The 54,809-nt window shown below is 71.4% G+C and carries 54 protein-coding genes and 4 pseudogenes (1 of these 58 running past the window's edge); 29 read left to right on the forward strand and 29 right to left on the reverse strand.

Annotation, left to right across the window (positions count from 1 at the left end; translation table 11 throughout):
• The 5 genes from EFK10_RS40570 to EFK10_RS40590 all read right to left on the reverse strand — a co-directional run.
• The coding region (locus EFK10_RS40570; protein ID WP_240677779.1) for a glycosyltransferase family 2 protein at window positions 1-913 on the reverse strand (913 nt) is incomplete at its 3' end.
• Window positions 910-1,698 (reverse strand): glycosyltransferase family 2 protein, encoded by a 789-nt coding sequence (locus tag EFK10_RS40575; RefSeq protein ID WP_206305792.1) that lies wholly within the window; start codon window positions 1,696-1,698, stop codon window positions 910-912. The genes EFK10_RS40575 and EFK10_RS40570, both read right to left, overlap by 4 nt.
• 397 nt (window positions 1,699-2,095) lie before the next feature.
• A complete protein-coding gene (locus EFK10_RS40580) occupies window positions 2,096-3,193 on the reverse strand; it encodes a GNAT family N-acetyltransferase (protein ID WP_127360710.1) in 1,098 nt (365 codons plus the stop codon).
• A gap of 2 nt (window positions 3,194-3,195) precedes the next feature.
• Window positions 3,196-3,633 carry a hypothetical protein gene (locus EFK10_RS40585; RefSeq protein ID WP_206305793.1) on the reverse strand — a complete coding sequence of 146 codons (438 nt, stop codon included), beginning with the start codon at window positions 3,631-3,633 and terminating at the stop codon, window positions 3,196-3,198.
• A gap of 138 nt (window positions 3,634-3,771) precedes the next feature.
• The gene (locus EFK10_RS40590; protein ID WP_127360664.1) at window positions 3,772-4,983 is read right to left on the reverse strand and encodes a S8 family peptidase; all 1,212 of its coding nucleotides are present in this window, start codon (window positions 4,981-4,983) and stop codon (window positions 3,772-3,774) included.
• Window positions 4,984-5,294: 311 nt separating this feature from the next.
• Between EFK10_RS40590 and EFK10_RS40595 the strand changes: the two genes are divergently transcribed.
• Entirely contained in the window at window positions 5,295-6,086 is a 792-nt protein-coding gene (locus EFK10_RS40595; RefSeq protein ID WP_127360665.1) for an SGNH/GDSL hydrolase family protein, read from the forward strand.
• 144 nt (window positions 6,087-6,230) lie between these two features.
• The gene (locus tag EFK10_RS40600; protein WP_127360666.1) at window positions 6,231-7,379 is read left to right on the forward strand and encodes a type ISP restriction/modification enzyme; all 1,149 of its coding nucleotides are present in this window, start codon (window positions 6,231-6,233) and stop codon (window positions 7,377-7,379) included.
• Between the two features lie 132 nt (window positions 7,380-7,511).
• On the opposite strand, the gene EFK10_RS40605 is transcribed toward EFK10_RS40600, so the two are convergent.
• The 3 genes from EFK10_RS40605 to EFK10_RS40615 all read right to left on the reverse strand — a co-directional run bounded on the left by EFK10_RS40605 (window position 7,512) and on the right by EFK10_RS40615 (window position 8,993).
• Complete coding sequence (locus tag EFK10_RS40605) at window positions 7,512-7,784, reverse strand: DUF1905 domain-containing protein (RefSeq protein WP_127360667.1); 273 nt, start codon at window positions 7,782-7,784, stop codon at window positions 7,512-7,514.
• A gap of 78 nt (window positions 7,785-7,862) precedes the next feature.
• Window positions 7,863-8,189, reverse strand: a complete 327-nt coding sequence (locus EFK10_RS40610) for an ADP-ribosylglycohydrolase family protein (RefSeq protein ID WP_407647239.1) — start codon at window positions 8,187-8,189, stop codon at window positions 7,863-7,865.
• An 84-nt stretch (window positions 8,190-8,273) separates the two neighbouring features.
• Window positions 8,274-8,993: a TetR/AcrR family transcriptional regulator gene (locus EFK10_RS40615; protein ID WP_127360668.1), complete on the reverse strand. Its 720-nt coding sequence runs from the start codon at window positions 8,991-8,993 to the stop codon at window positions 8,274-8,276.
• Window positions 8,994-9,056: 63 nt separating this feature from the next.
• On the opposite strand from EFK10_RS40615, the gene EFK10_RS40620 reads away from it, so the two are divergent.
• The gene (locus EFK10_RS40620) at window positions 9,057-10,007 is read left to right on the forward strand and encodes an ATP-binding cassette domain-containing protein (protein ID WP_127360669.1); all 951 of its coding nucleotides are present in this window, start codon (window positions 9,057-9,059) and stop codon (window positions 10,005-10,007) included.
• Window positions 10,008-10,084: 77 nt separating this feature from the next.
• Window positions 10,085-10,843 (forward strand): ABC transporter permease, encoded by a 759-nt coding sequence (locus EFK10_RS40625; protein WP_407647241.1) that lies wholly within the window; start codon window positions 10,085-10,087, stop codon window positions 10,841-10,843.
• Between the two features lie 91 nt (window positions 10,844-10,934).
• On the opposite strand, the gene EFK10_RS40630 is transcribed toward EFK10_RS40625, so the two are convergent.
• Window positions 10,935-11,198 carry a hypothetical protein gene (locus EFK10_RS40630; protein WP_127360671.1) on the reverse strand — a complete coding sequence of 88 codons (264 nt, stop codon included), beginning with the start codon at window positions 11,196-11,198 and terminating at the stop codon, window positions 10,935-10,937.
• Window positions 11,199-11,337: 139 nt separating this feature from the next.
• Window positions 11,338-11,814, reverse strand: a pseudogene (locus EFK10_RS40635) (anti-sigma factor); the annotation flags it as partial.
• Here EFK10_RS40635 and EFK10_RS40640 point away from each other — a divergent pair.
• Window positions 11,808-12,047, forward strand: coding sequence for a hypothetical protein (locus EFK10_RS40640; protein ID WP_206305794.1), 240 nt, complete (start codon window positions 11,808-11,810; stop codon window positions 12,045-12,047). The pseudogene EFK10_RS40635 and the gene EFK10_RS40640 overlap by 7 nt on opposite strands.
• A gap of 79 nt (window positions 12,048-12,126) precedes the next feature.
• The gene (locus EFK10_RS40645) at window positions 12,127-13,635 is read left to right on the forward strand and encodes a serine/threonine-protein kinase (protein WP_240677780.1); all 1,509 of its coding nucleotides are present in this window, start codon (window positions 12,127-12,129) and stop codon (window positions 13,633-13,635) included.
• 341 nt (window positions 13,636-13,976) lie between these two features.
• On the opposite strand, the gene hmgA is transcribed toward EFK10_RS40645, so the two are convergent.
• Window positions 13,977-15,281 carry a homogentisate 1,2-dioxygenase gene (hmgA, locus tag EFK10_RS40650; RefSeq protein WP_127360673.1) on the reverse strand — a complete coding sequence of 435 codons (1,305 nt, stop codon included), beginning with the start codon at window positions 15,279-15,281 and terminating at the stop codon, window positions 13,977-13,979.
• Window positions 15,282-15,420: 139 nt separating this feature from the next.
• Between hmgA and EFK10_RS40655 the strand changes: the two genes are divergently transcribed.
• Together EFK10_RS40655 and EFK10_RS40660 are read left to right on the forward strand one after the other, a co-directional pair.
• Window positions 15,421-16,071, forward strand: coding sequence for a TetR/AcrR family transcriptional regulator (locus tag EFK10_RS40655; RefSeq protein WP_127360712.1), 651 nt, complete (start codon window positions 15,421-15,423; stop codon window positions 16,069-16,071).
• 64 nt (window positions 16,072-16,135) lie between these two features.
• Window positions 16,136-18,376, forward strand: coding sequence for a molybdopterin oxidoreductase family protein (locus EFK10_RS40660; protein WP_127360674.1), 2,241 nt, complete (start codon window positions 16,136-16,138; stop codon window positions 18,374-18,376).
• Here the strand turns inward: EFK10_RS40660 and EFK10_RS40665 are convergent.
• The gene (locus EFK10_RS40665; RefSeq protein ID WP_127360675.1) at window positions 18,365-19,210 is read right to left on the reverse strand and encodes a sulfurtransferase; all 846 of its coding nucleotides are present in this window, start codon (window positions 19,208-19,210) and stop codon (window positions 18,365-18,367) included. The two genes, EFK10_RS40660 and EFK10_RS40665, sit on opposite strands and share 12 nt — an antisense overlap.
• 183 nt (window positions 19,211-19,393) lie before the next feature.
• Between EFK10_RS40665 and EFK10_RS40670 the strand changes: the two genes are divergently transcribed.
• From EFK10_RS40670 to EFK10_RS40680, 3 genes are all read left to right on the forward strand, one after another.
• Entirely contained in the window at window positions 19,394-20,788 is a 1,395-nt protein-coding gene (locus tag EFK10_RS40670) for an aldehyde dehydrogenase family protein (RefSeq protein WP_127360676.1), read from the forward strand.
• Window positions 20,789-20,811: 23 nt separating this feature from the next.
• Window positions 20,812-21,894, forward strand: coding sequence for a Zn-dependent alcohol dehydrogenase (locus EFK10_RS40675; RefSeq protein ID WP_127360677.1), 1,083 nt, complete (start codon window positions 20,812-20,814; stop codon window positions 21,892-21,894).
• Between the two features lie 252 nt (window positions 21,895-22,146).
• Window positions 22,147-23,580 carry an amidase gene (locus EFK10_RS40680; protein ID WP_127360678.1) on the forward strand — a complete coding sequence of 478 codons (1,434 nt, stop codon included), beginning with the start codon at window positions 22,147-22,149 and terminating at the stop codon, window positions 23,578-23,580.
• Here EFK10_RS40680 and soxR read toward each other — a convergent pair.
• Window positions 23,569-24,054, reverse strand: coding sequence for a redox-sensitive transcriptional activator SoxR (gene soxR, locus EFK10_RS40685; protein ID WP_127360679.1), 486 nt, complete (start codon window positions 24,052-24,054; stop codon window positions 23,569-23,571). The genes EFK10_RS40680 and soxR overlap by 12 nt on opposite strands.
• Window positions 24,055-24,224: 170 nt before the next feature.
• On the opposite strand from soxR, the gene EFK10_RS40690 reads away from it, so the two are divergent.
• Complete coding sequence (locus EFK10_RS40690) at window positions 24,225-24,686, forward strand: MaoC family dehydratase (protein ID WP_127360680.1); 462 nt, start codon at window positions 24,225-24,227, stop codon at window positions 24,684-24,686.
• A gap of 3 nt (window positions 24,687-24,689) precedes the next feature.
• Here EFK10_RS40690 and EFK10_RS40695 read toward each other — a convergent pair whose 3' ends face one another.
• The gene (locus EFK10_RS40695) at window positions 24,690-25,310 is read right to left on the reverse strand and encodes a TetR/AcrR family transcriptional regulator (protein WP_127360681.1); all 621 of its coding nucleotides are present in this window, start codon (window positions 25,308-25,310) and stop codon (window positions 24,690-24,692) included.
• 52 nt (window positions 25,311-25,362) lie between these two features.
• Complete coding sequence (locus tag EFK10_RS40700) at window positions 25,363-26,514, reverse strand: acyl-CoA dehydrogenase family protein (protein ID WP_127360682.1); 1,152 nt, start codon at window positions 26,512-26,514, stop codon at window positions 25,363-25,365.
• 67 nt (window positions 26,515-26,581) lie between these two features.
• Between EFK10_RS40700 and EFK10_RS40705 the strand changes: the two genes are divergently transcribed.
• Window positions 26,582-27,238, forward strand: coding sequence for a TetR/AcrR family transcriptional regulator (locus tag EFK10_RS40705; protein ID WP_127360683.1), 657 nt, complete (start codon window positions 26,582-26,584; stop codon window positions 27,236-27,238).
• Window positions 27,239-27,284: 46 nt separating this feature from the next.
• On the opposite strand, the pseudogene EFK10_RS40710 reads toward EFK10_RS40705, so the two are convergent.
• Window positions 27,285-27,845: pseudogene (locus EFK10_RS40710) on the reverse strand (LLM class flavin-dependent oxidoreductase); the annotation flags it as partial.
• Between the two features lie 20 nt (window positions 27,846-27,865).
• On the opposite strand from EFK10_RS40710, the pseudogene EFK10_RS51440 reads away from it, so the two are divergent.
• Window positions 27,866-28,096, forward strand: a pseudogene (locus tag EFK10_RS51440) (transcriptional regulator); the annotation flags it as partial.
• On the opposite strand, the gene EFK10_RS40720 reads toward EFK10_RS51440, so the two are convergent.
• On the reverse strand, window positions 28,041-28,643 hold the full coding sequence (locus EFK10_RS40720; protein ID WP_127360684.1) for a hypothetical protein: 603 nt from the start codon (window positions 28,641-28,643) through the stop codon (window positions 28,041-28,043). The pseudogene EFK10_RS51440 and the gene EFK10_RS40720 sit on opposite strands and share 56 nt — an antisense overlap.
• Before the next feature lie 188 nt (window positions 28,644-28,831).
• On the opposite strand from EFK10_RS40720, the gene EFK10_RS40725 reads away from it, so the two are divergent.
• The 4 genes from EFK10_RS40725 (at window position 28,832) to EFK10_RS40740 (ending at window position 34,218) form a co-directional block, all read left to right on the forward strand.
• A complete protein-coding gene (locus EFK10_RS40725) occupies window positions 28,832-31,567 on the forward strand; it encodes a penicillin acylase family protein (protein WP_127360685.1) in 2,736 nt (911 codons plus the stop codon).
• A gap of 204 nt (window positions 31,568-31,771) precedes the next feature.
• The gene (locus EFK10_RS40730) at window positions 31,772-32,533 is read left to right on the forward strand and encodes an SDR family oxidoreductase (RefSeq protein ID WP_127360686.1); all 762 of its coding nucleotides are present in this window, start codon (window positions 31,772-31,774) and stop codon (window positions 32,531-32,533) included.
• Window positions 32,534-32,597: 64 nt separating this feature from the next.
• Window positions 32,598-33,218: a TetR/AcrR family transcriptional regulator gene (locus EFK10_RS40735; protein WP_127360687.1), complete on the forward strand. Its 621-nt coding sequence runs from the start codon at window positions 32,598-32,600 to the stop codon at window positions 33,216-33,218.
• Between the two features lie 16 nt (window positions 33,219-33,234).
• Window positions 33,235-34,218: an NADPH:quinone oxidoreductase family protein gene (locus EFK10_RS40740; RefSeq protein WP_127360688.1), complete on the forward strand. Its 984-nt coding sequence runs from the start codon at window positions 33,235-33,237 to the stop codon at window positions 34,216-34,218.
• A gap of 305 nt (window positions 34,219-34,523) precedes the next feature.
• Here the strand turns inward: EFK10_RS40740 and EFK10_RS40745 are convergent, their stop codons facing one another.
• Together EFK10_RS40745 and EFK10_RS40750 are read right to left on the reverse strand one after the other, a co-directional pair.
• Complete coding sequence (locus EFK10_RS40745) at window positions 34,524-35,756, reverse strand: acyl-CoA dehydrogenase family protein (RefSeq protein WP_127360689.1); 1,233 nt, start codon at window positions 35,754-35,756, stop codon at window positions 34,524-34,526.
• Between the two features lie 6 nt (window positions 35,757-35,762).
• Window positions 35,763-36,791: a phosphotransferase family protein gene (locus EFK10_RS40750; RefSeq protein ID WP_127360690.1), complete on the reverse strand. Its 1,029-nt coding sequence runs from the start codon at window positions 36,789-36,791 to the stop codon at window positions 35,763-35,765.
• A 164-nt stretch (window positions 36,792-36,955) separates the two neighbouring features.
• On the opposite strand from EFK10_RS40750, the gene EFK10_RS40755 reads away from it, so the two are divergent.
• Window positions 36,956-38,266: a glucarate dehydratase family protein gene (locus tag EFK10_RS40755; RefSeq protein ID WP_127360691.1), complete on the forward strand. Its 1,311-nt coding sequence runs from the start codon at window positions 36,956-36,958 to the stop codon at window positions 38,264-38,266.
• A 319-nt stretch (window positions 38,267-38,585) separates the two neighbouring features.
• Here EFK10_RS40755 and EFK10_RS40760 read toward each other — a convergent pair whose 3' ends face one another.
• From EFK10_RS40760 to EFK10_RS40770, 3 genes are all read right to left on the reverse strand, one after another.
• The gene (locus EFK10_RS40760; RefSeq protein WP_127360692.1) at window positions 38,586-39,503 is read right to left on the reverse strand and encodes an MBL fold metallo-hydrolase; all 918 of its coding nucleotides are present in this window, start codon (window positions 39,501-39,503) and stop codon (window positions 38,586-38,588) included.
• Between the two features lie 68 nt (window positions 39,504-39,571).
• Window positions 39,572-40,972 carry a GntP family permease gene (locus EFK10_RS40765; protein WP_127360693.1) on the reverse strand — a complete coding sequence of 467 codons (1,401 nt, stop codon included), beginning with the start codon at window positions 40,970-40,972 and terminating at the stop codon, window positions 39,572-39,574.
• A 53-nt stretch (window positions 40,973-41,025) separates the two neighbouring features.
• Entirely contained in the window at window positions 41,026-41,547 is a 522-nt protein-coding gene (locus tag EFK10_RS40770; protein WP_127360694.1) for a gluconokinase, read from the reverse strand.
• Between the two features lie 121 nt (window positions 41,548-41,668).
• On the opposite strand from EFK10_RS40770, the gene EFK10_RS40775 reads away from it, so the two are divergent.
• Entirely contained in the window at window positions 41,669-42,376 is a 708-nt protein-coding gene (locus tag EFK10_RS40775) for a FadR/GntR family transcriptional regulator (protein WP_127360713.1), read from the forward strand.
• Window positions 42,377-42,399: 23 nt separating this feature from the next.
• On the opposite strand, the gene EFK10_RS40780 is transcribed toward EFK10_RS40775, so the two are convergent.
• Window positions 42,400-42,906: an AAA family ATPase gene (locus EFK10_RS40780; RefSeq protein ID WP_127360695.1), complete on the reverse strand. Its 507-nt coding sequence runs from the start codon at window positions 42,904-42,906 to the stop codon at window positions 42,400-42,402.
• A gap of 87 nt (window positions 42,907-42,993) precedes the next feature.
• Here EFK10_RS40780 and EFK10_RS40785 point away from each other — a divergent pair, with 87 nt between their 5' ends.
• Window positions 42,994-43,935, forward strand: a complete 942-nt coding sequence (locus tag EFK10_RS40785; protein ID WP_127360696.1) for a hypothetical protein — start codon at window positions 42,994-42,996, stop codon at window positions 43,933-43,935.
• Here the strand turns inward: EFK10_RS40785 and EFK10_RS40790 are convergent.
• Entirely contained in the window at window positions 43,869-44,366 is a 498-nt protein-coding gene (locus tag EFK10_RS40790) for a MarR family winged helix-turn-helix transcriptional regulator (RefSeq protein WP_127360697.1), read from the reverse strand. The two genes, EFK10_RS40785 and EFK10_RS40790, sit on opposite strands and share 67 nt — an antisense overlap.
• Window positions 44,367-44,575: 209 nt before the next feature.
• Between EFK10_RS40790 and EFK10_RS40795 the strand changes: the two genes are divergently transcribed.
• The 3 genes from EFK10_RS40795 (at window position 44,576) to EFK10_RS40805 (ending at window position 47,730) form a co-directional block, all read left to right on the forward strand.
• Window positions 44,576-45,502: an NADP-dependent oxidoreductase gene (locus EFK10_RS40795; RefSeq protein ID WP_127360698.1), complete on the forward strand. Its 927-nt coding sequence runs from the start codon at window positions 44,576-44,578 to the stop codon at window positions 45,500-45,502.
• 103 nt (window positions 45,503-45,605) lie between these two features.
• A complete protein-coding gene (gene nicT, locus EFK10_RS40800) occupies window positions 45,606-46,688 on the forward strand; it encodes a Nickel transporter NicT (protein ID WP_127360714.1) in 1,083 nt (360 codons plus the stop codon).
• Window positions 46,689-46,770: 82 nt separating this feature from the next.
• Window positions 46,771-47,730, forward strand: a complete 960-nt coding sequence (locus EFK10_RS40805) for a TIGR01777 family oxidoreductase (RefSeq protein ID WP_127360699.1) — start codon at window positions 46,771-46,773, stop codon at window positions 47,728-47,730.
• On the opposite strand, the gene EFK10_RS40810 is transcribed toward EFK10_RS40805, so the two are convergent.
• The 3 genes from EFK10_RS40810 to EFK10_RS40820 form a co-directional block, all read right to left on the reverse strand.
• Window positions 47,716-48,033 carry a DUF202 domain-containing protein gene (locus EFK10_RS40810; RefSeq protein ID WP_127360700.1) on the reverse strand — a complete coding sequence of 106 codons (318 nt, stop codon included), beginning with the start codon at window positions 48,031-48,033 and terminating at the stop codon, window positions 47,716-47,718. The two genes, EFK10_RS40805 and EFK10_RS40810, sit on opposite strands and share 15 nt — an antisense overlap.
• Window positions 48,033-48,437, reverse strand: a complete 405-nt coding sequence (locus EFK10_RS40815) for a YidH family protein (RefSeq protein ID WP_127360715.1) — start codon at window positions 48,435-48,437, stop codon at window positions 48,033-48,035. Before EFK10_RS40815 ends, EFK10_RS40810 begins: the two co-directional genes overlap by 1 nt.
• Window positions 48,438-48,565: 128 nt before the next feature.
• Window positions 48,566-49,090, reverse strand: a complete 525-nt coding sequence (locus EFK10_RS40820) for an NUDIX hydrolase (RefSeq protein ID WP_127360701.1) — start codon at window positions 49,088-49,090, stop codon at window positions 48,566-48,568.
• Between the two features lie 71 nt (window positions 49,091-49,161).
• On the opposite strand from EFK10_RS40820, the gene EFK10_RS48140 reads away from it, so the two are divergent.
• The 5 genes and pseudogenes from EFK10_RS48140 to EFK10_RS40835 all read left to right on the forward strand — a co-directional run.
• Window positions 49,162-49,314, forward strand: coding sequence for a hypothetical protein (locus EFK10_RS48140; RefSeq protein ID WP_164836348.1), 153 nt, complete (start codon window positions 49,162-49,164; stop codon window positions 49,312-49,314).
• A 484-nt stretch (window positions 49,315-49,798) separates the two neighbouring features.
• Window positions 49,799-51,157 carry an NAD(P)/FAD-dependent oxidoreductase gene (locus tag EFK10_RS40825; protein ID WP_127360702.1) on the forward strand — a complete coding sequence of 453 codons (1,359 nt, stop codon included), beginning with the start codon at window positions 49,799-49,801 and terminating at the stop codon, window positions 51,155-51,157.
• Window positions 51,126-52,910 carry an acyclic terpene utilization AtuA family protein gene (locus EFK10_RS40830; RefSeq protein ID WP_265737597.1) on the forward strand — a complete coding sequence of 595 codons (1,785 nt, stop codon included), beginning with the start codon at window positions 51,126-51,128 and terminating at the stop codon, window positions 52,908-52,910. The genes EFK10_RS40825 and EFK10_RS40830 overlap by 32 nt, the downstream gene beginning before the upstream one ends.
• 88 nt (window positions 52,911-52,998) lie before the next feature.
• Window positions 52,999-53,175: a hypothetical protein gene (locus EFK10_RS48145; RefSeq protein WP_164836350.1), complete on the forward strand. Its 177-nt coding sequence runs from the start codon at window positions 52,999-53,001 to the stop codon at window positions 53,173-53,175.
• Between the two features lie 37 nt (window positions 53,176-53,212).
• Window positions 53,213-53,622: pseudogene (locus EFK10_RS40835) on the forward strand (pirin-like C-terminal cupin domain-containing protein); the annotation flags it as partial.
• Between the two features lie 25 nt (window positions 53,623-53,647).
• On the opposite strand, the gene EFK10_RS40840 reads toward EFK10_RS40835, so the two are convergent.
• Window positions 53,648-54,325: a response regulator gene (locus EFK10_RS40840; RefSeq protein WP_127360704.1), complete on the reverse strand. Its 678-nt coding sequence runs from the start codon at window positions 54,323-54,325 to the stop codon at window positions 53,648-53,650.
• Window positions 54,322-54,809, reverse strand: partial view of a sensor histidine kinase gene (locus EFK10_RS40845; protein ID WP_407647240.1) — the 3' end only. Its footprint extends 796 nt past the window's final position; 488 of the gene's 1,284 nt are visible here — the last part of the coding sequence; its start codon lies beyond the right edge, outside the window; the stop codon is at window positions 54,322-54,324. The genes EFK10_RS40840 and EFK10_RS40845 overlap by 4 nt, the downstream gene beginning before the upstream one ends.

Genomic DNA, 54,809 nt, shown 5'->3' on the forward strand with positions numbered 1-54,809 from the left:
CGGTCACCGCCGCGCCCGCGGCGATCGCGCCGGCGCGGGCCGCGCCGCCGGGGCGGCCAAGAAGGGCGTCCGACAAGCCGCGCGCGGCACCGCGCGGAAGGACTCGCGCCGCGTAAGCGCGCTCGGTCTCCAGGCCGGCGTCCGTGCCGACGCTCCGGGTCACGAGGGCCTTGGACAGCCCCTCCGCATAACAGCGAGCGCGGAAGTAGGAGAAGCGCTCGCGGGGTGCGGGGACGCGGTGCCAGATGACGGCGCGGTTGTCGATGAGGAGGAGGGCGCCGGGCTTGGCCTGGGTGAGGCGGATGCAGAGCTCGGTTTCCTCGCAGCCGAGGGGGCGGCGGTCGCCGTCGCGGCCGATGCCGGTGGCGAAGCCGCCGGCGATGTCGAAGGCGACGCGGCGGAAGGAGGCGTTGCCGCCGAGGACGTTGCGCACCTGCGCACGCCCCGCCGGCTGGCCGCGGTAGGAGGCGCCGACGACCCAGTCGAACTCCTCGGGGAACCAGAGGGGTCGGCGGCCGGAGGCCCAGATGGGGCGGGTGCGGCCGCCGACGGCGAAGACGAGGGGGTCGGAGTAGGCGTCGGCGAACCAGTGGAGCCAGTCGCGTTCGGCGACGGCGTCGTCGTCGAGGAAGGCAACGATGTCACCTTCGCAGGCGGCGATGCCGGTGTTGCGCCCGGCGGAGAGCCCGCGCGGTCCGGCGTTGGCCAGGACGCGCACGAAGGGCTCGGCCGCGTACAGCTCCGAAAGCCGGTGCAGCAGCCCAGGATTGTGGTCCACCACGAGCAGAATCTCCCGCGCCGGCAGGCTCTGCGCCCGCACCGAGGCGACCGCGGCGAGGATGTCGCCCCAGCGGTCCTCGGTGTAGACGCAGATGATCACCGAGAAGGAGGGGCGCTCCGCGCTCGCGCTCACCGCGCTTCCTTGCGGTGCTCGCGCCGCCGCTCGCGCCGTTCGTGAACGATCACGCGCAGCACCCGCAGACCGTCACGGACGGCCCGCAGATTGCTGACGCCGTGGATCCGTACGTACTCGTGGCTCGGTATCTCCTGCACCCGTAGGCCGGCCTTGACGACTCTGATGTTCATCAGGGTCTCGACCTCGAAACCGGTGCAGTCCAGGGTGATCTTGTCCAGGCAGTGTCTCCAGAAGGCGTTGTACCCGTAGCAGAGATCGGTGTAGCGGGCTCCGAACTTGGCGTTGACCACCGCGCAGAGCACGTGGTTGCCGAGCCTTCGGATCGGTGTCATGTCGTCTGTGCCACCGCCGTTGGCGAAGCGCGAGCCCTTGGCGAAGTCGGCGCCTCCGACCAGGGCCGACACGTAGGAGACGATCTCGCTGCCGTCAGCAGATCCGTCCGCGTCGACCATGACGATGATCTCGCCCGTGCAGGCGGCGAAACCGCTGATGAGCGCGTCGCCCTTGCCCTTTCCGGTCTGTGCGACGACCCGCACGTCCGGCCTCAGCTCGCGTGCGACCTTCACCGTGTCGTCCGTGGAGTGCCCGTCGACCAGGACGACTTCATGGATCCAGGAAGGCAGAGTGGCGAAGACGTGAGGCAGGTTCTCCGCCTCGTTCATCGCCGGGATGACCACGCTGACCAGCGGCGCGATCGCTAAGTGCGAGGAGACCTCGGTGAAATGCAAAGGCAGGACCGATGGAGCCTGCCCGGTGACTACCGGGCGCAAAAAGGAACTCATGAGTCTTTTTTCCCTCTCGTCCGGTGGACCGCCCGCCCCGGGCGGTCCAGTGATGTGTCCGGTTCGAAAGGGGGGTTTCACCTGGCCCTCAGCTGCTTCCGCTCAGGCGGCATCGACAGTTGGCGGGCAAAGTGAGTTGGCATGCGTCTGGGCCGCGCGGCTCGCGACTCGGCACACGTCCCTGTGACCGAGCGCGGCACCCCCCTACCGCGACCCGCGCTGTTCCATCGCGACTGACGAGCCCTCCCCTGAGCCGCTGGCTGTGATGGTCCTATGCGGGTTGATGTACGACAGTATTGATGACGGAGACTCTATGGCAATACCTGCGACATGGTTACCGTTTGACTGAAATTACACCTAACCTGTCGCATTGATCTTCCATATCCGGCAATGTCCGCTATTGCGCGCCGGCGCGCAACCGCCCCACACGCTTGAGCAATCGGTCCGCCGGCTCGCGCAGCCGGGGTCGTGCCGTCACCGCGTTGCGCAGCGCGCGCACCGGCGCACGCCGGGCCCGATGCCCGATCGCGACCGGATGACGGCGGGTCACCCAGCCCTCGGAGACCGTGAGATCGCGGGTCTTGAGCGACTCCTTGTACTCCTTCTCACCGCGCCCGAGGTCCAGATACGCCACGCCCTCGGCTGCCGCCGCCTCCGCCATCCGCAGATGCAGGATCAGCCCCGGCGAGTACTTGGCGTACGCCGGGTCGTACGCCGGGAACCAGCAGGCCAGCACTGACGGCGAACGCATCCCGAAGTGCGCGGCGACCGGCCGCCCGTCCGCGTAGAGCACCGACAGCAGCCCTGAGAAGCCCTCGCCGCGTGAGTGGAAGAGCTGATCGACAAGCTCGACGATCCACGGCCGGGCGAAGCGGTCGGTGCGCCCGGTTCTTCGGTACTGGGCGGATTTCCACCCCATGAGGGTGCGCAGCGCGGCAGGGTCCCGCTCGTCGTGTACGTAGCGCAACCCGCCGAGGTCGCGCGCCAGTTTGCGCTCCTTGGCGAGGGTGGTGCGGACGAACTTGGGGGAGCGGGACCGAATATGGCCGAGATACGTCTCGTAGCCGTGCTCCACATCCATGACGGGTGACGGGAACGAGCCACTGGCGCCCTCCTCGAAGGGCTTCTGGCCGTCCACCAGGTGGTCGAACTCCCATACCGCGAGCCCGCAGGCGCGCAGCAGCTCCCGGGCGTCCCACTGGAAGCCGGGCCGGTGCACCAGCCCCTGGCAGTCCGAGAGGCCGAGGCCCACCGCGCGGCCGACGCCGGCGGCGGTTCGCTGGAAGGGGAAGAAGGCGACCGGCTCGCCCTCCTCGCGCAGTACCGCGATCCGTACCCCGCGGCGGTGCCGGCCCACCGCGAGGGCGAATTCCGGTGCGAGGAAGGGGTTGTCGAGCTGCGGGCTGCCCATGGCGGCGGCCTGCGCCTGCGTTTCCGCCCACGCCGCCCGGTCTGCCGCGGTCAGTTCGCCGGGGCGGTACACCGAGATGTCCACGGTCAAGGAGCCTGCCTTTCCGCGTCACGGCTGCCGTCATGGCTGCCGTCACGGCCGCTGTCATGGCTGCCGTCATGGCTGTACGCCCGCCGCGCGAGCGGGAGCAGGAACAGGGTGGCGCTCACCACCGTGACGACGCCCACCCCGCCGCGTACCGACCACATGTGCAGGGCCAGCATCCCCTGGGAGACCAGGAGCTCCACCACGACCGCACCGGCGGCCGCGATCACCGCCCGGCTCAGCGGGTCGAGGTTGCGCAGAGCGGCGGCGAGCGCGGCCCCCGGCGCGACCAGCAGGAAGAACAGGGTGAACGGGGCCCGTATCGGTGAACCGATGTCCGCCAGGGCGAGCACCGCGCCGATGCCTCCCACCCCGACGGCGGCGCCTGCGAGCAGCGGGAGTGATTCCTTGCCGAGCGTCTGTTTGCGCGTTGGTTGCATTGGCGACTTTGCCCCCCAAAAACGCCGGATGCAGGGCTTCAATGTCGCGCAGCCCGGCGGGCGCGTCAAGAAAACGGCCAGGAAGCAGCCGGCGGCCGCCGCCCCGAGGGGGCGACGGCCGCCGGTCTTCGCCCGCGGTTACGAGATGAGCTGGAGTAGCTTGTTCGGCGAACCGGTACCGACGCTGGTCAGCTTGTTCGACGCGGCACCGGCGACCAGGGCGCTGGCGACGGTGGCCGGGGTGGCACTGGTGTGGCCGGCCAGGTAGACGGCCGCGGCACCGGCGACATGGGGGGTGGCCATCGACGTACCCGAGAGGGTCGCGGTGGCCGTGTCGCTGGTGTTGTAGCCCGCCACGATCGACGAGCCCGGGGCAAAGATGTCCACGGTCGAGCCGTAGTTGGAGTAGCTGGCCTTCGCGTCCGCGCTGGTGGTCGCGCCGACGGTGATCGCGGTGGCGACGCGGGCGGGGGAGTAGCCCGACGCGTTGGCCGACGAGTTGCCGGCCGCGACCGCGTAGGTCACGCCCGAGGAGATCGACTTGGCCACCGCGTTGTCGAGCGAGGTGCTGGCGCCGCCGCCCAGCGACATGTTGGCGACGGCCGGGCTGGTGTGGTTGCTGGTCACCCAGTCGATGCCGGCGACCACACCGGTGGTGGTGCCGGAGCCGTTGTTGTCGAGCACCCGGACGGCGACGATCTTGGCCGACTTGGCGACACCGTAGGTCGAGCCGGCGATGGTCGTGGCGACGTGCGTGCCGTGGCCGTTGCCGTCCTGCGCGGTGCTGTCGTTGTCGACGAAGTCGTAGCCGTACGAGGCGCGGCCACTGATCTGGGTGTGGGTGATCCGCACGCCGGTGTCGATGACGTAGACCGTCACGCCACTGCCCGCGGTGTTCGGGTAGGTGTAGGTGCCGCTCAGCGGCAGGCTCGCCTGGTCGATCCGGTCCAGGCCCCACGGGGCGCTCGACTGGGTCGCGTCGGCGTGGACGACCTGGTCCTGCTCGACGTAGGCGACGGACGGGTCGGCGGCCAGTCGCTTCGCCTCGGTGGCGGTGAGCTTGGCCGAGTAGCCGTTCAGCGCGGTCCTGAAGGTCTTCTTGACCGTGCCGCCGTAGCCGGATATCAGGCTCTTGCCCTGCGTGGACGCGGACTTGATGCCGGCCGAGTTCTTGAGCGTGACGATGTAGCTGCCCTTGATCGCGTCGGGCGAGTCGGCGTGCAGGATTCTGCCCTCCGCCGGGGCGGCGGCGTGGGCGGGGAGTGCGGTTCCGGCGCCGAGTGCGGTGGCGGCCGCAGTAGCGGCGAACACTGCGGCGATCCGCCGCTTGGTGGTACGCATCACTGCCATCGCGAGGGAGTCCTCCTCGATCGGTGGCGCGCTGTGGTGGTGCGTGCGCGCTCTTGTGGGGGGTGCGGTGCGCGGTACGCGGGGTCGCGGACCTGACCGAGAGTCAGGATTGGGTAGTCCCGGTCTCTTGTCTTGCTAAAGATTCACCGAACTACGCCCGTAGAACAAGGGTGTTGAGCGGATGTCATAGCCCTGTCATGCGACTGCAATCTCAGGCATGCCCATGTCAGGAAATTCTGGCATGAACACTTCCCCGACGGGTTACCGCTTGGTACGACAGATGCGGCAGGGATCCTGGTAAGGGAGGTTTCATGAGACTGTCCCGATTCCTGGCGGCTGCATCCGCGCTGCTCCTTACTGCCGCCCTCGCCCTGTTCGGTGCGGGTTCGGCACACGCCGCAGGCCCTGTATACGTGGCCCTCGGCGACTCCTACTCCTCCGGCGTCGGCGCCGGCAACTACGACAGCGCCAGCGGAAGCTGCTACCGCAGCAGCAAGGCGTACCCCGCGCTCTGGGCCGCCGCGCATACTCCGTCCGGGTTCTCTTTCAGGGCCTGTTCCGGCGCGAAGACCACTGACGTGATCAATAGTCAGCTGGGCCCGCTCAGCTCCGCCACGACCCTCGTCAGCATCAGCATCGGCGGCAATGACGCGGGCTACTCGGACGTCATGTCCACCTGCGTCCTGTACTCCGACTCCACCTGCCGCAGCCGGATCAACACCGCCCGGGCCTACGCCACCAACACCCTCCCCGGGCAGTTGGACGCGGTCTACGACGCCATCACCGCCAAGGCGCCGTCCGCCCGCGTCGTGGTGCTCGGGTACCCCCGCTTCTACAGGCTCGGCACGACCTGCATCGGCCTGAGCGAGACCAAGCGGTCCGCCATCAACTCCGCCTCCGACCTCCTGAACGACATCACGGCCAAGCGTGCCGCCGACCACGGCTTCACCTTCGCCGACGTCCGCTCAACCTTCACCGGGCACGAACTCTGCTCCGACTCCGCCTGGCTGCACAGCCTCACCTATCCCGTCTACGAGTCCTACCACCCCACCGCCTCCGGCCAGTCCGGTGGCTATCTTCCCGCGTTCGCGGCAGTGGCGTAGGGCTTGGGCCCAGGTACGGCCCCCGGTCCGTCCGAGGTCCGTCCCGGGTCGGCCCCTGGCCCGCCTCCTGGTCCGCCTCAGCTCCGTTCTGGTTCCGTTCCGGACCCGCCGCCCCCCGGCCCGTGCCGGGGGCCGGCGGCTAGCATGCGAGTGGTGGGGACATCGCTGACGTTGGCCGAGATCATGCCGTGGGCGGTCGCACCGCTGCGGCTGGGGCGCGGTTGGGTGGTGGCGGCCGAAGCGGCCACCCTGCGGGCCCGCTGGGACCGGTTGGTCAAGACGGAACCGGCCGAGCGTGACGTGCTGTTCCAGGTCACCAGGTCGCGGAGCCCGCGGTCAGCGGCGCCGCAGCTGCCCGGGCACCCCGCCCCTGGCGGGCGGCTGGCCCGGGAGAACGGGCCCTGCCCCGAGCCCGTCCAGGTCATGTACGAGCCCTTCGACCGACAGTGGCTGATACCGGACAACCGCGTGATCGACGCGGCCCGGCCGGAGTTGTGGCGGGTCGCCGACACCATGCACCAGCTGTACGCCGTGGAAGCGGCCGAGGGCCCGCCCGCGTACTCCGCGCTCCTCCCGGCTGGGCGCCAGGGCCGTATCCGCCCCCTCTACCGCCGTCCCGGCGGCCTCGACCCCAACATCGCCCCCGGCCTCCTCTGCCACCTCGCCGGCCGCCTCGGCCTTCCGGTCACGCCGGAGGACGTACTCGCCTGGACGGCCGCCGCCGCGGCCCCCGAGGTCACCCTCACCGCGTCGTCCGAGCTCTGGGCGGAGGGCGTTTCGCTGGGCCGCGAGATCGTGTGGCTGCACACCTACGGCGCAAGGTTCGGGACGGGCGGCGGCCGGCCGCGCATGCCGGGCGGACGGCGGCCCTACGTTCGGGCGGGGATCCCCCACATACCCGACGCCGCGACCTACGACCCCGCCGAGCAGGCGCTCCGTCTCGGTGCGGGGCTGGTGTCCCCGGTCCCGCCCGCGGCCTGGGAGCACGTCGAGCCCTGGTGCGAGCGCCGCACGTCCCCCGGGGAGCCTGGCACGCTCGAGGCCGTCCGCCCCCTGGCCTGGCCCCGCTCCCGTACGTCCGAGCTGCTTGAACTGGTCACCGTGTGCGCCCTGTTGGCGGATCTGGAACCGCGTCGTGCGGAGCTTGCCGCTCGGGTCGAGGCGGCGGAGCGGATTGGCGCGGAGGAACTGCGGGGCGCCGGCGTGCTTCCGGTTCCGGACGCTGCGCGGCGGCCGGCTTCGGTACTGGACCACCACGAGGAGGGACCGGACGGGCAGTTCGCCCTGCTTTGACGTGGGGCGGGTGCGCGTTGTGTTCGTGGTTGGGTCGGGGCCGCCGCCGCGCCGTACGCCGGTTCTCGGCGCTTGCGGGCGGCACCCCGACACCGTCCCCTTCGGCCGGTTCGGCGACTGACGGTCCGCTCCTTATTCGTCCACCCGCTCCTCCAGGTGGACGGTCACGGTGTCTCCCTCCCCCTTGCCGATCGCCTTGCGTACGTCCGCCTTCACCGGCAGCTTGTGTGTGCCGTCCCCCAGGGCCATGAACGAGCTCCGGAACGGATGACCGTCGATCGTGCCCCGGACCTTGACCAGGCCGCGAGTGCCGAAGAACTCGGCAGCCTCGGGCCAGACGAGGTAGGTCCAGCCGCCCTTGTTCGGGCTCTTCTGCAGCGTCGCGGTGAACTGCCTGTCCAGCATGGTTGCCCTCTTTTCTCCTGGTGAGAGGTAAGACGGAGGCTGGCGGGGAAACTCATCGCCGGGTCGGGCGGGTTCTGCTCAGTGCCCCACTGCGGCACCCTCCCAGCGGCTCCAGGCGGGGATGGTTTCGCGAGCCTGCCGCCAGGCAGCCGGGACGCCACCCGTGCCGACACGGGCCGCGACGATGCCCCCGACGATTGCGCAGGTCGTGTCGCGGTCGCCCCACCCGGCGACGGTCTGCCACAAAGCCTCGGGCAGGTCGTTCAGGTGCCCTGCGGCGGACCACAGGGCAAAGGGCACCGTGTCCGGGGCCGAGATCAGGGTCCCGGAGCCCAGCACGGACGCCGCGTGGCGCACCGAGGTGTGCCCGGGGTCCAGGCTGGCGTGGGCGGGTGGACGGCTCATGGCGAGGCTCCTCTGGACAGTCGGCGACCGCGGCATTCTCGCTGGTGGCCGGTTGTCCGCGCGAGTGGATTGCCGGGCGGGCCGCTACGCCCTGGCGAAGCCGTCGAGCACGCGGGTCAGGGCTCGCTCGAAGAATGCGTCGTAGTCGATGGGGCCGGGGTCCTCCATGAAGGCCGCGGCCAGGTGCGGGTAGTCGCCGCCCGCGACGACCTGGCCCAGATAGGCGCCCCGGGCCGCCAGCTCCGCGCCGGGCGGGTAGGGGGACGTACGCTCGCGCTCGGCCATGGCGACCTCGTTGCGCACGTACGTGGTGACGATGCCGTTGAGCATCGCGATGAGTTCCATCTTGGTGCCGTAGGGGACGTCGAGCCCGTCGAGCGCGGCCAGGCCCCACTCCAGGTACCGCAGCACGTTCGGTGTGAAGCCGAAGACGGGCGACATGAGCGCCGGGAGCCATGGATGCCGGTGCATCAGCTCACGCCCCTGCCGGGCCAGCAGGAGCATGTCGGCACGCCAGTCACCGGAGGGCGCCGCGGGCAGGTCGTGTTCGGCGCTGACGGCGTCGACCATCAGCTCGTAGAGGTCCTCCTTGCGCGGCACGTAGTTGTAGAGCGACATCGTGGCGCAGCCGATCTCGGCGGCGACGCGTCGCATGGAGACCGCGTCGATGCCTTCCGCGTCGGCGATCCGCACGGCGGCGGCCGCGATCTCGGCGCGGCTGTGCGTGGGGCGGGGTCCCCGGCCTGCGCGTTCGGGGCGCGCCCAGATCACCTCGGGTCCGGCGGAACGGCCGCTGGCTGACATTGATCATCACCTCGCCCACCATCGTAGTTACGTACGGCGTACGTAGTGCGCTATGGTCATCCCATGACAACTACGTACGCTGTACATAGTGAAGGGCTGGAGAAGCGTTTCGGCGAGGTTCACGCCCTTCGTGGCCTCGACCTCGCCGTCCCCGAGGGCACCATCTGTGCTCTGCTCGGCCCGAACGGCGCCGGCAAGAGCACCGCCGTGCGCCTCCTGACGACCCTCATCACGCCGGACGGCGGCACCGCGCGCGTCGCGGGTCACGACGTGGCCAAGGACCCGGCGGCGGTGCGTCGGGTGATCGGGGTCACCGGGCAGGACGCGTCGGTGGACGGTGATCTGTCCGGGCGGGAGAATCTGCGGCTGTTCGCCCGGTTGCAGCGCCTGCGGGGGGCGGAGGGGCGGGCCCGCGCGGACGAACTCCTCGCCGAATTCGGCCTGGTGGACGCCGCCGACCGCCCGGTGCGGACGTACTCCGGCGGCATGCGGCGCCGGCTGGACCTCGCCGCGAGCCTGCTCATCCGGCCCCGGGTGCTGTTCCTCGACGAGCCGACGACCGGGCTCGACCCGGCCAGCCGTAACCGGATCTGGGAGGCCGTACGGCGCCTCGCCGACCGGGGCACCACCGTGCTGCTCACCACGCAGTACCTGGAGGAGGCGGACCGCCTGGCCGGCCACGTCGTGCTCATCGACGACGGCCGCGCGAGCGTCACAGGCACTCCGGCCGAGCTGAAGGCCCGGATCGGCCGCTACGCGGAAGCGGTGGTCGCGGAGGACGCGGCGCTGCCGGCCGCCGCCATGGTGCTGGGACAGCTGGCGGGTGCGGAGGCCGTACTCGACCCCGCCCGTCGCGCGGCTGGGGCGGTCACGACCGATCCGACGCTCACTTTGCCCCGCATCGTCCGTGAGCTGGACGCGGCGGGCATCCCGGTGGTGGACGCGACACTGCGGCCGCCGACCCTCGACGAGGTGTTCCTGCGCCTCACGGCACCGAAGGAGCTTGTGGCATGACCATCATCGCGTATGACGAATCAAAAGGGGCGCGCGTAGCGCTCGCTGGAAGGGCGGTGGTGGGAGACGGGTGGGCCATGTTCGGCCGCCATCTGCAGCGTCTGCGGCGCGCGCCAGGCCTGTTCATCCTGACCCAGAGCATGCCGGTGACGATGCTGCTCTTCTTCGGGTACGTCTTCGGCAGTGCCGTCGCCCTCGCGGGCGGGGCGGACTACCGGGCGTATCTCGTGCCGGGGCTGTTGGTCGCCACGGCGGCCAACGGCATCATGGCCGGCATGTTCCAGGCGGCGGCGGACAACCACCGCGGCGTCATGGACCGCTTCCGTACGCTGCCGATGAGCAGGGCCGCGGTCCCGATCGGGCAGGCGGCCTCCGAAGTGGCGCAGGCGGCCATCGGACTGGTCCCGCTGGCGGCGGTCGGCTACGCGGTGGGCTGGCGGATCGAGGGCGGCTTCGGGCCCGCCGTGGGCGCGTTCGGGCTTCTGCTGCTGTTCCGGCTGGCCACGGCCTGGGTGGGGATCTGGCTGGGCCTTGCGGCGAAGAGTGAGGAGGCGGCGGGCCAGTTGGGCGGTGCCACGTTCATGCTGCCGATGCTGTCGGGGGCGTACATCCCGACGGCCGGGATGACCGGCTGGCTGCGTACGGTCGCCGAGTGGAATCCGATCAGCGCGGTGAGCGCGGCCTGCCGTGAGCTGTTCGGCAACGAGACGGCCGTCACGGCGGGTGCGGCGTGGCCGGTGGCGCATCCGGTGGTGGCGTCGGTGGGGTGGTCGTTGCTGCTGATGGCGGTGTGTGTGCCGCTGGCGGTACGTCGTTACGACAAATCGACAAAGTGACAGGTCCGGACGATCGCACTGACGCGCCGAGGGGTGGCACGGCGCGGTGCCGGGACAGTGCGGTCTTCCGGACCCGTCAGGAACCGATGGCTCAGCCGCGGCTGCCGAACAGCGAACGGCGCAGCCGTCGCAACGGTGCGAAGAGCGAGACGCGGGCACCACGGCTGGCCTTGGTGCGCGAGTGGTCGCGAGCGGTCAACTCGCGCATCAGCAGCGTGGCTTCCTCCGTCTCGCGTTGCGGCAGGGCAGGGCCCGCCAGTATCGCGAGATGGCGGTCGACGCGCGCGCTGGACGCGCTGCTTCCGCAGTTGATGGCAGGCACGCGCGGCCTGCTCCGCATTGCTATCTGATCCATGACACTCCCCACCCGTTCGAGGGCACCCGGCACCGGGCAGGGTAACCCTATCGCCTGGCCGCGTCACCCGCGCATCCCCTGCCCCGGATTCACCTCTGAGTCAAGGCCGTTGACGCGACAGTGCCCGTTTCCCACACGGTCAGGGGGAGTTGGGCGACGGGGTTCGTGGTAGCCGCTGAGATCCGCCATCCGGCTCAACAGTCACCGCAAATGCCGTGGAACGGTCATTCAGTGCGGTAGCGACCAGCGGACTGCCGTTCGACGGCGGAAGGCCCACCGATCGAACGGAGGCCGGGTCGCCGCCCATCAGCCACAGCTGATAGACCCGCCCGGCCGGCGCCGACGGCAGCCCGTGGGTGGTCACCACCGCCCGGTGCAGCGAGTTCGACACCACGGCGGTGATGCCGCGGCCCTGGCTGTCGCTGCCGCTCCTGGCCGTGGCGTCGGGGGCGGCGAGCACCTGGTTGACGGCGGCCGTCGCGTCGCGCTCCCGGCCAAGCTGGGCGTCCGTACGTACGAACAGCACGCCCAGGACCACAGCCGCGGCCCGACGGAACGCGGCCGCCACCGCCGTCAGCCGGATCCGGGGCTTGGCCCGCGACCTCGGGCGTGTCGCGGTGGCGGCCGTTCCTGCTGGTGCTGGCGTACGGCGCGGGGCTGGCGCTGACGCTGACGGCGGCGGGCTTCGCCGTCGTACGGCTCGGAAAGCTGGCCGGCCGGGTCAAGGTCCGGCGCGGCGGCCGGCTCCTCGCACTCGCGCACCGCGTGGCACCGGTGGGGACGGCGGTCGTGGTCTTCGCGCTGGGCTGCGGGCTCGTCCTCAGGGGCGCGGCGGCGACGCTGGGTTGAGGGAGATATGTGACTGAAAGGGCCGTTGAGGGGGAAAGTTCGGTCATGCTGGGCGGCGACGCGATGGGGGGTTCGTCTGATGTCGACTCGGATGGTGGCGGGACGCTACCGGCTGCTCGGCGAGTTGGGCCGCGGCGGCATGGGCGTGGTGTGGCGCGCCCGCGACGAGGTGCTGGGCCGCGAGGTCGCCATCAAGGAGGTACGCGCCCCGGACGGCCTCGACGACCACGAAGTCCGCCGCCTCTACGCCCGGCTCGAAGTGGAGGGCCGCGCCGCCGCCCGGGTCGACCACCCCAACGTGATCACCGTCTACGACGTGGCGATGGCCCAGGGCAGCCCCTGGATCGTCATGGAACTCGTGCGCGGTCTCTCCCTCTCCGACATCCTCGACGCGGACGGCGCCCTTACCCCGCGCCGCGCCGCCGAGATCAGCGGCCGCGTGCTCGCCGCGCTGCGCGTCGCCCACGAACGGGGTGTGCTGCACCGCGACGTGAAGCCCGGCAACGTACTCATCGGCAACGACGGCCGCATCGTGCTCACCGACTTCGGAATCGCCGTCATCGAGGGCACCTCGGCCCTCACCCGCACCGGTGAAGTCGTCGGCTCGCCCGAATACCTCGCCCCCGAGCGCGCCCTCGGCCGCCCCACCGGCCCCGAGTCCGACCTCTGGTCCCTCGGCGTGCTGCTGTACGTCGCCGTGGAAGGCGGTTCGCCCTTCCGCCGCGACACCGCCCTCAACACCCTGCGCGCCGTCGTCGACGAACCCCTTCCCGAGCCGCGCCACGCCGGCCCCCTCGCGCCGGTCATCGCGGGCCTGCTCCGCAAGGAGCCGGCCGAGCGGATGACCGGCCCTGACGCCCAGCGCCTCCTCGACGCGGCGGCTGCCGGCCGGCGCTCCTACCCCCCCACTGTGGCCCTGCCGCCGAGCCCGCCCCCGGCGCCGCTGGCCTCCACCACCGTCGCCATGGACGCCGCCGCCCCGCCACGGCCCCGCCGGGCCGCCCTTGCCGTGGCCGCCGGCATCCTCGCCCTCGCCCTTGCCCTCGCCGCCGCCGGCCTCACCTGGGCCCTCCTCCGGGACAACACAAGCGGCGCCTCCTCCGCGAACGCCCCTTCCTCCGCCGCTCCCACCACCAGCGCCCCCACTACTACGAGTCCCACCACCTCTGCCTCACCCCGCACCATCCCACCCCCCGCCCTCCACCTCACCGTCCTCGTCTCCGCCACCCGCGACACCTACACCGGCCCCTGCCCGCCCCCCGACTCAGCCGCCCCCTCCTTCACCGCCGTCATCACCGTCAGCCGCACCCCCGCCACCGTCACCTATCGCTGGCATACCAACCTCTCCACCACCTCCGACCCCGCCTGGAAAACCGCCCATTTCGCCGCCGGCGACCCCACATCCCGCACTATCACCCACACCGAGCTCTCCTCCCCGGCTGACTACAACCCCTCCACGGACTGGATCGCCGTCGACGTCAAGCAACCTCTGACGTTGCAGTCCAACCACGTCCCCTTCACCGTCACTTGCGAGTCCCCGTCCCCCTCCCCCAGCGCGAGCAGCCCGTCCGCCTCGCCAACGGCCTGACTCCTCTTGTTCCGCGTCACCGTTCCGCCCCTGCCGGGTGGTTGGTTGCGGGCCGTTGGCGGCTGCGGGCTCGTGGGGCGGGTTTTTTCCTCCACCCAGCCCCTTCCCGAAAACACAGGGGCGCTGCCCCTGGACCCCGGAGGTGCGTTGTCGGGTGTGGGTCCGTGGTCGGGTTGTGCCAGCCCGTTCCTCCCCCGGACTTCGTCCGGTGGGGGTCCCCCAGCCTTCGGCCGGGGGACCCCCACCCAGCCGCCAGGCTGGGGGAGGACCCCCACCCAAACGAAGGTTTGGGGGAGAGCCCGGTTTCGGGACGGGGCGGGGTGGGGGAGGAACCCCTGCGGTCAGGCGCGGAAGTGCCGCTCCAGGCCGTCCCAGACGGCGTCGTAGCCGGGCTGGAGGTGCGCCGCGCTCATCGCGTAAGCGGTCGGCACGACCGGCCACCGCGTCTCGAACATGAAAGCCAGCCCGTCATCAACCTTCTGCGGACGCAGTTCCGCCGCGCTCGCCCTGTCGAAGGTCGCCCGGTCCGGGCCGTGCGCGGACATCATGTTGTGCAGGGAGGCCCCGCCGGGGACGAAGCCCTCGGCCTTCGCGTCGTACGCGCCCTCGATGAGGCCCATGAACTCGGTCATCACATTCCGGTGGAAGTACGGCGGCCGGAAGGTGTCCTCGCCGACCAGCCAGCGCGGGGCGAAGACGACGAAGTCGGCGTCGGGGGCAGCGAGCACGGTGTAGATGGACGGGTCGGGGTGGTCGTAGCTGACCGTACCGAGGACATTGAAGCGGCGCAGGTCGTAGACGTAAGGCACATGCGTGCCGTGCCAGGCGACGACGTCCAGCGGGGAGTGGTCAAAAGTGGCCGCCCACAGGTTGCCGCCGAACTTGTTGATGACCTCGACCGGCTCGTCCCGGTCCTCGTACGCGGCGACGGGGGCGAGGAAGTCCCGTGGGTTCGCAAGACCGTTGGCGCCGATGGTGCCGAGGTCGGGCAGCCGGAATGGTTGTCCGTAGTTCTCGCAGATGTAGCCGCGGGCGGTGTCCTGGCGGAGCTCGACGCGGAAGCGGAGACCGCGCGGGACGAGGGCGACGTGGCCGGGCTGGACGCCGAGGAGGCCCAGTTCGGTGCGGAGCAGGAGCGCGCCGTGCTCGGGGACGATCAGCAGTTCGCCGTCGGAGGAGGAGAAGACCCGGTCGTCCATGGAGCGGTTGGCGGCGTACCAGTGGATGCCGATGCCCTCGCGGCGCAGGACGTCGCCGTTGCCGCCGACGGTGACCAGGCCGTCGACGAAGTCGGTGCCGGTGTCGGTGCCGGGCAGCGGGAGCGGGCCCCAGCGCAGCCGGTTGGGGTCGGGCTCGGTGTCGCGGAAGGGGGCGCTGCGCAGCTGCCCGTTGGCGGTGCGGAGGAAGGGCGGGTGGGCGGCGGAGGGCCGGATCCGGTAGAGCCAGGTGCGGCGGCCGAGGTGGCGGACCTCGGTGAAGCCGGTGCCGCTGAGCTGCTCGGCGTACAGGCCGAGCGGGGCCCGCTGCGGCGAGTTGCGGCCCACCGGGAGGGCGCCCGGCACGGCCTCGCTGACGTGCTCGTTCCCGAAGCCGGGGGAGTACGCGAGGTCCTTGCTGTCGGTGCCGCTGTCGGTGCCGTCGCTCATCACACGCTCCCGCCGGTCGTGGGGGTCCGTCCCGTTCCAATGGTCGACCATGGGAACGGGCGGGGCGAGGCGTCAAGACCGAGGCCTGCGAATCCAGGAACCGGGAATCCGGGGAAGCCATCGCACCCGGGACGGCATGATGGGGCCCGTGCACGCCGCCTCCGGTCTCCGCCGCGCCCCTGTCCAGCGACGTAGCGCCGAGCGCCTGGGTCGCATCCTCGACGCCGCCGCGACGCTGCTGGACGAGGGCGGTTACGAGGAGCTGAGCACCCGCACCGTCGCCGCCCGCGCGGGTGTCCCGATCGGCTCCGTCTACCGCTTCTTCCCCAACAAGCGCGCCGTGGCCGACGCCCTGGCCCGCCGCAATCTCGACGAGTACGTCATCCGGGTCTCCGCCCGCCTCGCCGAGCCGGCTGCCGACCCCGGCTGGCGGTCCGCGATCGACATCGTCATCGACGAGTACCTGGCCATGAAGCGCACCGTCCCCGGCTTCGCGCTCGTCGACTTCGGCATCCCCGTCCCCGATGCCCGGGGCGCCGCCAACGACCGGGTCGCCGACCGGCTGCGCGCCCTGCTCGCCGTCCACCTCGGCCTGGACCCCGGCGACCGGGGGCTCGCGCTCGTGTTCACCGTCGGCGTCGAGGCCGCCGACGCGCTGCTCCAGCTCGCCTTCCGTACGGACCCGGCCGGTGACCCGCTGGTCGTCGCCGAGACCAAGGCCCTGCTGCACGCCTACCTCGCCCGAACCCTGGACGGCGCCGGGACCGAGGCGGGGACGGCTGACGGCTGACAGCATCCCTACCGGTCGGTATGGTGGGTTCCGATTGCTGGAAGCGTCACCCCCGGGAGGGCCGATGAGCCGCACCGCCCTGCGTGTCTGCCCACTGTGCGAGGCCACCTGCGGCCTCACGCTCACCATCGACGAGGGGGGCACGGTCACCCAGGCGCGCGGTGACCGCGAGGACGTCTTCAGCGCGGGATTCATCTGCCCGAAGGGCGCCACCTTCGGCGAGCTCGACTCCGATCCGGACCGGCTGCGCCGCCCGCTCGTGCGGCGCGGCGGCAAGCTGGTCGAGGCGAGCTGGCAGGAGGCGTACGAGGCCGTGGCGGCCGGCCTCGGCACGGTGATCCGGGAACACGGCGGCGAGTCGGTCGCGGTCTACCTCGGCAACCCGAACGTCCACACCGTCGCCGGCGGTCTCTACCCGCCGCTGATCATCCGGGCGCTGGGCACCCGCAACATCTACGCGGCCAGCACCCTCGACCAGATGCCCAAGCAGGTCGCCTGCGGCTATCTCTTCGGCCACGCCTTCGCGATCCCCGTCCCCGACCTGGACCGCACCGACCACCTGGTCGTCATCGGCGCCAACCCCATGGTCTCCAACGGCAGTCTGGCCACCGCCGCCGACTTCCCCGGCAAGCTCAGGGCGCTGCGCAAGCGCGGCGGCCGGCTCACCGTCATCGACCCGAAGCGCACCCGCACCGCCGACCTGGCCGACCGCCACCTCACCCCCCGGCCCGGCACGGACGCAGCGCTGCTCCTCGCCCTCGTCCAGGTGCTGTTCGCGGAGGACCTGGTCGACCTCGGCGGCCTGGCCGAGCACGTCACCGGTGTGGATGAAGTACGGGCTCTCGCTGCCGACTTCACCCCCGAGGCGGTCGCCGCGCACTGCGACGTAACCGCCGACGAGATCCGCGCCCTCGCCCGGGAGATCGCCGCCGCGCCCTCGGCCGCGGTCTACGGGCGGATCGGCAGCACGACCGTCGAATTCGGCACCCTGAGCAGCTGGTTGATCGACGTCATCAACATCCTCACCGGGAATCTGGACCGGGCGGGCGGCGTCATGTTCCCGCTCTCGCCCACCACTCGCGCCCCGCGGCCGCCCAAGCCCGGCCGCGGCTTCGTCACCGGCCGCTGGCGCAGCCGGGTCGCCGGTCACCCCGAGACCGTCTCCGAACTGCCCGCCGCAGCACTGGCCGAGGAGATCGACACCCCGGGCGCCGGGCGGGTCCGCGCCCTGATCACCGTCGCCGGGAACCCCGTGCTGTCCGCGCCGGACGGCGAGCGGCTGTCCCGCGCGCTCGACGACGACCTCGACTTCATGGTCAGCGTCGACCCGTACCTCAACGAGACCTCACGGCACGCCGACGTCGTCCTGCCCCCGCCGCCGCCCTCGCAGAGCGCCCACTTCGACTTCGCGTTCACCAACTTCTCCGTACGCGACAACGTCCGCTTCTCCCCGCCCGCCGTCCCGCTCGCCGACGGCCGCCCCGACGAGGCCGAGATCCTCGCCCGCCTCGTCATGATCCTCTACGGCGCCGGGCCCGACGCCGACCCCGCCGCCGTGGACGAGCAGGTCATCGCCGCGACACTGGCCAAGGAGACCGCAGACCCGCACTCCCCGGTCGCCGGCCGCGAGGTGGCCGACCTGACCGCGCTCCTCACCGGCGGCACCGGCTACGAGCGGCGCCTCGACATGATGCTGCGCCTCGGCCCGTACGGCGACGCCTTCGGCACCGACCCGGAGGGCCTGACCCTGGCGCGGCTGCGCGAGCACCCCCACGGCATCGACCTCGGCGCCCTGAAGCCGCGCATCCCCGAAGTCCTGCGTACGGCCACCGGCAAGGTCGAGCTGGCGCCCGGGCCGATCGTGGCCGACGTGCCCCGGTTGCGGCGCTCCCTCGACCGCAGCGCGGACGGGTTCGTCCTCATCGGCCGCCGCCACCTGCGCTCCAACAACAGCTGGATGCACAATGTGCCGGCGCTCACCGGCGGCACCAACCGCTGCACCCTCCAGATCCACCCCGACGACGCCGCGCGCCTCGGCCTCGCCGATTCCGCCCCCGCCCGCGTCAAGGGCCCCGGCGGCGAACTCGAGGTCCCCGTCGAAATCACCGACTCCCTCCGCCCCGGCGTCGTCTCCCTCCCCCACGGCTGGGGTCACGACCGGGCCGGCGCCCAGCTCACCACCGCCTCCCTGCGCCCCGGCGTCAACGTCAACCAGCTCCTCGACGGCTCGCTGCTCGACCCGCTCTCGGGCACGGCCGTCCTCAACGGCTTCCCGGTCCAGGTCACCGCGGCCTCACGACTCTGACCCGCCCGTCACCACCGGCAGGTCTGACGGCAGACCCCACTCGCTCCAGGACCCGTCGTACACCGACAGCTCCCGGTATCCGGCCAGTTCGGCTCCCAGCGCCAGTACGCACGCCGTCACGCCAGACCCGCAGCTGAAGACCAGCTGCTCCCGCTCCCCGGCAAGGGCGGAGAAGGCCGCCCGCAGTTCCGGCACCGGACGCATCCGCCCGCCCTGCTGGAGCTCGCCGAACGGCAGATTCACCGCCCCGGGCATGTGGCCGCCCCGCAGCCCCGCCCGGGGCTCGGGGGTCGTACCGCGGAAGCGTTCCCGAGAGCGGGCGTCGAAGACCGCCGCAGCCGGGTCGGCCAGCGCCGCCATCACCTCGCCGCTACCGACGACCAGCCCCGGCCGGGGCCGCGCGGTGAAGTCGCCCCGCCGTCGCGCGGGCCCGGCCTCGCCGTTCTCCAGCGGCAGCCCGGCCGACTTCCAGGCGGGCAGGCCGCCGTCGAGCACGGCGGCCCGGTCGAAGCCCATCGCCCGCAGCATCCACCACGCGCGGGCGCTCGAGTAGATGCCCGCGCCGTCGTAGACGACGAGCGTGTCGGACTCGTCCACCCCGAGGCCGCGCATCTCCTCGGTGAACCGATCCGTGTCGGGCATCGTGTGAGGCAACGGGCCGGAATGGTCGGACATTGCCCCGACGATATCGAAGACCCGCGCCCCAGGAATCCGCTCCCGGGCATCCCGGTGCCCGCCCACCGACGCGTCGAGCACCACCACCCCGGGCCTCCCGAGCCGGGCCGCCAGCCAGTCGGTGCCGACCAGCGGGCCGTTCGGTGCCATCGCGTCCATCTATCTGTGCCCCCTCGGGCCCGGCCGGGCCGTCATCCGGTGTCTACGGCGATCAGGCCGCCCGCCTGCACAATAGGTGCGGCCGGGCCCCGGCCGACGCCGGGGCGGGGGCTCTGGCCCACTAAAACTATCGGTGCTAGTTTGAGGTCGCATGTGCAGCGCACGTACCCGGGAGGACACGACGTGAAGGCTCACGACGCCATGTACATCGACGGCGCGTGGCGGCCCGCCGCCGGCACGGACACGATCGCCGTCGTGAACCCCGCCGACGAGCAGGTGATCGCCACCGTGCCGGCCGGCACTCCGGCGGATGTCGACGCGGCCGTGCGCGCGGCCCGGGCGGCGTTCCCGGGGTGGGCGGCGACGGCCCCCGCGGAACGCGCAGCCAGGCTCACCGCGCTGCGCGACGCGCTCGCCGCCCGGCGGGAGGAGATCGCGGAGACGGTCACGGCGGAACTGGGCTCGCCGCTCGCGTTCAGTCAGGCGGTCCACGCGGACGTACCGATCGCGGTGGCGGGCTCGTACGCCACGATCCTCGCCACGCACGCCTTCGAGGAGAAGGTCGGCAACTCCACCGTCCACCACGAACCCGTCGGCGTCGTGGGCGCGATCACGCCCTGGAACTACCCCCTGCACCAGATCGTCGCGAAGGTCGCACCGGCCCTGGCCGCAGGCTGCACGGTGGTCCTCAAGCCCGCCGAGGACACCCCGCTCGTGGCGCAGCTCTTCGCGGAGGCGATCGACGAGGCTGGTTTCCCGGCGGGGACGTTCAACCTCGTGACGGGCCTCGGCCTGGTCGCGGGTCAGGCGCTGGCCGAGCACGCGGACGTGGACCTGGTCTCCTTCACCGGCTCGACCGCCGTCGGCAGCCGGATCGCCGCGACCGCCGGCGCCGCCGTCAAGCGCGTCGCCCTCGAACTGGGCGGCAAGTCCGCCAACGTCATCCTGCCCAGCGCAGACCTGGCCCGCGCGGTCAATGTCGGCGTCGCCAATGTCATGTCCAACTCGGGCCAGACGTGCAGCGCCTGGACCCGCATGCTGGTCCACCGCGACCAGTACGACCAGGCCGTGGCCCTCGCGACCGCCGCCGCGGCCAAGTATGTCGCCGGCGGTCGCATCGGCCCGCTGGTCAACGCCAAGCAGCAGGCGCGCGTACGCGGTTACATCGAACAGGGCGTCGAGGAAGGCGCGCGCCTCGTCGCGGGCGGCCCCGAAGCGCCCCTCGACAAGGGCTATTACGTCGCCGCCACCGTCTTCGCCGACGTCACCCCGGACATGACCATCGCGCAGGAGGAGATCTTCGGCCCGGTGCTGTCCATCCTCCCCTACGAGGACGAGGCCGACGCCCTCCGTATCGCCAACGGCACGGTCTACGGCCTGGCCGGCGCCGTCTGGGCCGGCGACCAGGACGAGGCCGTGGCCTTCGCCCGCCGGATGGACACCGGCCAGGTCGACATCAACGGCGGGCGCTTCAACCCGCTGGCCCCCTTCGGCGGCTACAAGCAGTCCGGCTTCGGGCGCGAACTGGGTGCGCATGGCCTGGCCGAGTACCTGCACACCAAGTCGCTGCAGTTCTGACCGCAACCCGCAGGAGAGTCACCGTGACCCGCGCCGCCGTACTGCCCGCCGTCAACGCCCCGCTGGCCATCGCGGACATCGACGTCCCCGAGCCCGGCCCCGGCCAGGTCAAGGTCCGCCTGGCCGCGGCGGGGGTGTGCCACTCCGACCTGTCGCTGTCCAACGGCACCCTGAAGCAGCCCGTGCCCGCCGTCCTCGGCCACGAGGGCGCCGGCACGGTCACCGCCGTCGGCGTGGGCGTGACGGCGGTGGCGCCCGGCGACCGGGTGGTCCTCAACTGGGCGCCCTCCTGCGGCGACTGCCACTTCTGCGGCCTCGCCGAGCCCTGGCTCTGCGCCAACGCGGGCGCCGCCGCCACCGCCCCCTACGCCCGCCTCACCGCCGACGGCAGCGAGCTCTACCCGGGCCTGGGCACCGCTGTCTTCGCCGAGGAGACCGTCGTCTCGGCCCACGCCGTCCTCCCGCTCCCCGCCGGCGTCCCGCTCACCGAGGCCGCCCTCCTCGGCTGCGCCGTCCTGACCGGATACGGCGCCGTCCACCACTCCGCCGCCGTCCGCCCCGGCGAGTCCGTCGCCGTCCTCGGCGTGGGCGGGGTCGGCCTGTCGGTGCTGCAGTCCGCCCGTATCGCGGGGGCCGGCACCATCGTCGCCGTCGATGTCTCCCCTGCCAAGGAGGAGTTGGCCCGCGCGGCCGGCGCCACCGAGTTCCTCACCGCCTCCGACGACACCACCAAGCAGATCCGCAAGCTCACCGGCGGCTACGGAACGGACGTCGCCATCGAGTGCGTCGGCCGCGCCGACACCATCCGTACAGCCTGGTCCGCCACCCGGCGCGGCGGCCGCACCACCGTCGTCGGCATCGGCGGCAAGGACCAGCAGGTCACCTTCTCCGCCCTGGAACTCTTCTACTTCGGCCGTACGCTCTCGGGCTGCGTCTACGGCAACAGCGACCCGGCGAAGGACCTCCCGGTGCTGGCCGAGCACGTACGCGCGGGCCGTCTCGACCTCTCGGCGATGGTCACCGAGCGTATCGGCCTCGAAGGCATCCCCGCCGCCTTCGAGGCGATGCTCGCCGGGCGCGGCGGGCGAGCCCTGGTCATCTTCTGACCGGCGGGTATGGCTGAGCACTGCCACGGCCATCACGGCGGGCAGCACGTACAGCGGCGCGATCGTCCTGTCGGTGACGTAGCGGCGCCCGCGACCAGCGCCCGGGGCAGGCGCCCGCGACCAAGCCGGGGTCCGTGCCACAACGCCGTGGCGCGGGCCCCTCCGCGCTCTGGCCGTTACCGCTCAGTAGTGCGAGGATCTGGGCGAGGCGAGCACGAACCGGACAAGAACCAGGACGGGACGGGTAGACGCATGGCGGAGCTGCACGATCTGACGGCTGTGGAGCAGGCACAGGAAATCCGGAAGGGGACCCTGTCACCGACCGAGCTGACCGAGCACTACCTGAGCCGCATCGACCGGCTCAACGAGACCATCGGGGCGTTCATCACCGTCACCGCCGCGATCGCCCGCAAGCAGGCCGCCGACGCCGAGGCGGAAGTCCTCGCCGCTCGCCGCGAAGGGCGCGAGCTCTCGCCGCTGCACGGCGTGCCCGTCCCGGTGAAGGACCTCAACTTCACGGCCGGCGTACGCACCACCCTCGGCTCGGCCGCCTACGCCGACCACGTGCCGGACTCCGACGACCACGTCGTCGTCAAGCTCCGCGAGGCCGGTACCATCCTGCTCGGCAAGACCAACACCCCCGAGTTCGGGCTCCCCTGCTACACCGAGAACCGCCTCGCCCCGCCCGCCCGCACCCCCTGGGACCTCGACCGTTCGGCGGGCGGCTCCAGCGGCGGCGCGGCGGCGGCCGTCTCGTCCGGCCTGGCGCCCATCGCCCACGCCAGCGACGGCGGCGGCTCCATCCGCATCCCGGCCTCCGTCTGCGGCCTCTTCGGCATCAAGCCGAGCCGCGGCCGGGTCAGCCCCGGTCCCGTCACCCACGACGTCACCGGTCTCAGCACCAGCGGCCCCCTCGCCCGCACCGTCGCCGACGCCGCCACCCTGCTCGACGTCATGTCCGGTACGGTCCCGGGTGCCCCCTACGCCGCTCCCTCACTCCCGCCGGGGGAGACCTTCGCCTCCTACGCAGCCCGCGAACCGGGCGCCCTGCGGGTGGTCGGGCTGCCACAGCCGCCGGTGCCGGGCGTGGAGCTGCACGCCGACGTCCGGGCGGCGTACGACGGCACGGTGGCACTGCTGCGCGAGCTGGGCCACGTCGTCGACGAGATCGAGCTCCCCGTCGACGACGCACTGCTCACGGCCTTCACCCGGGTCTGGAGCGTGATGTCCACCTCCTACCCCGTCGCGCCGGAGCAGGAGGACCTGCTGATCCCCCTCACTCGTCACCTGCGCGCCGAGGGCGCCAAGGTCTCCGGGCCCGAATTCGCCGAGTCCCTCTACGCCTTCCGCGCACTCGGCGAGCTCGTCGCGGCCGCGCTCCACTCCTCGTACGACGTGATCCTCACCCCGACCCTCGCCCAGCCCCCGGCCCTCGTCGGCGCCCTGCGCAACGATGACGACCCCGCCGCCGAGTTCGCCGGCCTCGCCGCCTTCACCCCCTTCACCCCCATCTTCAACGCCACCGGCCAACCCTCCGTAAATGTCCCCCTCCACTGGACCGAGGCCGGCCTCCCCATCGGCGTCATGTTCGGCGCCCGCTACGGCGACGAAGCCACCCTCATCTCCCTCTCGGCCCAACTGGAAGCGGCCCGCCCGTGGGCCGGCCGTAGGCCGTCATTGTGGTGACCGCTCCTGCGAGCAGTCCGGCGAGACCAGCAGCCGCCGCGCCCCCGGGCCCTGGGCTCCTAGCCGGTCGTCGGGGTTGGACAGTTTGCAGCGCTGGAGGGAGAGGCAGCCGCAGCCGATGCAGTCGTCGAGGTTGTCGCGGAGTTGGGTGAGTTCGGTGATGCGGGCGTCGAGTTGGGCTCGCCAGTCCTCGGAGAGGCGGGCCCAGTCCTGGGGGGTGGGGGTGCGGCCGTCAGGGAGGCTGTCGAGGGCTTCGCGGATGGTGGCGAGCGGCATGCCGACGCGCTGGGCGGCGCGGATGAAGGCGATGCGGCGCAGGGTGTCGCGGGTGTAGCGGCGTTGGTTGCCGGTGGTGCGGGTGCTGGTGATCAGGCCTTTGGCCTCGTAGAAGTGCAGGGCGGAGACGGCGGCGCCGCTGCGCGCGCTGAGCATGCCGACGGTCAGGAGCCGGTGTGCGATCGGGATGGACGACATCTTGTCAACTTAACCCGGCCCTGAAGGAGCGGGCTTGGAGGTAGGGCGCCATTGGCTGTGGTGTGGCCTCCTCCGTCCGCTCCACCCATGGGGTGGCTGGGACGCGTGACTCACGCCCCGAGGTCCACACTATGCTGAGCAAGCGCTTAGAAACCTACGGGAGGTACGACATGTCGCAGGGCAGGACCTTCGCTTCGCCGGACGAGCTGCGGGCCGCAGTCGGCGAGGAACTCGGCACGACGGACTGGCTGGAGGTCGACCAGAAGCGGATCGACCTGTTCGCGGAGGCGACCGGGGACCACCAGTGGATCCACGTCGACCCGGAGAAGGCCGCACAGGGGCCCTTCGGCACGACGATCGCGCACGGCTACCTGACGCTGTCGCTGATCCCGCAGTTCACCGCCGGCCTGCTCAAGGTCGAGGGCGTGAAGATGGGCGTCAACTACGGCGTGAACAAGGTCCGCTTCCCCTCGCCGGTGCCGGTCGGCTCCCGGCTGCGCGCATCCTCGAGGATCGCCGAGCTGACCGACGTACCGGGCGGCATCCAGCTCGTCACCGTCGTCACCATCGAGCGCGAGGGCGGCGACAAGCCGGTCTGCGTCGCGGAGACCGTCGCCCGCTTCTACCTCTGAGCGCTACCGCTGAGCCAGCACCATGCGCAGGACGAGGTCGGCGTACAGCTCGCCGATCTCGTCCGGCGTCCGGCGGCCGTCCGGGTTGAACCAGCGCGCCACGTCGATGCAGAGCGACAGCACGGCCAGCGTCGTGCCGGAGACTTCCGGCACGTCGAATTCCCCGCTCTTCACGCCGTCCTGGATCACCGACCGGATGACGCCCTCGCTCTGCCGGCGCAGCCCCACGATCTCCGCGTAGTGCTCGGCGCTCAGCGCGTCCAGCTCGTACTGGACCACCCGGCCGGTGGTGTGGTGCTCCGCGTGCCAGCGGACGAAGGACCGTACGGCCGCCGCCAGCCGCTCGGCGGGGGTGCCGCCGGTGTTGGCGGCGTCCTGGAGCAGGCCGAGGGAGAGTCGGTGGCCGACGCCGCTGATCTGGTAGAGCAGCTCTTCCTTGGTCTTGTAGTGGATGTAGAGCGCGGCCGGGCTCATCCCGGCCCGGCTCGCGATGTCGCGGGTCGTGGTGGCGTGGTAGCCGCGCTCGGCGAACGCTTCGACCGCGGCCAGCACCAGCCGCCTGGCGGCATCAGGGGTGATGCCGGTCCATGTCGTGGTCGCGGTCTGCTCCGCCTCGGCGCTCATGGCGGACACCCTACAACGACACTGAGCAAGCGCTTAGATACCAGCCGGTCGGTCAGAACGCGGAAACCCCGGTCACCGACCGCCCGATCAGCAGCTTGTGGATCTGGCTGGTGCCCTCGTACAGCGTCATGACGCGGGCGTCACGCAGCAGCTTCCCGACTGGGTATTCGTCGATATATCCATAGCCTCCGAAGACCTGCAGCGCGTTGTTGGCGCTGCGCACCGCCGCCTCGCTCGCGTACAGCTTGGCCACCGACGACTCCGTCGCGAAGGGCTGGCCCCGGTCGATCAGGTCCGCCACCCGCCAGGTCAGCAGCCGGGCCGCGTCCACGTCGACCGCGATGTCGGCGATCAGCTCCTGGACGAGCTGGTGCGCGGCGATCGGCTTCCCGAACTGCTCGCGCTCGCCCGCGTACCGTACGGCCGCGTCCAGGCAGGCCTGCGCGATGCCGACGCAGCCGGCCGCCACCGACATCCGGCCCTTGGCCAGCGCCGACATGGCGACCGAGAAGCCCTTGCCCTCCGGCGCGATCATGGCCGAGGCCGGGACGCGTACGTCCTCCAGCACCAGCTCGGCCGTGGCCTGGCCGCGTAGGCCCAGCTTGCCGTGGATCTCGCGGCGGGTGAGGCCGGGGGAGTCGGTGGGGACCAGGAAGGCGCTGACGCCCTTGTGGCCCGGGGCGTCGTTGGTGCGGGCGAAGAGCAGGACGACATCGGCCCAGGTGCCGTTGGTGATGAACGTCTTGGTGCCGCTGATCACGTAGTCGCCGCCGTCGCGCACCGCGCGGGTGGTGAGATTCGCGGCGTCCGAGCCGGTGCCGGGCTCGGTCAGACCGAAGCAGCCGACCGCCTCGCCGGAGATCAGCGCCGGGAGCCACGCGCGCTTCTGCTCCTCGCTGCCCCAGGCGGCTATCGACTTGGCGACCAGCCCCAGGGAGACGGAGACGATGCCGCGCACGGAGGAGTCGCCGCGCCCCAGCTCCTCGGTGACCAGGCAGTACGCCAGGTGGTCGCCGCCCGAGCCGCCGTACTCCTCGGCAATGGTCAGCCCCAGGAAGCCCAGCGCGCCCAGCTTCTTCACGATCCCGCGGTCCACGCTCTCGGCGCGGTCCCACTCGGTGGCGTGCGGGACGACCTCGCGGTCGGTGAAGTCGGCGGCGAGCCGGCGGACCGCGGCCTGCTCTTCGGACAGCGCGAGGTCCATGGGGGGATCACGCCCTTCATAAATTAGCACTGCTAGTTTCTTGTCGACAGCCTCTACTATGAGCCGCATGGCCCGCCCCCGCAAGCCCCTGCTCAGCCGCGAGCGCATCGTCTCCACAGCCCTTGCCCTCGCCGACGAAGAGGGGCCGCAGGCGGTGTCCACCCGCCGGCTCGCCGCCGAGCTCGGGGTCAGCGGCCCCTCCCTCTACAACCACTTCCGTACGAAGGACGAGATCCTCGACGCCGTCGCCGACACCGTCGTGTCGCAGGTCGACCTGTCGATGTTCGACGGCGACCGGGACTGGCGCGAGGCCCTCACCGCCTGGGCCCGCTCCTACCGGGCAGCCCTCGCCGCCCACCCCAACATCGTCCCGTTCCTCGCCCAGGGCCCCGGCCGCCGCCCCGCCGGCCTGCGCATGGCCGACGCCGTCTTCGGCGGCATGGTCGACGCCGGCTGGCCTCCGGCCCACGCCACCCGCATCGGCGCCCTGATGCGCTACTTCGTCACCGGCTCGGCCCTCGGCTCCTTCGCCCGTGGCTTCGTCGACGACGCCACCGCCTACGACCCGGCCGACTACCCCCACCTCGGCCAGGCCCATCTCCTGGCCGAGCGGCAGCACTCAGTGGACGAGGGCGCCTTCGACACAGGCCTCCGCGCGCTGGTCGACGGCCTCGCCGTGCAGTTCGCCGCCCTGGCCGGGACTGAGGACAGGCCTCTCGCCTAAGACGAGCGAAGCGCGGCGGGGCGGGGGAAGCAGGCCCCGGGCCGACTCACCGCAGTGCGACCGCCGCGATCCGCTCCAACTGCTCCAGCTGGGTGGGCAGCCCCATCGCCCCGACGCGTAGCACCACGTGCCGCACCCCGGCCGCCGCATAGCGGGCCAGCCCCGCCGCGACCTCCGCCGCGGTGCCCGTCACGAGCAGCTGGATCCGTTCCAACTCCGCAAGCGGCAGGCCGTAGTTCGCCAGCGCATACGCGTTCAGGGCCCTGCGACCGGACTCCTTGCCCTCGTCCGTGACGAGCACCGTCGCGTAGAGCGCCGGAGTGATGGCCTCAGGGGCGCGATCGGCCTCGGCGGCAGCTTTGAGGGCGCCGTCGAGGCCGGCCGCGTAGGCAGCCGGATCCGGCGGGTAGGGCAGCCAGCCGTCGTAGAGGCGCCCGGTGCGGGCGAGGGCGGCGGGGGTGAAGCCGCCGAGCCAGACGGGTGGGCCGCCGGGGCGGTAGGAGGGGGTGCCGGCGGGGATGTCGTCGAAGTGGAGGAGTTCGCCGTGGAATGAGAAGGGGCCCTGGCCGGTCCAGAGGCGGAGCCAGAGGGCAACGGTCTCGTCTACCGCAGGACGTCGCGCCCGCCGACGGCCACCTCGGCTTCGCGGTGCCGCTGCGCCTGCGCCACGGCACCGGCGAACTACGCCTGATGACGACGGTCACCACCTTCGCCACCGCAGTCGACGTCACCATCGCCGAACTCAAGCTGGAGGCTTTCCTCCCCGCCGACGAGGCGACTGCGACGGTGTTTGCGAGCGTAGTCAACGCAGAGCGAACTGCTCGGAGTTGCGGGCCTCCGCCAGCGCCCGCTCGGTGAGGACCGGAACCGGCACCACGATGCCGCAGCCCGCGCAGACCGGCCCGGAGGCGGGTTCGTGGGCGAGGTCGTGACGCCAGCGGATGTGGGAGTCGGCGCAGACCGGGCAAACGGCGCCGGGAGCGGTCCGGATCGCGGCGATGATGCGGCGAAGGACGTCCGCGAGCCGGTCGGAGGGGTGGATGGAGGGATCGTCGCACCAGGCGACGCCGTTGCCGCCCCAGGTGTGGCGGTGCCAGTCGTCGAGGGCGCCGGGTTGGCGGATGCCGTAGAACTTCTCCTCCTTGCGGCGAGCGGCGAAGTCAGCTTCGTAGGCGAGCCAGACCGCGCGGGCCTCCTCCAACTCATCGAGGGCCGCGACAAGAAGCGCGGGGTCGGGTTCACGGTCCTGGGGGCAGAAGCCGGCCCGGGCACAGAGGTGGTCCCAGGTGGCCCGGTGCCCGTAGGGGGCGAATCGTTCGAGGCATCGGCGCAGGTAGGTGCGCCGCTGGGTGGGGGTTCGCCGTGGATCGCGCACCTGTCTCGCGAGACTTCGGAATTTGGCCATGGCATGCCACCTCCGTCATCGGTACCGCATCGCTATGGAATGGACGTAACGAACCGCGATACGGATCCATCCCCGGACCGAACTCACCATGACCTTGCGCCAGTCGCGAAAACGTGACGCATGTTCACCTTACCGAGGGGTCATACCGTCGGTAACGTCGGCCGCATTGGCCTTCTGGAGGAGCAGCTATGCGTCTTCGTATCGGCAAGCTCAGAACCATCACAGGCGCCGCGATCATCGCCCTCGGCGCGGCCCTCATCTCTCCGCTACCGCAGCCGGCACACGCCGCCACCGTCACCGACTACTGCCAGTCGCAGTGCTCCGACATCCTGCCGCCCGGTGAGAACGGCAACGCCACGTTCGCCCAGGTCCTGCTCAACCAGGTCTTCGGCACCCAGCCCGACCACGCCGAGGACCAGCTCAGCACATACGGCAACCTGGCCTCGGGCTACCAGAGTCTGACCGCCTCCACCATCAGCAGCTACTTCAACGACGCCTCCTTCGGCGTCGCCTCGGGGCAGGTCGCCTCCACCGAATCGCCGCGCAGCGACGTCACGATCGTCCGCGACAAGAAGTCCGGCGTCCCGCACATCACCGGCACCACCCGCTACGGCACCGAGTACGGAGCCGGGTACGCCGCCGCCGAGGACCGGCTGTGGCTCATGGACGTCTTCCGGCACGTCGGACGCGGCCAGCTCACCCCCTTCGCCGGCGGCGCGGCCTCCAACCAGGGCCTTGAGCAGGAGTTCTGGCGCAATGCCCCGTACACCGAGGCCGACCTGCAGGCCCAGATCGACTCCATCGCCAACAACAACGGCACCCGCGGCACCCAGGCCCTGGCCGACGCCACCGCCTACATCGCCGGTGTCAACGCCTACATCGACGCCTCCGACAGCGGCCGCTACTTCCCCGGCGAATACGTCCTGACCGGACACAAGGACTCCATCACCAACGCCGGGACCATCGACCACTTCAAGCTCACCGACCTGGTCGCGTTGGCCGCCGTCATCGGGGCGCTCTTCGGCTCCGGTGGCGGCGGTGAGGTGAACAACGCGCTGTCCCTGCTCGCAGCGCAGCAGAAGTACGGCATCACCGAGGGCACCAAGGTCTGGGAGGCCTTCCGCGAGCGCAACGACCCCGAGGCCACCCTCACCGTCCACAACGGCGAGAGCTTCCCGTACGCCACCAAGCCCGCCACCGCCCAGGGCCAGGCCCTGCCCGACTCCGGCTCGGTCACCGAGGAACCGCTCGTCTACGACCGCACCGGCAGCGCCGCCACCGCCTCGGCGAGCACCGCCTCCGCCACGGCCGCCGCCACCGCGCTCACATCGGCCAAACGCGGCATGTCCAACGCCCTCGTGGTGAGCGGCAAGAACACCGCCAGCGGCCACCCGATCGCCGTCTTCGGCCCGCAAACCGGCTATTTCGCGCCACAGCTGCTCATGCTCCAGGAAATCCAGGGCCCGGGCATCAGCGCGCACGGCGCGTCCTTCGCGGGGCTGAGCATGTACGTGGAGTTGGGACGCGGCCAGGACTACGCCTGGAGCGCCACCACCTCGGGGCAGGACGTCATCGACTCGTACGCCGTCGAGCTCTGCCAGGACGACTACCACTACCTCTTCCACGGCACCTGCACCGCCATGGAGAGGCTGGAGCAGACCAACGCCTGGACCCCCTCCGTGGCCGACAGCACCGCCGCGGGCTCCTACCGGATGCAGGTCTACCGCACCAAGTACGGCCCCGTTGAGTACCGGGCGACGGTCGGCGGCAAGAAGGTCGCCTACACCACGCTGCGCTCCTCCTACTTGCACGAGGCCGACTCGATCATCGGCTTCCAGATGCTCAACGACCCGGACTACGTGACAAGCCCGGCCACCTTCCAAGCCGCGGCCGCGCACATCAACTACACCTTCAACTGGTTCTACGCCGACTCCAGCCACACCGCCTACTACAACAGCGGCAACAATCCGGTGCGCGCCACCGGCGTCGACGCCGAGTTCCCGGTGTGGGCGCAGTCCGCGTACGAGTGGCAGAACTGGAACCCGACGACCAACGCGGCCGACTACACCCCGGCGTCCGCTCATCCCCAGTCTCTCGACCAGGACTACTACATCTCCTGGAACAACAAGGTCGCCAAGGACTACACCACCGCGAGCTGGGGCAACGGATCCGTCCACCGCGGCGACCTCCTGGAGGACCGGGTCAAGGCCCTCGTCAAGGCGGGCGGCGTCACCCGCGTCAAACTCATCCAGGCCATGGCGGACGCCTCGTTGACCGATCTGCGGGCCGAGGACGTGCTTCCCGAACTGCTCAAGGTCATCAAGACCCAGACCGTCACCGACTCCGCCCTCGCCACCGCCGTCACCCAGCTCTCCGACTGGGTCACGGCAGGCGGCAAACGCAAGGAGACCTCGTCCGGCTCCCATGCGTACGCCAACGCCACAGCCATCCAGGTCCTCGATGCCTGGTGGCCCCTGCTCGTCCAGGCCGAGTTCCAACCCGGCCTCGGCAGCGACCTGTACGCGGCGATGACGGCCAACCTCTCCATCGACGAAGCCCCCTCGGCCGGACACGGGCCCACCGGCTCGCACGCCGGCAGCTCCTTCCAGTACGGCTGGTGGAGTTATGTCGACAAGGACATCCGGTCCGTTCTCGGTGAAACCGTCAGCGGCGGCCTGGGGAACACCTACTGCGGCGGCGGCTCAGTGTCAGCCTGCCGCGACGTCCTGCTCAGCAGCCTGAAGACCGCCGTCGCCAAGACCGCCGCCCAGGTCTACCCCGGCGACGACCTCTGCTCCGCCGGCGACCAGTGGTGTGCCGACTCGATCAACCAGCGCGCGCTGGGCGGCATCAAGCACGGCAAGATCACCTGGCAGAACCGCCCCACCTACCAGCAGGTCGTCGAATTCCCCACCCACCGCTAACCGGCTCCGCCGCACGGCCGGGCTGTCCCCGTCCACCCCGCGCCCACCCTGCCCTCACCCCGGGCCGGGGTGGGCGCGATGGTGTGCCGGTTCGGGCAACGATCCAGGTTGTGCCCACCCGTTCCGCACCGGCGCTTCCGCCATCCTGACCAACCGCTTAGTATGTCGGGGAGCCGAGACGCGGGACACGAAGGAGTGGACACGATGGTGGCAGCGTTGCGAGACGCCCGGGTGGTCATCACCGGAGCGGGAGGCGGCATCGGTGCCGCCCTCGCCCGCCGTTTCGCCGGTGAGGGCGCGCGCGTCGTCGTCAACGACATCGACGCGGGCGCCGCCAAGGCCGTGGCGGACGAGATCGGCGGCCTCGCGGTCCCCGGTGACGCCTCCGGCATCGTGGCCGAGGCCCGGGCCGCACTCGGCGGCGGCATCGACATCTTCTGCGCCAACGCGGGCGTCGGCAGCATGGCCGGGGTCGAGGCCGAGGATGCCGTCTGGAACCACGTCTGGGACGTCAACGTCATGGCCCACGTCCGCGCGAGCCGCGAGCTGCTGCCCGAGTGGCTGGAGCGCGGCGGCGGCCGCTTCGTCGCCACCGTCTCCGCGGCCGGGCTGCTCACCATGCCCGGCGACGCCCCGTACTCCGTGACCAAGCACGCCGCCCTCGCCTTCGCCGAATGGCTCGCGGTCACCTACAAGCACCGCGGCATCCACGTCCACGCCGTCTGCCCGCAGGGCGTACGCACCGACATGCTGCGCGGGGCCGGTGAGGCCGGCGAACTCGTCCTGGTGCCCACCGCCATCGAGCCGGAGGACGTCGCCGAGGCCGTCATGAGGGGCATCGCCGACGAGCGCTTCCTGATCCTTCCGCACCCCGAGGCCGCCGACTACTACGTCGCCCGCGCCACCGACACCGACCGGTGGATCAGCGGCATGAACCGCGTGCAGCGACAGCTGGAGGGCAGCTAACGGCACACATACCGACCGGTATGCTGGCGGGTGCACCGGTACGGAGAAAGGGCAGGCGATGGCCATGGCACGCAGCACCACCCCGAGCGCCACCCGGAAGGCCCCCAAGGCGGTGACCACGGTCCCGCAGCGGCTGCTCGCCGAGGCCACCCGCCTGTTCGCCGAACGCGGCTACGACCGGACCTCCGTCCAGGAGATCGTCGAAGCGGCCGGAGTGACCAAGGGCGCGCTCTACCACTACTTCGGCAGCAAGGACGATCTGCTGCACGAGATCTACGGTCGTGTGCTGCGCCTCCAACTGCAGCGCCTCGAAGCGATCGCGGGCAAGCCCGACCCCGTGGAGGCCCGGCTCTTCGAGGCCGCCGCCGACGTCGTCGTCACCAGCATCGCCAACCTCGACGACACCAAGATCTTCTTCCGCTCCATGCATCAGCTCAGCCCCGAGAAGCAGAAGGCGGTACGGGCCGACCGCCGCCGCTACCACGAGAAGTTCCGCGCCCTGGTCGAAGAGGGCCAGAGCCAGGGCGTCTTCCGCCCCGGCCTGAGCCCGGACCTGGTCGTGGACTACTTCTTCGGCTCCGTCCACCACCTCGGCACCTGGTACCGCCACGACGGACAGATGTCCGCCGAGCAGGTGGCCACCGAATACGCAGACCTGCTGCTGCACTCCGTACGGCAGCCCTGAACCCCCGGAGTTCCACGTGAAGGCATGGCGTGTCCACGAGAACGGTGAGCCCCGCGAGGCCATGCGTCTCGACGAGGTCCCGGACCCCGAACCCGGCCCCGGCCAGGTCCTGGTGCGCGTGCGCGCCGCCAACGTCAACTTCCCCGACGCGATGCTCTGCCGGGGCCAGTACCAGATCCGCCCGCCGCTGCCCTTCACGCCCGGGGTGGAGCTGTGCGGCGAGATCGTAGGCCTCGGCGACGGCGTGTCCCTGGAGCTCGGCGCCCGCGTCATCACCCCGGCAGCCCTGCCCGGCGGCGCCTTCGCCGAACTCGCCGTCGTCCCCGCCGCCGGCGTCCTCCCGGCCCCCGAGGCGCTGGACGACGCCGAGGCCGCCGCCCTGCACATCGGCTACCAGACCGCCGTCTTCGGCCTCCACCGCCGGGCCAACCTCCAGGCGGGGGAGACCCTCCTCGTGCACGCCGCCGCCGGCGGGGTCGGCAGCGCCGCCATCCAGATCGGCAAGGCCGCCGGGGCCACAGTCATCGGAGTCGTCGGCGGCCCCGAAAAGGCCAAGGCCGCACGGGAGTTGGGCGCCGACATCGTTGTGGACCGGCATGCCGAGGACTTCGTCGGCGTCGTCAAGGAGGCCACCGGCGGCCGTGGCGCCGACGTGGTCTTCGACCCGGTCGGCGGCGACGCCTACACCCGGTCCACCAAGTGCATCGCCTTCGAGGGCCGCATCGTCGTCGTCGGCTTCACCAGCGGCACCATCCCGGCCCCCGGCCTCAATCACGCCCTCGTCAAAAACTACTCGATCATGGGCCTGCACTGGGGCCTCTACAACACCCAGGACCCCGCTGCCGTCCGCAGCTGCCACGACACCCTCACCCGCCTCGCCGCCGAGGGCGCCGTCAAGCCGCTGGTCAGCGAACGCGTCCCGCTATCGGGCGCTGCCGACGCCGTCCAGCGCGTCGCCGACGGCACGACCACCGGCCGTCTGGTCATCGTCAACGACTAGGGCCTGTCCAGCCGATCTTCGCGGCGTCGCGGGGCCTGGCACCAACGCTCGCGGCGTTGTCGTCGGTCGACGACGTCCCCCAGCCTGGCGGCTGGGTGGGGGTCCCCCCGGCCGAAGGTTGGGGGAGTGCCCCCACCGCCTTGCGATCGCAGGCGCCAAGCCCCGCTCCTTCTCCCACGGAGATCGGCCGGACAGGCACTAGGACCCGTCCAGCGGATCATGGCCGGGTCCGCGACCCTCCCCCAGCCGGACGCTGGGGGAGCCGCGGCCTGTCCGACCCTGATCCGCCGGACGGGCCCTGGCGGCTACAGATACTTCTTCAGCTCGCGCCGCGCCAGCGACCGCTTGTGCACCTCGTCGGGACCGTCCGCCAGCCGCAGCGTCCGCGCCGCCGCCCACATCTCCGCGAGCGGGAAGTCCTGGCTGACGCCACCCGCGCCGTGCACCTGGACGGCGCGGTCGAGGATGAGCCCGACCTTCTGCGGGGTGGCGATCTTGATGGCCTGGATCTCCGTGTGCGCACCGCGGTTGCCGACGGTGTCCATCAGCCAGGCCGTCTTGAGCACCAGCAGCCGCAACTGCTCGATCTCGACCCGCGCTTCGGCGATCCACTCCTGCACGACGCCCTGCGCGGCGATCGGCTTGCCGAAGGCGACCCGTCCCGCCGCTCGCCGGCACATCAGCTCAACTGCCCGCTCGGCCATACCGATCAGCCGCATACAGTGGTGGATGCGCCCCGGACCCAGCCGGGCCTGCGCGATGGCGAAGCCGCCGCCCTCCTCGCCGACGAGGTTGTCGGCGGGCACCCGCACATCGGTGAAGATGACCTCGGCGTGGCCGCCGTGGTCCCCGTCGTCGTAGCCGAACACCCGCATGCCGCGCCGGACATCGACACCGGGGGTGTCGCGCGGCACGAGGATCATGCTCTGCTGGCGGTGCCGCTCCGCCGACGGGTCGGACTTGCCCATGACGATGAAGATCCGGCAGTCCGGGTTCATGGCCCCGGAGATGTACCACTTGCGGCCGTTGATGACGTAGTCGTCGCCGTCCCGCTCGATCCGGGTCTCGATGTTGGTGGCGTCGGACGACGCGACGTCCGGCTCGGTCATCGCGAAGGCCGAGCGGATCTCACCGGCGAGCAGTGGTTCCAGCCAGGCCTTGCGCTGCTGCTCGCTGCCGAACTCGTTCAGCACCTCCATGTTGCCGGTGTCGGGCGCGGCGCAGTTGAGCGCGGGCGGCGCGAGGTGCAGGCTGCGGCCGGTGATCTCGGCCAGCGGCGCGTACTGCAGGTTGGTCAGGCCCGCGCCGCGCTCGCCGGGCAGGCTGTGCTGGTTTACAAGAAAGAGGTTCCACAGCCCCTGCCGCTTCGCCTCGGCCTTCAGTTCCCCCACCACCGGCGGCGCGGCCCAGCGTGCGTCGCCCACGGCCTCCTCGCGCTGCTGCGCGAAGACCGGTTCTGCGGGGTACACGTACTCATCCATGAAGGTGAGCAGCCGCTCGCGCAGCTCCTCGGTGCGGGCGTCGTACGAGAAGTCCATTGCGGCTCAGCCTTCCTGAAGGATGCTCAGGCCCCGCTCGATGAGGCCGGGGACGAGGCCGCCGATGCGGTCGAAGCCGGCGCCGAGGGTCTGCCCGAGTGTGTAGCGGTAGTGGATGCCCTCGGCGATGACCGCGAGCTTGAAGTAGGCGAAGGCGGTGTACCAGCCGATGGCGGACACATCGCGGCCCGAGCCTTCGGCGTAGCGCGCGATGACCTCGTGCGCGGTCGGGTGGCCCGGCGCGGCGCTCGCGGACGGCACGGGGGAGTCGGCCGGCACCTCGCGGTCGCTGTACATCACGAGCAGTCCGAGGTCGGTGAGCGGGTCGCCGAGCGTGGACATCTCCCAGTCCAGGATCGCCTTGATCCGGTCGTCGTCCTTGCCGACGAGTACGTTGTCCAGCCGGTAGTCGCCGTGTACCACGGTCGCCGGGCCCGAGGCGGGCAGAGCCTTCGACAGCCCCTCGTGCAGCTCGTCGATCCCCGTCAGCTCCCGGCTCCGGGACGCCTCCAGCTGCTTCCCCCACCGCCTCAACTGCCGCTCCAGGAAGCCTTCCGGCCGCCCGAAGTCCGCCAGCCCGACCTGCTCCGGGTCCACGGCGTGCAGCGCCACCAGCGCGTCCACCAGCCCGAGTACGACGCTCCGCGTCCGCTCCGGCCCGAGCGCCGCCAGCTGGTCGGCAAAGCGATACGGCACTCCGTCCACGTACTCCATGACGTAGAACGGCGAACCGATCACCGTCTCGTCCTCGCACAGCAGCACCGTGCCCGGCACCGGCACCGGCGTGTCGTGCAGGGCGCTGATCACCCGGTGCTCGCGGGTCATGTCGTGCGCGGTCGCCAGCACGTGCCCGAGCGGGGGCCTGCGTACGACCCACCGGGAGGTTCCGTCCGTGACGGCGTACGTCAGATTGGACCGGCCGCCCTCGATCAGATCCGCCTGCAGGGCGCCCTGGACCAGCCCGGGCCGCTCCCGGTCGAGATGCTCACGCAGCCGCCCGAGGTCGAGCCCCGGTGGGTTGTCCGTCCCGCTCATCAACGCTCCTCGCGTCTGATCGATGCCTGGCCCCTACCATCATGCCGACCAGTCGGTATGTCGTCCAGTCCGGCGGTGGCCGTCCTTGACGCTCTCTCCTGGGGCGATCTAGGGTCTGTTCGTGTACGCAGATAGCGTCCACATACGCGAACAGAGGTGGCAGGGTGTCGGAACGCAGCGACCTGACGATCGCCGGGATCCGGCTCACTCCCATCCTCGTCGCGGACCCGCCGCTGCTCAATACGCAGGGCGTCCACCAGCCGTACACCCCGCGCCTGATCATCGAGGTCGAGACGGCAGGCGGCGTCACCGGTGTCGGTGAGACGTACGGCGACACGAAGTTCCTCGACCTCGCGCGGCCGCTCGCCGAGGCGCTGGTCGGCTGCCAGGTCAGCGATCTGAACAGCCTCTTCACGCTCGCCGCCCTCGTCTGCGGCGACCCGCAGGAAGTGTCGGACTCGGTGGACGTCGGCGGCCTGCGCGGCGCACAGACCGCCGACAAGCTGCGGCTGTCGGTCGTCTCGGGTTTCGAGGTGGCCTGCCTCGACGCCCTGGGCAAGTCCCTCGGCCTGCCCGTGCACGCGCTGCTCGGCGGCAAGGTCCGCGAGACCGTCGACTACAGCGCCTATCTCTTCTACCGCTGGGCCGGGCACCCGGACGGCCAGGGCGGCGGCCGGACACCCAAGGACGACTGGGGCGCGGCCCTCGACCCGGCCGGGGTCGTCGCCCAGGCGCAGCGGTTCGACCGCGAGTACGGTTTCACGTCCTTCAAGCTCAAGGGCGGCGTCTTCCCGCCCGACGAGGAGATCGCCGCCATCCGCGCCCTCGCCGAGGCCTTCCCCGGCAGGCCGCTGCGGCTGGACCCCAACGGTGCCTGGTCCGTGGAGACCTCGCTGTACGTGGCCGAACAGCTCGGCGGCGTACTGGAATACCTGGAGGACCCGACCAGCGGCACCGCCCGCATGGCCGAGGTCGCCGCGCGCACCGACGTCCCGCTGGCCACCAACATGTGCGTGACGACCTTCCCGGAGATCGCCGAGGCCTTCACCAAGGGCGCCGTCCAGGTCGTGCTCTCCGACCACCACTACTGGGGCGGGCTGCGCAACACCCGCGAGCTGGCCGCGATCTGCCGCACCTTCGGGGTCGGGCTGTCCATGCACTCCAACACCCACCTGGGCATCAGCCTCGCCGCGATGACGCATGTCGCCTCGACCGTCCCCAATCTCGACTACGCCTGCGACTCCCACTACCCCTGGCAGACCGAGGACGTCATCACCCGCCCGTACGAGTTCACCGGCGGCCGCCTCACCGTCTCCGACGCCCCCGGCCTCGGCGTCGAACTCGACCGCGAGGCGCTGGCCGCCTTCCACCGGCGCTGGTTGGACGACGACGGCACGATGCGCGACCGCGACGACGCCGCCGCCATGCGCAAGGCCGAGCCCGGCTGGGAGACCCCGCCGGTGCCGCGCTGGTAAGAGGCCGCGCGAATAGGTGGGGTGGAGGAAGGAGCGTGTCGAGGGCCGGGTCTGGCAAGGCGTGGGGGGCACTCTCCCCCAGACTCCGTCCGGGGCGACGCGGTGGGGGCACTCCACCAGCCTTCGGCCGGTGGGGGTGCTCCCCCTGGCTTCGCCGGGGGCACCCCCACCGGCGAAGCCAGGGGGGACCCCCACCAGCCGCCAGGCTGGGGGACGTCGTCGACCGACGACAACGCCGCCAGGCGAGAGCCATCGGCAGGCGACGCCACCCCACCTATTCGCGCGGCCTCTTCCGTCGCGTGGGCCCCGCGCGGGCACCTCAGGCGTGGCAGGCCGGGATCCGGCCGCCGTTCATCGCCGCCATGTCGGTGAGGACGGCCACCAGGTCCAGCGGGATACCGAGCGGCAGGCCATCCATCTCCGCGTAGGCGCGGTGCAGATTGGCGACCAGCCGCTCCGACTCGGCCAGTTCGGCGAATTCCCCCAGATCGGCGGCCCTCGCCGTCTCCAGCGGCGTACGCCCCGCCGCTCGCCCCTCGGCGGCGAGCGCGGCCACGTAGTGCAGATAGTGCTCCACGACGTCGTACGCGCCCGGATCGCACACCTTGCCATGCCCGGGCACGACGATCTCGGCGTCCAGCGCCCGCAGCAGGCCCAGCGCCCGCAGCGAACCGCTCAGCGACCCGAACGGCACGAAGGGCGTCCCGCCGTTGAAGACCAGGTCCCCGGTGAAGACGATCCGGTGCTCCGGCAGCCACACGATGGTGTCCCCGACCGTGTGAGCCGGTCCCGGGTGGATCAGCCGCACCTCGGTGCCGCCGGCCTGCAGGTCCATCCGGTCCTCGTACGTGACCGTGGGCGGCGTGATCGGGACCTCGCCGTACTCCACCTCCGGCCAGATCATGTGGAGCTGGTGACCGGCGGCCACCTGCTCCTTCGCGCAGGCCGCGTGCCCGACGATCTCGGCCTCGCCGGCGAACAGCGTGTTGCCGTAGGTGTGGTCGCCGTGGTGATGGGTGTTCACCACATACGACGGCATGGGCGCGCCCGTGGCCAGCAGCGCGTCGCGCAGCAGCCGGGTGCGGCGTTCGGTGGCGGCGGTGTCGACCAGCAGGGTCGTACGCCCGTCGCTGACGAATCCGGCGTTGCTGAGGCACCAGCCGCCGTCCGGCTGCACGTACGCGTGTACGCCGTTGGCGAGTTCGGTGAGATACGGCTCGGTCGTGGTGCCCGGCATGCCTGCGCCCTTCTCTGGTGGCCCGGACGGAACCTACCAGGGAAGGGCGCAGACGAAGCGGAGCGGTCCTAGATGACGAGCGAGACCAGCAGCACGAAGCCCAGGGCCACCACCGAGATCACCGTCTCCATCACCGACCAGGACTTGAGGGTCTGCGGGACCGTCATCCCGAAGTACTCCTTCACCAGCCAGAATCCGGCGTCGTTGACGTGCGAGAAGAACAGCGAGCCGGCGCCGACGGCCAGCACCAGCAGGGCGGTGTGGGTCGAGGACATGTCGGCGGCGAGCGGGGCGACCAGGCCCGCGGCGGAGATGGTCGCGACGGTGGCGGAGCCGGTGGAGACCCGGATCAGGACCGCGATGAGCCAGGCGAGGAGCAGGGGCGAGATGTTCCAGCTCTGCGACCAGTTGAGGATCATCTGGCCGACGCCGCAGTCGATCAGGGTCTGCTTGAAGCCGCCGCCCGCGCCGACGATGAGCAGGATCCCGGCGATCGGGCCGAGCGACTTCTCGACCGTCGTGGAGATCCGCTCCTTGGTGAAGCCCGCCGCCCGGCCGAGGGTGAACATCCCGAGCACGACGGCGGACAGCAGCGCGATCAGCGGCGAGCCGATGACGTCGAAGACCCGGTAGACCAGGCTGCCCTGGTCCTTCTCCAGGACGTCGACCAGAGCCTTGAGCAGCATCAGAACGACCGGCAGCAGCATCGTGGCCACGGTCGCCGCGAAGCTCGGCCGCTTCTCCAGGTCGTCCGACGCGCGGGGCGGAGTGAGGTGCTCGGGCGGCGTGACCTTGACCCAGCGATCGGCGACCCGGCCGAAGAGCGGTCCGGCGATGGCCACCGTGGGCAGCGCGATGAGCACGCCGAGCGCCAGCGTCGTGCCGAGGTCGGCCTTGATGGAGTCGATCGCGGCGAGCGGGCCCGGGTGGGGCGGGACCAGGCCGTGCATGACGGACAGGCCGGCCAGCGCCGGGATGCCGACCCGCATCAGGGACTGGTTGCCTCGCCGGGCGACCAGCAGCACCACCGGGATGAGCAGGACGATGCCGACCTCGAAGAAGAGTGGCAGCCCGATCAGCCCGGCGATCAGTGCCATCGCCCACGGCAGCCGCCGCTCGCTGGTCCTGGCCAGGATCGTGTCGACGATCTGGTCCGCACCGCCGGAGTCGGCGAGCAGCTTGCCCAGGATCGCGCCGAGTGCGATGAGCACGCCGACGCCCGCCACGGTGGTGCCCAGGCCGGTGGTGAAGCTGGTGATCGTCTTCGCGAGCGGGGCCCCGGCGACCGCCCCGAGCACGCCGGTGCCGATGGTCAGGGCCAGGAAGGCGTGCATCTTCCAGCGGGTGATCAGCAGGATGATCGTGGCGATGCCGGCCAGGGCCGCTATGCCCAGCCGGGCATCACCGGCACTGGTGATGAATTCCGTGGCCGGGGGCGCGGCCAGCAACTCGACGCTGAGTGCAGACACGTACGTACTCCGTTGTCCGTAAGGGAAGGTCGTTAAGAGAGGTCAGTGGACGGTCAGTGGGGGAGAGCGGCCATCGCCCGCTCGGCGATCTGGTCCCGGCCGCCCGCGATGGAGACGACGGCCCCGGCCTCGTCCGGGTCGAGCGGCTCCAGGGCGTCGAACTGGGAGCGCAGCAGCCCGGGGGGCATGAAGTGCTCCATGCGCGCCGCGAGCCGCGCGGCGATCAGCTCCCGGGGACCGTCGAGGTGAAGAAAGAAGAGGTCCGGCGCGTCGGCCCGCAGCCGGTCGCGGTAGCGGCGCCTGAGCGCGGAGCAGCTGACCACGCCGCCCTTGCCCCCGCGGGCCGTGATCCATTCCGCGATGGCGTCCAGCCAGGGCGCCCGGTCGGCGTCGTCCAGCGGGTGGCCGGCCGCCATCTTGGCGATGTTGGCGGCTGGGTGGAAATCGTCCGCCTCGGCGTAGGGAACGCCGAGCCGCTGTGCGATCAGCCCGCCCACCGTCGACTTGCCCGACCCGGACACCCCCATGACGACCACCACGGGGCGCTGCTCCTCGGCTTTGTCCGCCGCAGTCATGCGCTGGTTACCTCCTCGTCCGCGCGATGCGCTCAGGAAACGCCATAGGTACTACTTATTCAAGAGTCCGAAACCAAATCGTCATATGAAGTGGTCCCTGCTTAGGCTGTCCGTCATGGCGATGGCACAGCAGGAAGAAGGCGGCGGCCTGCACGCGCAGGTACTGGCGGAGCTCGGCCCTGCCATCGCATCCGGCGCGTACCCACCGGGCACGGTCCTGCGCATCGACGAGCTGGAGCAGCGTTACGGCGTCTCGCGCACCGTCGTCCGCGAGGCCGTCCGCGTCCTGGAGGCCATGCACCTGGTCGCCTCGCGCCGCCGGGTCGGCATCACGGTGCGGCCGCCCGAGGAATGGAACGTGTTCGACCCAGCCGTCATACGCTGGCGTCTGGCCGGTGCCGACCGCCCCCGCCAGCTACGGTCCCTGACCATGCTCCGAACGGCAGTCGAACCCGTCGCCGCAGGTCTTGCCGCCGTCGCCGCGACCCCCGACCAGTGTCGCGAACTCACCGTCCTGGCCGCCGACATGGCGGCCGCCGGCCGCGCCTCGGACCTGGCGGCCTACCTGGTGCACGACGTGGCCTTCCACCGCGTCATGCTGCGGGCCTCGGGCAACGAGATGTTCGCCCGCCTCGGGGACGTCGTCGCCGAAGTCCTCACCGGGCGCACCGAACACCACGTGATGTTCTCCACCCCCGATCCGGAGGCGGTCACACTGCACGTCCGGGTCGCCGAAGCCGTCCGCGCCCGCGACGCGGTGGCGGCGGAACGGCTCATGCGGGAGATCTGCGTCGGGGCGCTCGCGGAGCTGGACATCCTGGCCCCGTAGGCAGCGGGCCGTAGCAGCGGGGTTCAGGGCGCCGCGTGCCGCAGGATCTCGTCCACCGTCTCGGCGGGGGTCTGGTCCGTGGTGTCCAGCCACAGCCCGAACCGGGGCGTCTCCTCGTGCAGCGCCCGGTCCAGGTCGGCCGGCGTCCAAGCGCCGTAGGCGGTCTTCCGCCGGGCTGCGTCGCGGTGGGCGACGGCGCGCGGGCTGGGGGCCAGGACAATCACATGCAGCGGCCGCGTACGGATCAGCGAGATGGTCCGGGCCAGCTCGTCACCGAGCATCACGTCCTGAAGCACCGGCACGAATCCCGCCGCCGCGTACGCGTCCGCCGTCGCCGCCGCGATCTCGTGCCGCAGCCGCAGCTGACGCAGCGCCTCCCCGTCCAGCGCGGGGGTCATCTCCGCGCGCCCGCCGACCACCATCTGCCGGAACGCATCGCCGTTCACATGCGCGGAGCGCGGCAGCCGCCCGGCCAACTCCCGGGCCACCGTGGACTTTCCGGATGCCGGGATACCGGTGATCAGATACATGGGTACGTGGGCCTTCCTGCCAGCGCGTAGCGTACCGGCGGGAAATCCGGGTGACCTGCGGGGGACCGGCGCGGTGAAATGGTGGCTGTGCCGACGCCACCGCCCCAGCCCTTCCGCTGGACGCTCTCGTCCGCCGGGGGAGCCCCGCCGGACCGCCTCGGCGCGCTCACGGACGGCGCGGAGCCGCCCCGGCTCTGGTATCTGCCCGCCCTCACCGTGTGCGCCGGCAAGGTGCTGGCCCGCGCCGGCGGGGCCGATCTGTGCTTCGTGGGGCGCTCGTTGGACAGCATGCACGACCTGCTCACCGGCGCCTTCGAGTCCGCCCCGGCCCCGGCCGGCCCCCGGCTGCTGCGGCTCCCGCTGTCGCTCCGGCTCACGCGCAGCGGCTGGACCCCGGCAGCCGTACGCCGCTTCCGCGAGCATCTGGCAGCGGTGGGGCTGGAGCCCTACGCGCTGGCGCGACGGGAACGGCCCATCGCCCTCGTGGACGTCGTCCACCGGGGCAGCACTTACGACATCCTGCACGCCGCGCTCGCCGACTGGATCGAGGAGAGCCGCGAGCCCTGGCCGGTGATCCGCCGCAAGCTGCGCTACGTCGGCGTGACCATCCGGGGGAAAACCAGCCCCAACACCTGGCGCTGGCAGCAGCACACCGAGGGCGGCTGGGCCCGGACCCTGCCAACCGGTCACGTCGTCAACGTGTCGCTGGAGTACGGGGAATGGGGCTACTTCGGCAATAGCCAGGCCAAGGTCCAGCCCAGCTTTCCGCCGCCGCACTGGTTCGACGAGGACGCCGCCGAGCCCTGGCGTCACGACGGACTGCCCTCAGCGCTGGCCGAGTCCCTCGCCCTCGTCGAGGCCGGCCGCAGCCGCGCCGTGCGCGAGCAGCTCATTCGTACGATCGGCAGCGAGCCCGGATTCGCGGACCGGGCCGTGCGCGCGCTCGTGCCGCCGCTGCGCGGTCAGGCGCGGTCGCGGTCGGTGTCGCGGTCTTCCATCACCGGCCGCAGTCGCTCCAGCAGACCGTAGAGCGTCGCACGCTCCTCCTCCTCCAGGGTGTCGAGCGCGCCGTGCGTGGCCTGCATCTCCTCGCGTACGCGGCGGATGGTCTCGCGGCCGAGGTCGGTCGCCACGACGTTCTTGACGCGGCGGTCGGCGGGGCTGACCTCGCGGCGTACGAAGCCGTGGGACTCCAGCCGGTCGACGATGCCGGTGATGTTGGAAGCGTCACACACCAGGGCCTCGGCGAGGCCGCGCATGGGCACGGGGCCGTGCAGCTGGGCGAGGACCTTGGCCTGCATGGAGGTCAGGCCGTGGCGGGCGGCAGCCGAGGCGAAGTCCTGCCACTGGGCGGTGCCGATGGCGGCCAGCAGTTCGAGCAGCTGGATCTTCGTGGGGGCAGATACCGAAGGGGCGGATACCGCAGGAGCAGGTGCAGCGGCGGGGGCGGAGGCACTCATGGTTCGAGTGTACTCAGGATGCTTGAGGATCTGAATCATTAACTTGACGACCTTAACTATCGACCTCTACCGTCGATCGAGTTGCTCAGCCTTGTGGCCCTGGTCGCCTGCTCGGCCTGCGCACCCCGGCCCCGGCAGCGGTGGCGGAAGCCCCGGCGGCGGTCGAGGCTGAGAACAAGTCCCTCACCGTCACCGTCTGAGGATCGACCATGAAGGCTGTCAGCTATCGCGCCTACGGCGGACCCGAGGTCCTGGAGTACGGAGACCTCCCCGAGCCCAAGGTCGGCCCCGACGCGGTCCTGGTCAGGGTCAGGGCCGCCGCCGTCAACCCCGTCGACTGGAAGGCCCAGGCCGGCCTGCTCGACGGCATGATGGACCCGGTCTTCCCCGTCGTCCCCGGCTGGGACGTCTCCGGCGTCGTCGTACGGCCCGGTGTGGACGCCATCGAGTACGAGGAGGGCGACGAGGTCATCGGCTACGTACGCGAGGACTTCCTCTCCCGGGGCACCTTCGCCCAATACGTCGCCGCCCCCGTACGCACCCTGGCCCGCAAGCCGGGGAACCTCAGCTTCGAGCAGGCGGCCGGCCTTCCGCTGGCCGGGCTCACCGGCTACCAGGCACTGGTCAAGGCGATGCGGCTCGGCAAGGGCGAGACCCTGCTCGTGCACGCAGCCGCCGGCGGGGTCGGCTCCATGGCCGTCCAGATCGCCGCGCACCTCGGCGCCCGCGTCATCGGCACCGCGAGCGAGCGCAACCACGACTACCTGCGTTCGCTCGGCGCCGAGCCGGTCGCGTACGGGGAAGGGCTGGCGCAGCGCGTCGCCGCCCTGGCCCCGGATGGCGTGGACGCCGTCCTCGACCTCGTCGGCGGCGAGGCGCTCACGGTCTCGCCCGAGTTGCTCGCCGTCGGCGGCCGGCTCGTCTCGATCGCCGACCCGGCCGTCCTCGGCCTCGGCGGCCGCTACTTCTGGGTCCGCCCCGACCCGGCCGACCTCGCGGCGGTGAGCGAGCTGGCCGAGCGCGGCGTCATCGGCGTCGAGGTCGCGGCGACCTTCCCGCTGGAGCGGGCGGCCGACGCGCAGCGGCTCAATGCGGAGGGGCACACCCGGGGGAAGGTCGTCGTCACCGTCGGCTGATCGGACCCGCCGTGTGCAAGGGGATCGTTGTTGCGTACGATACGCAATAACGATCCCCGAGCACCGCGAGGACCCCGTGGCCCTGACAGCAAACCTCTCCCGCATGGCCCTCACCCGCCGCGAGTGGGCCGGGCTCGGCGGCATGGCCGGCTTCGTCCTGCTGTTGCACCTCGTCGGCTTCGGCATCCTCGCCCTGGTCGTCGTGCCGGGGCACTACCAGCTCGCCGGCGGCGCCTTCGGCTTCGGCACCGGGCTCACCGCCTACACGCTTGGCCTGCGGCACGCCTTCGACGCCGACCACATCGCCGCCATCGACAACACCACCCGCAAGTTCATGGAGGACGGCAAGCGGCCGCTGTCCGTGGGCTTCTGGTTCTCGCTCGGCCACTCCTCGGTCGTCTTCGGGCTCACCTTCCTGCTCGCCCTCGGCGTCAAGGCCGTCGGCACCGGCCTCTCCGACGACAACTCACGCCTCCACCAGGTCGGCGGCCTCATCGGCACCTTCGTCTCCGGCGCCTTCCTGCTGCTGATCGCGGCCATCAACCTGGTCATCCTCATCGGCCTCGGCAAGGTCTTCCGCGACATGCGCCGCGGCAACTACGACGAGGCCCAGCTGGAGCAGCACCTCAACAACCGCGGCCTCATGAACCGCATCCTGGGCCGCGCCACCCGCGCCATCCGCCGCCCCTGGCAGATGTACCCCCTCGGCATCCTCTTCGGCCTCGGCTTCGACACCGTCACCGAGATCAGCCTCTTGGTCCTCGCCGCCGGCTCAGTGGCCTCCGGCCTCCCCTGGTACGCGATCCTCTGCCTGCCTGTCCTCTTCGCCGCCGGCATGTCCCTGCTCGACACCATCGACGGCTCCTTCATGAACTTCGCCTACGGCTGGGCCTTCTCCAAGCCCGTCCGCAAGGTCTACTACAACCTCACCATCACCGGGCTCTCCATCGCCGTCGCCCTCATCATCGGCGGCATCGAACTCCTCTCCATCCTCGCCGACAAGCTCTCCCTCACCGGCCCCTTCTGGGACGGCGTCTCCTCCGTCGACCTCAACACCGTCGGCTTCTGGATCGTCGGCCTCTTCGCCGCCACCTGGGCCGTCGCCCTCGCCGTCTGGAAGTACGGCCGCATCGAGGAAAAGTGGGACGCCGGCCTCCGTGCCCCCGCCGAAGAGCCCGCTGCGTAGGGCTCCGCCCGTACCCCTCCGGCAAATATTGAACGCGTTCAACTTTCTGCGCTAGGCTCGGCCCACACGGAGGGGGAGCCCCATGAAGATTGTGATACCCGGGGGAACCGGGCAGGTGGGCAGGATCCTGAACCGCGCGCTGACCGCCACAGGGCACGAGGTTACGGTCCTGACCAGACGACCGGTGCGTGACGGAGAAGTCCACTGGGACGGCGAGACCCCAGGGCCCTGGGCCGAGGCGATCGACGGCAGCGACGTGGTGGTCAATCTGGCCGGACGCAGCGTCAGCTGCCGCTACACGGCAGCAAATCTGCGGGCGATGATGGACTCGCGCGTGAACTCGGCCAAGGTCGTGGGCGAGGTGATCGCGGCCGCCGCTCGGCCGCCCCGCGTCTGGCTGCAGATGAGCACCGCCACCGTCTACGCCCACCGTTTCGACGCACCCAACGACGAGGCGACCGGCGTGCTCGGCGGCACCGAAGCCGGTGTCCCGGACTACTGGGCATACAGCGTCGAGATCGCCAAGGCCTGGGAGCGGTCGCAGGAGCAGGCCGAAACCCCCTGCACCCGCAAGGTCGCCCTGCGCTCCGCCATGGTGATGAGCCCCGACCGTGGCGGTGTCTTCGACGTCCTGCTGGGGCTGGCGCGGCTCGGCCTCGGCGGACCGGTCGCGGGCGGCAAGCAGTACGTGTCCTGGATCCACGAGCACGATTTCGTCCGCGCGGTCGTGTTCCTGGCCGGCCGGGACGACCTCTCCGGGCCGGTGAACCTTGCCGCTCCCGCCCCTCTGCCGCACCGCACTTTCGTTCGGGCCCTCCGCGCCGCATGGGGCGTCCCGGTCGGCCTCCCCGCCACAAAGTGGATGGCCGAACTCGGCGCTTTCGCGCTCCGCTCGGACACCGAACTCCTGCTGAAAAGCCGCCGCGTCGTCCCCGGACGCCTCCTCGAAGCGGGCTTCGTCTTCGACCACCCCCAGTGGCCCGAGGCCGTCGACGACCTCGTGCGACGCGTGCGCGGCGAAGCAGGCTCACGCCAGCACTGATGCGCCGAAGGCCGCGAGCGTGATGACGCACACCGCAGCCGCCACAGCCGTACGGACCGCCAGTGGTGCGGGCCGGCCGGAACCGAGCCCGATGATCCTTGCCTGGGCGATGGCGAGGAAGGCCAGCAGGGCGACGGCGCAGAGTGCCACCGCCACCAGCCCGAACGGCGAGAGCCCCTGGTGCACGGCCTGCCGCCCCGCCAGGACCGCCGCGACCGCGAAGGCGAGGGTCGTACGACGCCAGGCGAGCCGGGTGCGCTCCGGCTGGAGCCCCGGATCGCGGTCGGGAACGGGCCCGGACATCAGCCGGCCCACCCGACAGCCGCGACCACGACCATCAGCAGGGCCACGGCCGCGACGAGCAGCGCCAGAAGGGTGGGGAAGCGCGAGACGGGCAGGTCTTCGCCCCGCCGCATGGCGCGTTCGCAGCGCACCCAGTGGTTGACGGCCCGGACGGCGCACATCGCGCCGCCCACCAGGAGGAGTACGGCGAGGGTGACGCGTACGGGCCGGTGGAGGCGGAGCAGGAACTGGTCCACGGCGAAGCCGCCGCCGATCAGGGCGAGGGCGGTGCGGAGCCAGGCGAGGAAGGTCCGCTCGTTGGCGAGGGAGAAGCGGTAGTCGGGGGTCGTGCCCTCCGTACGGATGTCCTGCGGCGAGAGCCACAGCCGCGCCCGTACCGGGAGGCCCCGTACGAAGTCGATCACATCGGCCACACTAGGCCCTGTCCGGACGATCAGGGCCGGATAGCCTCCCCCAGTCTTCGGCCGGGAGGTGCCCCCCGCGTCTGGCTGGGGGAGCGTCGCGGGCCCGGCCATGATCGCCTGGGCAGGGCCTAAGCGCGGGACCCCGGTTCCCGCAGCCTGCGGTAGGCCTCAAGGCCGTCCGGCACCCACTCCCACACCGGGAGGACCCGGGCCAGCTCCTCCTCGGGCAGGAAGGCGTGCCAGGCGACCTCCTCGGCCTGCGGGGCGACCGGCAGCTCGCAGCGCACCTCGTAGACCCTCGACCACCAGGTGTTGCCCGCCGCCTCGCCCGTCCCCTCGTACAGGAAGCTGAACACCGGCTCCGGCTGCGGCAGTCCGGACACCCCCAGCTCCTCCTCGGCCTCGCGCAGCGCGGCGGCGTCGTAGGACTCGCCCGCGCCGACGACACCGCCGACGAAGAGGTCGTACAGGGACGGGAAGACCAGCTTGTCGGCGGTCCGTCGGTGGACGAAGACCCGGCCCTGACCGTCCCGTACGTGGATGAAGACGCACCGGTGCCGCAGCCCCCGCGCGTACGCCTCGCCGCGCGGCGCCTGCCCGATGACGCGGTCGTGCTCGTCGACGATGTCGAGCAGCTCGTCGTAGGGTGCCATGCGGCCACCCTAATCCGGACAGTCTCGGGCCAGAGAGCCCCACCCCGGCGCCCCACGGCAAGAATGGGCCCATGGCGACGGGGACAGCGGCGGCGGCAGCGGCGGTGACCCGCCGCTGCTGGGCCCGTTCCAGTTCCTGGGCGATCTGGGCGGCGGTCCGCGACACCGAGGGGCCGCCCGCCGAGGCGACGAGCAGGGTGTCCGTGGTGCCGGTCGCGTTGTAGAGGAAGCCCGCGTCGACCGTACGGTCCAGGATCTCCCGCCGGGCGGTGGCCTCGTCGGCGACCGGGGTGGCCGTCACCGGATCGCCGGCCAGCGAGTTGTGCTTGGCCACGATCTGCCCCCGAACCTGGTCGGCGGCGACCACCGCGACCGGGATGCGGTGCGGGGTGGGGGAGCGGAAGGCCCTGAGGTACGACACGATGAAGGCCAGCTGCACCACCAGGCCACCGAGCACCATCGTGAACGCGCGGAAGCTGATCGCGTCCCGCAGCTCCGCGCCGAAGCCGCGCGGCGGCGTCTCAGGTCTGGCGTGGCTCATTGGCCGTCCTCACTCCCGCCGGGGCCGTCGGGGGCTGTCGGGCACTACTTATTCGGACGCCGGGCCGGATTGCCTTCCCCCGCTCGGGGTAGTGCTCCGTTCGCGGCCGTGGGGTGCCTGTGCGAGCGTGGCCGCAGTACGTGAAACAGCCCCATGAGAGGCGAGCCATGAGTCGACCGAGGATCCTGGTGGTGGGCGGCGGATTCGCGGGCCTGGAGTGCGCGCACCGTCTGGAGCGACGGCTGTCGCCGGACGAGGCCGACATCACCCTGGTGTCCCCATGGAGCCACCAGCTGTATCTGCCACTGCTGCCCCATGTCGCGGCCGGTGTCCTCACCCCGCAGGCGGTGGCAGTGGCCCTGCGCCGCATGCTGCGCCGTACGGTGGTGATCCCCGGACGGGCCATCGGGGTCGACGCGCCCGCAAAGGCCGTGGTCATCAGGAAGATCAACGACGAGGAGTTCGTCGAGAGCTACGACTATCTCGTCCTCGCCCCCGGCAGCGTCACCCGGACCTTCGACATCCCCGGCCTCGCGGAATACGGCCGCGGCATGAAGACCCTCGCGGAGGCCGCGTACATCCGCGACCACGTCATCACCCAGCTCGACCTCGCCTCCGCCAGCAGCGACGAGGCCGAGCGCGTCTCGCGGCTGCAGTTCGTCGTGGTCGGCGGCGGCTACGCGGGCACCGAGACCGCGGCCTGCCTGCAACGTCTCACCGCGGCGGCGGTCGAGCGCTATCCGCGCCTGGACCCCGGGCTCATCAAGTGGCACCTGATAGACATCGCGCCCAAGCTGATGCCCGAACTCGGCGACAAGCTGGGCCAGAAGGCGCTGGAGATCGTCACCAAGCGCGGCGTCGAGGTCTCCCTCGGCGTCTCGGTGGCCGAGGCCGCCGAGGACATGGTCACCTTCACCGACGGACGCAAGATCCCCAGCCGCACGCTGATCTGGACCGCCGGCGTCGCCGCCAGCCCGCTGGTCGCCACCCTTGGCACCGAGACCATCAAGGGCCGGCTCCACGTCAACGCCGAGATGGAAGTCCCCACCGCCGACGGGGTCTTCGCCCTCGGTGACTCCGCCGCCGTCCCCGACCTCGCCAAGGGAGGCGGCGACGCCATCTGCCCGCCCACCGCCCAGCACGCCATGCGCCAGGGCAAGGCCGCCGCCGAGAACGTCGTCGCCGCGCTGCGCGGCAAGCGCCTCAAGCCGTACGTGCACCGGGACCTCGGCCTCGTCGTCGACCTCGGCGGCGCCCAGGCGGTCTCCAAGCCGCTCGGCCTCCCGCTCAGCGGACCGCCCGCGCAGCTCGTCGCCCGGGGATATCATCTGGGCGCGCTGCGTACCTTCCCGGCCCGTTTCCGTACGGCCGCCGGATGGATGCTCAACGCGGTGGCCGGCGATGACTTCGTACGCACCGGCTTCCAGGCCCGACGCCCGGCCAGACTGCGGGACTTCGAGGTCACCGACATCTATCTGTCGCCCGAGGAGGCACGTGCCCGAGTCGAGTCCCTGCGAGCGGCCTGACGTCCTGCGGATCGCCAACTGCTCAGGGTTCTACGGCGACCGCCTCTCCGCGGCGCGCGAAATGGTCGAAGGCGGCCCGATCGATGTCCTCACCGGCGACTATCTCGCCGAACTGACGATGCTGATCCTCTGGAAGGCCAGACAGCGCGACCCGGAGGGCGGTTACGCCGTCTCCTTCCTCGCCCAGATGCGTGACGTGCTGGGCACCTGCCTGGAGCGTGGCATCAAGGTCGTGGTCAACGCCGGCGGCCTCAACCCGGCGGGGCTGGCGAGGAAGCTCGGCGAACTCGCCTCGGCTGTCGGACTGCGGCCCCGCATCGCGTACGTACAGGGCGACGACCTGCTGCCCCGGCTCTCGCAACTCCAGGACCAGGGGCATGACTTCGCCCACCTGTCCACCGGGCGGCCGCTCGCCGGGGCCGGGGTGGATCCGGTCACCGCCAACGCCTACCTCGGCGGCTGGGGGATCGCCGAGGCGCTGCGGGCCGGGGCCGACGTCGTGATCTGCGGCCGGGTCACCGACGCATCGCTGGTCGTCGGCCCTGCCGCCTGGGCCTTCGACTGGGCGCCCGACGACTGGGACCGGCTCGCCGGAGCCGTCACCGCCGGGCACATCATCGAATGCGGTGCCCAGGCCACCGGCGGCAACTACGCCTTCTTCACCGAGATCGAGCGGCCCGTACGCCCCGGCTTCCCCATCGCCGAGCTGCGCCCCGACGGCTCCAGCGTCATTACCAAGCACCCCGGGACCGGCGGCGCCGTCACTGTGGACACCGTCACCGCCCAGCTGCTGTACGAAATCGACCGGCCCGCCTACCTCAACCCGGACGTCACGGCCCGCTTCGACACGGTGACCCTCGACCAACTCGGGCCCGACCGCGTCCTGGTCAGCGGCGCCCGGGGCGAGCCCGCCCCCGAGACCTTGAAGGTCTGCCTCAACTACCGTGGCGGCTACCGAAATTCGGCCGTCTTCGTCCTCACCGGCCTGGACATCGAGGCCAAGGCCGCCTTCGCCGAGGCCACGCTGCTCGACGCCACCGGCGGCCCCAACCGCTTCGAGACGTACGAAACCCGCCTGGAGCCCGGCACCGGGACCACGGCCCGCCTCACCCTCACCGTCAAGGACCCCGACCCGGACAAGGTCGGCCGCTCGCTCTTCTCCGCCGTCGTGGGCACCGGCCTGTCCGGCTACCCGGGGCTGCACCTGGAGCACTTCTCCCCGAAGGCGGAGGAGTACGGTGTCTACTGGCCGGCGCTGATCGCCGCCGACGCCGTACGGGCCGAGACCGTGCTGCTGTGGGAGGGCAGCGAGCCGGCCGTACCGGAGCCGCCCCGCGAGGCCCGGCGGGCGCCGACACCGGCGCAGGCCTCCGCCGCGGACCCGGCGGGGAGCCCCGAAGGCCGCACCCTCCGCGCCCCGCTCGGCCGGATCATCGGCGCCCGTTCGGGGGACAAGGGCGGCGACGCCAATGTCGGCCTGTGGGCCCGCGATGACGAGGCGTACGCCTGGCTGCGGCGGACCCTGGACGTGGACGCGCTCCGCGAGCTGCTCCCCGAGGCAGCCGGACTCCCCGTCAGCCGCTATGAGCTGCCCAATCTGCGCGCGCTGAACTTCGTCGTGCACGGCCTCCTCGGCGACGGGGTGGCCGCTTCGACCCGGGCCGATCCGCAGGCCAAGAGCCTCGGTGAATTCCTCCGCGCGTGCTCTGTTGAGATACCCGCAACGCTATTGAGCGGCGCAAATAAGCCGTGAGTATGGGGAGGGCAAAATGCCGTCTCTGCTTCGGTCATGGGTGCCCTCAGCGGGCTCGGACAGCTCTTGCGCTGCCTAATCTGAATTCATGGACAACGACATCCTGCGCAAGGCGATTTTCCTGCTGCGTGACTGCCACGAATCCGAGCAGCAGGCCGTGCAAGGTCTCAAGAACTACTTCCCTCATCTGCATCTCAGCGACCGTGAGCGTTACGTCGGCGAGGCGTGGGACATGATCCACGGTGTTCACGCCGCCACTTCATAACGCCGCTGACCTACCGTCGGCGTACCGTCGGGCGCCCTACACCCCCATCGTCGGCGCGGACCTCATCCTGGCGGCCGGCACGGATGCCCGACTCCCGCTGGAGCGCGACTTCGAGTACGCCGTCCTCGCCATGTCCGGCGCCGCCGTCGTGGACGGCGTCCCCGTCGAGGCCGGATCCATGCTCTACCTCGGCTCGAGCCGTACGGAGTTGCCGCTGCGGGCCGACGTCGACAGCGGCCTCATGCTGCTGGGCGGCGAGCCCTTCGCCGAGAAGATCGTCATGTGGTGGAACTTTGTCGGGAGGACCGGCGACGACATCGCACAGGCCCGTGCCGACTGGACGTCCCGGTCTCTCGCCTCGGCGAGGTGAAGGGCTATGACGGCGCTCCGCTGCCCGCTCCGGAACTGCCTCCGGTTCCGCTGAAGGCGCGTGGCCGGGTGAGGTGACCCGGGGCTGTGGAGGCCGGGGTGTTCAGTCGGGTCCGTTGGGGCGCGCCAGGCCGAGGTCGTAGGCGGTGATGACGGCCTGGATCCGGTCGCGGGCGCCGATCTTCGCCAGGACCCGGCCGACGTGGGTCTTCACGGTGGACTCGGACAGCACGAGGCGTTCGGCGATCTCCCCGTTGGTCCAGCCCTTGCCGATGGCGACCAGGATCTCGTGCTCGCGTTCGGTCAGGTTGCGCAGCCGGGGGTCGTCGGCGGCCTTCCCGTTCTGCGGGTGGCCCGGCAGGTGGTGGGCGTAGGCGTCGAGCAGGCGGCGGGTGAGTCCGGGGGCGATGACGGCGTCGCCGGACGCGACGGCTCGGATGCCGGCCAGCAGTTCCTCGGGGAGTGCGTCCTTGAGCAGGAAACCGCTGGCTCCGGCGCGCAGCGCGGTGTGGGCGTACTCGTCGAGGTCGAAAGTGGTGAGGACCAGCACGCGGGAGCGTCCGCCTTCGGCGACGATGCGGCGGGTGGCCTCGATGCCGTCCATGCCGGGCATCCGTACGTCCATCAGGACCACGTCGGGGCGCAGCTCGGCGACCTTGCGTACCGCGTCGGCGCCGTGGGCCGCCTCGCCGACGACCTGGGTGCCGGGGGTGCTCTCCAGCAGCATGCGGAAGCCGAAGCGCTGCAACGGCTGATCGTCCACGATGAGCACAGTGGTCACGATGCGCCGCCCTGTGCGGTGAGGTCCTGGGGGGTGAGGTCCAGCAGGGCGTTCACGGTCCAGCCGCCGCCGGGGCGGGGTCCTGCGGTGATGGTGCCGCTGTAGAGGGCCGCGCGCTCCCGCATACCGGCGAGCCCGTGCCCGTCCTCGGCCGGTGCCGGGCGGCTGCGGGAGCCGTCGGGCGGCCCGGTGTCCTCGACGATGATGCGGACCTCCTGGCCCTCGGCGGCCAGTGTGAGCTGGGCGCGGGTGTCGGTGCCCGCGTGCTTGAGGGTGTTGGTGAGGGACTCCTGCACGATGCGGTAGACGGTCAGCTGCACGCCGTGATCCAGCGCGTCCACGTTCCCTACGGTGCGGTAGACGACCTGGGGCCCGGCGGCCCGGACGCGTTCGCACAGCGCGTCGAGGTCGGCGATGCCGGGCTGCGGGCTGAACTGAGGGACGGCTTCGCCCGCCTCCGTACGCTCCCGCAGGACGCCGAGCA

This window comes from Streptomyces soli (genome assembly GCF_003999195.1).
Lineage (GTDB): Bacteria > Actinomycetota > Actinomycetes > Streptomycetales > Streptomycetaceae > Actinacidiphila > Actinacidiphila soli.

Excerpts from the sequence above, each read along its gene's own strand:
- EFK10_RS40575 (WP_206305792.1), bottom strand. The coding sequence starts at position 1,698 with ATGAGTTCCTTTTTGCGCCCGGTAGTCACCGGGCAGGCTCCATCGGTC.
- EFK10_RS40585 (WP_206305793.1), bottom strand. The coding sequence starts at position 3,633 with ATGCAACCAACGCGCAAACAGACGCTCGGCAAGGAATCACTCCCGCTG.
- EFK10_RS40590 (WP_127360664.1), bottom strand. The coding sequence starts at position 4,983 with ATGGCAGTGATGCGTACCACCAAGCGGCGGATCGCCGCAGTGTTCGCC.
- EFK10_RS40595 (WP_127360665.1), top strand. The coding sequence starts at position 5,295 with ATGAGACTGTCCCGATTCCTGGCGGCTGCATCCGCGCTGCTCCTTACT.
- EFK10_RS40600 (WP_127360666.1), top strand. The coding sequence starts at position 6,231 with ATGCGAGTGGTGGGGACATCGCTGACGTTGGCCGAGATCATGCCGTGG.
- EFK10_RS40605 (WP_127360667.1), bottom strand. The coding sequence starts at position 7,784 with ATGCTGGACAGGCAGTTCACCGCGACGCTGCAGAAGAGCCCGAACAAG.
- EFK10_RS40610 (WP_407647239.1), bottom strand. The coding sequence starts at position 8,189 with ATGAGCCGTCCACCCGCCCACGCCAGCCTGGACCCCGGGCACACCTCG.
- EFK10_RS40615 (WP_127360668.1), bottom strand. The coding sequence starts at position 8,993 with ATGTCAGCCAGCGGCCGTTCCGCCGGACCCGAGGTGATCTGGGCGCGC.
- EFK10_RS40620 (WP_127360669.1), top strand. The coding sequence starts at position 9,057 with ATGACAACTACGTACGCTGTACATAGTGAAGGGCTGGAGAAGCGTTTC.
- EFK10_RS40625 (WP_407647241.1), top strand. The coding sequence starts at position 10,085 with ATGTTCGGCCGCCATCTGCAGCGTCTGCGGCGCGCGCCAGGCCTGTTC.
- EFK10_RS40630 (WP_127360671.1), bottom strand. The coding sequence starts at position 11,198 with ATGGATCAGATAGCAATGCGGAGCAGGCCGCGCGTGCCTGCCATCAAC.
- EFK10_RS40645 (WP_240677780.1), top strand. The coding sequence starts at position 12,127 with ATGTCGACTCGGATGGTGGCGGGACGCTACCGGCTGCTCGGCGAGTTG.
- hmgA (WP_127360673.1), bottom strand. The coding sequence starts at position 15,281 with ATGAGCGACGGCACCGACAGCGGCACCGACAGCAAGGACCTCGCGTAC.
- EFK10_RS40655 (WP_127360712.1), top strand. The coding sequence starts at position 15,421 with ATGGGGCCCGTGCACGCCGCCTCCGGTCTCCGCCGCGCCCCTGTCCAG.
- EFK10_RS40660 (WP_127360674.1), top strand. The coding sequence starts at position 16,136 with ATGAGCCGCACCGCCCTGCGTGTCTGCCCACTGTGCGAGGCCACCTGC.
- EFK10_RS40665 (WP_127360675.1), bottom strand. The coding sequence starts at position 19,210 with ATGGACGCGATGGCACCGAACGGCCCGCTGGTCGGCACCGACTGGCTG.
- EFK10_RS40680 (WP_127360678.1), top strand. The coding sequence starts at position 22,147 with ATGGCGGAGCTGCACGATCTGACGGCTGTGGAGCAGGCACAGGAAATC.
- soxR (WP_127360679.1), bottom strand. The coding sequence starts at position 24,054 with ATGTCGTCCATCCCGATCGCACACCGGCTCCTGACCGTCGGCATGCTC.
- EFK10_RS40690 (WP_127360680.1), top strand. The coding sequence starts at position 24,225 with ATGTCGCAGGGCAGGACCTTCGCTTCGCCGGACGAGCTGCGGGCCGCA.
- EFK10_RS40695 (WP_127360681.1), bottom strand. The coding sequence starts at position 25,310 with ATGAGCGCCGAGGCGGAGCAGACCGCGACCACGACATGGACCGGCATC.
- EFK10_RS40700 (WP_127360682.1), bottom strand. The coding sequence starts at position 26,514 with ATGGACCTCGCGCTGTCCGAAGAGCAGGCCGCGGTCCGCCGGCTCGCC.
- EFK10_RS40705 (WP_127360683.1), top strand. The coding sequence starts at position 26,582 with ATGGCCCGCCCCCGCAAGCCCCTGCTCAGCCGCGAGCGCATCGTCTCC.
- EFK10_RS40720 (WP_127360684.1), bottom strand. The coding sequence starts at position 28,643 with ATGGCCAAATTCCGAAGTCTCGCGAGACAGGTGCGCGATCCACGGCGA.
- EFK10_RS40725 (WP_127360685.1), top strand. The coding sequence starts at position 28,832 with ATGCGTCTTCGTATCGGCAAGCTCAGAACCATCACAGGCGCCGCGATC.
- EFK10_RS40730 (WP_127360686.1), top strand. The coding sequence starts at position 31,772 with ATGGTGGCAGCGTTGCGAGACGCCCGGGTGGTCATCACCGGAGCGGGA.
- EFK10_RS40735 (WP_127360687.1), top strand. The coding sequence starts at position 32,598 with ATGGCACGCAGCACCACCCCGAGCGCCACCCGGAAGGCCCCCAAGGCG.
- EFK10_RS40745 (WP_127360689.1), bottom strand. The coding sequence starts at position 35,756 with ATGGACTTCTCGTACGACGCCCGCACCGAGGAGCTGCGCGAGCGGCTG.
- EFK10_RS40750 (WP_127360690.1), bottom strand. The coding sequence starts at position 36,791 with ATGAGCGGGACGGACAACCCACCGGGGCTCGACCTCGGGCGGCTGCGT.
- EFK10_RS40760 (WP_127360692.1), bottom strand. The coding sequence starts at position 39,503 with ATGCCGGGCACCACGACCGAGCCGTATCTCACCGAACTCGCCAACGGC.
- EFK10_RS40770 (WP_127360694.1), bottom strand. The coding sequence starts at position 41,547 with ATGACTGCGGCGGACAAAGCCGAGGAGCAGCGCCCCGTGGTGGTCGTC.
- EFK10_RS40775 (WP_127360713.1), top strand. The coding sequence starts at position 41,669 with ATGGCACAGCAGGAAGAAGGCGGCGGCCTGCACGCGCAGGTACTGGCG.
- EFK10_RS40780 (WP_127360695.1), bottom strand. The coding sequence starts at position 42,906 with ATGTATCTGATCACCGGTATCCCGGCATCCGGAAAGTCCACGGTGGCC.
- EFK10_RS40790 (WP_127360697.1), bottom strand. The coding sequence starts at position 44,366 with ATGAGTGCCTCCGCCCCCGCCGCTGCACCTGCTCCTGCGGTATCCGCC.
- EFK10_RS40795 (WP_127360698.1), top strand. The coding sequence starts at position 44,576 with ATGAAGGCTGTCAGCTATCGCGCCTACGGCGGACCCGAGGTCCTGGAG.
- nicT (WP_127360714.1), top strand. The coding sequence starts at position 45,606 with ATGGCCCTCACCCGCCGCGAGTGGGCCGGGCTCGGCGGCATGGCCGGC.
- EFK10_RS40805 (WP_127360699.1), top strand. The coding sequence starts at position 46,771 with ATGAAGATTGTGATACCCGGGGGAACCGGGCAGGTGGGCAGGATCCTG.
- EFK10_RS40810 (WP_127360700.1), bottom strand. The coding sequence starts at position 48,033 with ATGTCCGGGCCCGTTCCCGACCGCGATCCGGGGCTCCAGCCGGAGCGC.
- EFK10_RS40820 (WP_127360701.1), bottom strand. The coding sequence starts at position 49,090 with ATGGCACCCTACGACGAGCTGCTCGACATCGTCGACGAGCACGACCGC.
- EFK10_RS48140 (WP_164836348.1), top strand. The coding sequence starts at position 49,162 with ATGGCGACGGGGACAGCGGCGGCGGCAGCGGCGGTGACCCGCCGCTGC.
- EFK10_RS40825 (WP_127360702.1), top strand. The coding sequence starts at position 49,799 with ATGAGTCGACCGAGGATCCTGGTGGTGGGCGGCGGATTCGCGGGCCTG.
- EFK10_RS48145 (WP_164836350.1), top strand. The coding sequence starts at position 52,999 with ATGGACAACGACATCCTGCGCAAGGCGATTTTCCTGCTGCGTGACTGC.